Origin of the sequence: Rhizobium sophoriradicis, assembly GCF_003939025.1 — a bacterium.
GTDB lineage: Bacteria > Pseudomonadota > Alphaproteobacteria > Rhizobiales > Rhizobiaceae > Rhizobium > Rhizobium sophoriradicis.
The window spans coordinates 224694-278529 of the sequence record NZ_RQIH01000011.1; the positions used below are offsets into that span (position 1 = coordinate 224694).

Consider the following 53836-nt stretch of genomic DNA (forward strand, 5'->3'; position numbering starts at 1 on the left):
GCGCGACAAGCTGCTCACCGATCTGAAGACCCAGCAGGGCGTGCTCGACCAGACGCTGAACCAGGTGGGCGAACAGGCGGCCGGCCGTGACAGCCTTGCGGAAGCCTCGAGCCGCACCAAGGACATTTCGGGCGTCGTCGACAAGCTCTGGGCACTGCATGAGCAGGAAGTCGCGCTGCACGAGCAGATCGACGCGGCGCAGAAGAGCCTGATCAGCACCCGCTTCACGGTCTCCTACCAGGCCGAGGAATTGCAGACCGCGCTGCAGCGCGACGAGAGTGCTGCCACCGTCACACTTCGCACCGCCGACCGCCTGCTGAAGGGCGGCGATTTCCTCGGCACCGTCGCCAGCGGCTTCAGCAAGCCGCAGACACCGCAGGACAAGATCGCCTTCATCAACGAACAGATGCCGGAGATCATCAAGGCCCAGCGCCTGATCGCCATTTCGGTCCCGACCAACCAGAAAAACGTCATCGACGCCCTGGCTGCGACCATCGACAGCATCAAGGCGATTGCCCAGATGCCCGCTCCGACCGACGAGAACGTCGCCGAACTCGGGCGTCTCGTCTCCCGCTTCCGCCAGACCTCGACCTATACGCAGCTGACCGCGACGCAGAAGATGCGCGAGGCGACTCAGCGGTTTGCCGAGCTCGAAGGCCGCATCGCCCAGACCAACTCCGTCCTGCAGGATACGCGTCGTCTGGAAAATTCCGTCTATGCGCTGCAGATCGTCCTGTCCGACTTCCTCTCCAACTCGAGCAAGGACAATCTCGTGCGCCTGCAGCAGCAAGCCGGCACGCTCGGCAAGGACATGCAGGTGCTGACCACCAGCGCCAAGGGCATGGGCTTTGCCGAAGGCATCTCCGGCGCGATCCAGCCGGCCCTCGACGCCATTTCCGGCGGTGGCTCGAAGATCGTCGATACGATCGGTGAGCGCGTCACGGCCTATGCCGCCGCCCGCCAGGAACTCGACCAGATCTGGACGAAGCTGACCGACTTCGCCGAGCTGCAGAAACAGACGGCCGGCACCGAGCGCACCCAGGCAAACAGCATCTCGGTCCTCACCACCGGTCTCGGCATTCTGCTGTCGATCCTCGGCGGCATCGCCCTGGTGCTGACGCTGCAGCGCCCGATCAGCCAGATCACGGCCGCCATGCGCCGCATCGCCGAAGGGTCGCTGGATACCAGCATTTCAGGCGAGCAGCGCTACGACGAAATCGGCGACATGGCCCGCGCCCTCGGAATCTTCAAGGAAAATGCCATCTCGAAGATCCGCATCGAGGAGCAGAGCGACGAGGAACGCGCCGCCGCCGAACACGAGCGCCAGCGCAACGACGCCGAAAAGCGCGAGATGGACCGGCAGATCGAATTTGCCGTCAACGCGCTTGCCGCCGGCCTCGAACGCATGTCGCAAGGCGATATCTCGACGACGATCGAAACACCCTTCATCGGCCGCCTCGAACAGCTGCGTCAGGATTTCAACGGTTCGATGCTGCGCCTGCAGGCGACGATGAGCCAGATCCGCGACAATGTCGAACTGATCCAGGGCAACGGCAACCAGATGGCCCAGTCGGCCGAGGATCTCTCCAAGCGCACCGAACAGCAGGCGGCTTCGCTCGAAGAGACGGCGGCTGCCGTCGATCAGATCACCGTCACGGTGCGCTCATCGGCCGAACGCGCCAAGGATGCCGACCAGATCGTCCGTCAGGCCAAGCGCAGCGCCGATGATTCCGCCGTCGTTGTCAACAATGCGATCGACGCTATGGGCCGCATCGAGGATGCCGCGCGCCAGATCGAGCAGATCATCGGCGTCATCGACGAGATCGCCTTCCAGACCAACTTGCTGGCGCTCAACGCCGGCATCGAGGCGGCGCGCGCCGGCGAGGCCGGCAAGGGTTTCGCCGTCGTCGCCATGGAAGTCCGCGAACTCGCCCAGCGCTCCGCCGCCGCGGCGCAGGAGATCAAGGGATTGATCAATAAGTCGACCAACGAGGTCAGCTCCGGTTCGCAATTCGTGCAGGAGACCGGCACGGTGCTCGCCAAGATCAGCGCCCAGATCGTCACGATCAGCCAGCATGTCGAGATGATCGCCCGCGCCAGCCACGACCAGTCCAACGCGCTGCAGAGCGTCAACTCGACCGTCAACCAAATGGACCAGATGACGCAGAAGAACGCCGCCATGGTCGAGGAGACGACCGCCGCCAGCCGCGAACTGGCCGACGAGGCCGATGCGCTGCGCCGCCTCATCCAGCAGTTCAAGATTGACGGGGTTGGCGAAGCGCCAGTCTACCGCGCCGCCTGATCAGCGCTTGATTTCCATTGTTTCGACGGCCCCGGTTTTCCGGGGCCGTTTGCATATCGGCAAGGCGCGATCGGTCGCCTTGGCAGGCCGATCGGAATGTCCGAAAACAGGGCGGTTGATTTATCCTGGCCAATTCAGATTTACGGAAAATTTTCCTTAACGCTTTTCCTCTAATTTAGCCCTTGTTGTGTCGCCGGGGGTTTTGATGCCGCGCCTTTTCTCTACATCCATCGTCCGCCAGATCGTTGCGATCACGCTGTTTCTGCTGGCGATCAGCACGGCGGCCATTGTCGGCGTGACCTATTACAATCTGAGCCGCCATGTGATGGATGGCGCCGTCTCCGACGCGAGGGATGCCGCCCGCGCCATGGCCGTCCTCTACGGCGCGGCCGATCAGGCCGCCAAGGTCGAGGTCAAGGACAACAAGCTCTCTGCCGTCACCGAAGAGGCCATTCCGGCCCTTGCCGATCATTCGCTGGTCGACCGCACGGCCCGGTCGATTGCCGGTGTTGCGACCATCTTCCAGAAGCAGGGCAGCGACTACGTCCGCATATCGACCAACGTCAAGAAGGAAAACGGCGACCGCGCCGTCGGCACCAAGCTTGCAGCCGAGCACCCGGCCCAGTCGGTCCTGGCCCGGGGCGAAGCCTATTTCGGCCCGGCCCAACTGTTCGGCCGCGAATTCATGACCGGCTACTTCCCGATCAAGAACGTATCGAATGCCAATATCGGCATTCTCTTCATCGGCATCCCGATGGAATTCTATTATCAGCGCATGAATGAGCTGCTGATCCTGGTTCTCGGCATCGGCGCCGTTGTCATGCTCATCGTCGGTGTTCTCGCCTTCTATGCGATCCGCTGGTCGGTTAAGCCTTTGCAGACGCTGACCGCGAGCGTCCACTCAATCTCCTCGGGCAATCTCGACGGGGCGATCCCCTGTCTCGAGAAGAAGAACGAGTTCGGCGAGATCGGCCGCGCCCTCTCGCTTTTCCGCGACAGCGCCCTTGCACGGCGAAACCTGGAAACCGAGGCGGCCGAACAGCGCGCGCTCAGCGATGCCGAGCGCGCCAGGAACGATGCCGACAAGCGTTCGCTCGACAGCCAGATCGACTTTGCCGTCAACCAGCTTGCCGCCGGCCTCGGGCGTCTATCGCAGGGTGATGTCTCGCAAACGATCGGCACGCCGTTCGTCGGCCGGCTGGAGCAGTTGCGCGTCGATTTCAACGCCTCGCTGCTGCGGCTCCAGGATACGCTGTCCGGTATCCGCGACAGCGCCTCGACGATCCAGCGCAATAGCGGCGCCGTCTCCGCCTCTGCCGACGAGCTTTCCAAGCGCACCGAGGCGCAGGCGGCGAACCTCGAGGAGACCGCCGCCGCGGTCGAGGAGATCACCGTCACGGTCCGCTCTTCCGCCGAGCGCGCCCGTGAAGCCAACAGCGTCGTCGCCGCGACCAAGAAGACGGCCGACAATTCCGGCACCGTCGTTGGCGATGCCGTCGCTGCCATGGGGCGCATCGAAGAGGCTTCGCAGCGGATTGAACAGATCATCGAGGTGATCGACGATATCGCCTTCCAGACCAATCTTCTGGCGCTCAATGCCGGCATCGAGGCGGCGCGGGCCGGCGAGGCCGGCAAGGGTTTTGCCGTCGTCGCCCAGGAGGTTCGTGAGCTTGCCCAGCGTTCGGCCGATGCGGCGCGCGAGATCAAGTCGCTGATCGAGACATCCAGCCGCGAAGTGACGGCCGGCTCCGAGCTGGTCCAGAAGACCGGCAGCGTTCTTGCCTCGATCAGCCAGGAAATCATTGTGATCAGCGGCCATGTCGAGACCATCGCCACCGCCAGCCGCGATCAGTCGGCGGCGCTGCAGGAGGTCAACGGTTCGGTTAACGCCATGGACCAGATGACCCAGAAGAACGCCGCGATGGTTGCCGAGACGACGCAGGCAAGCCGCCTGCTTGCTGGCGAAGCCGATACGCTGATGGCACTGATCGAGCGTTTCCGCATCGGCGCAGAACCCGCGGCCGCTCACCTAGGCGCAAGGAAAGTTGCCTGAGGAGCGCGGCCGTGACGGCTACAGGATTGCGCCGCAACGCTGCGGCGCCTTCCGTTCGATGCGGCCCGCCTCAAAATGAGGTCGATCGAGGTCAGCCAGGCGGCGAAGCGAATGATGCTGCTGTCTCCGAACTCGGCATAGAACCGCTCTTCATCCGCCTTGGAGCCGCTTGGCTTGCAGGAATGCCGGTATCCGTGGACGCCAGCGATGGTGATCAGGTCGATCATGGTGATGTCCTTTCTGTTAGACATCACTTCATTTAGGCCTCAAAATTCTCTTCATAAACAGGAAAAGTCCCGCTATGTTTTTCAGTGATGAAAAACGCCAACTGGGATTCCTATCAGCTTTTCCTGCAGGTTGCCCGGCTCGGCGGCCTGACGGGAGCGAGCGCTGCCAGCGGGCTCAGTCCCGCGACCGTCGGCCGGCGCATGCTCGATCTCGAGCAGGAGGTCGGCCGCGCCTTGTTTTCGCGCAGCCAAACCGGTTATCGCCTGACGCAGGATGGCCAGTCGCTGCTCGATCATCTTCAGGAAATGGAAGCTGCTGCCCGCAAGGTGGAGGCCTGGCGCCAATCCGGTGAGGGCGGCACGACGGTCAGGATCACCGCCGGCACCTGGCTCGCCTGGCTGCTGACCGAAAATTTCGCCGCAATCCGCATGCCGGGCGATGCCTTCGCGATTTCGCTGTCCATCGGCGAGGCGCGGGCGAGCCTTGCCTATCGTGAGAGCGATATCGGCATTCGCGCCTTCGAGCCGGAGGAGGCCAACCTGGCCGCCCGCCTGCTCGGGGAGGTGGCCTATGCCGTCTATGCCAGACGCAACGCCGCCGAGACCGACGAGCGCTGGATCGCCGTCGGCGAGGAGGAGGCGATCTCGGCCTATCTGCGCTGGCCGCACGCCCATGCCGCATCCGGGATCGTTGCCACCGTCAATCGGCCGCGTTCGCTGCCGGATCTGGTGCGTGCCGGCGCCGGCAAGACCGTGCTTCCCTGTTTCGTCGGCGATCTCCACCCGGAATTGCAGCGCCAGGGCGGCGAGTTGCCGGAATTGCGCCACCGTCAATGGATCGTCATGAATGCCGAGGACCGTCATCGCCCCGAAATCCGCACGGTTGCCGACCGAATGACCAAGCTCATCCGCAGTTATGCCGATCTCTTCGCCGGAAAACGGCCGAGCCGCGGCTGAGGCGCCCGCACACTCATCGAATGCGCGGGCGCTTTGGTTGAAAGTCGGGCCGCGTCGGCCGTCCCGGTCAATGCCGGTTGGTGACGACGACCGGAATGAGCAGGTCGCCCCAGTTGCCGTCGCCGCCGTGATGACGGGCCGAGCGCACCAGTTCGACCGAAACGCCGGCCTCGACGGCTTTCATGACCGACTGGTTCAGCCGGTGCAGGTCGTTGGCGAGCATGCGGATCGTCGTCTGCTGATCCTCGCTCATGCTGGTCGTCTGCTCTTCGGCCCGTTCCCGGACGCGTGAAATGGATGCCATGGTCTTGTCCTCCTCTTCGCCTTATTCCGCAGCCGGTTTGAACTGCGCATGTTCGGTTGAATCGTGCATCGCCGTGGTCGATGAGCGGCCGCCGGTGATCGCGAGCGACACGGCGTCGAAATAGCCGGTGCCGACCTCGCGCTGATGTTTGGTGGCGGTATAGCCGTAGTCCTCTGCGGCGAATTCCGCCTCCTGCAGCTCGGAATAGGCAGACATCTGTCGCTGCCGGTAGCCGCGCGCCAGTTCGTACATGCCGTAGTTCAACTGGTGGAAGCCGGCGAGCGTGATGAACTGGAACTTGTAGCCCATCGCCCCGAGTTCGCGCTGGAACTTGGCGATCGTCGCCTCGTCGAGGTTCTTCTTCCAATTGAACGAAGGCGAGCAATTATATGCGAGCAGCTTGCCGGGATGGACCTTGTGCACGCCCTCGGCAAAGCTGCGCGCCTGCTCGAGATCCGGCTTGGAGGTCTCGCACCAGATCAGATCGCAATGCGGCGCGTAGGCGACTGCCCGGGCGATGCACGGCTCGATGCCGTTTCTGACCTGGTAGAAGCCTTCGACCGTGCGCCCGGCATCGTAATCGACGAAGGGCTGGTCGCGCTCGTCGATATCCGAGGTCAAGAGCTTTGCCGCTTCCGCGTCGGTGCGGGCGATCACCAGCGTTGCCACGCCCATGACGTCGGCGGCAAGCCGGGCGGCGTCGAGATTGCGGATATGGGCGGCCGTCGGGATCAGCACCTTGCCGCCGAGATGGCCGCATTTCTTCTCCGAGGCGAGCTGGTCCTCGAAATGCACGCCGGCAGCACCTGCCTCGATATAGGCCTTCATGATCTCGAAGGCGTTGAGCGGTCCGCCGAAACCGGCTTCCGCATCGGCAACGATCGGCGCGAACCAGGTGTCGACGGAAAGCCCGTTGCCTTCCGAGGTCTCGATCTGATCGGCGCGCTGCAGCGTGCGGTTGATGCGCTTGGCAAGCTCGGGCCCGGCATTGGCGGGATAGAGCGATTGATCGGGATACATCGCCGATGCCGTATTGGCGTCGGCCGCCACCTGCCAGCCGGAGAGGTAGATGGCCTTCAGCCCGGCGCGCACCATCTGCATGGCCTGGTTGCCGGAAAGGGCGCCGAGCGCATTGACGAAATCCTCCTGGCGCAGCAGCCGCCACAACCGGTCCGCCCCCATTTCGGCCAGCGTGTGGGTCAGCGCCACCGAGCCTCTGAGCCGCTGCACATCGGCGGCCGAATAGGGCCTTTCGATGCCATCGAAGCGCCCCGCCGGTGCATTGGGAACAAGTTTGTAAAAATCGGTCATGCTGATCTCCTCACTACAAAACCTATATCAGGGGTGTTGATGACAAGATTGACAACATCGGGCGGCATGGCCAGAAAAAGCTTTGATTTCCTAGCCAGAAAGAGGTTAAGATGACGAGGATTGACAGAGTGGCGCTGTGAATTTGTAAAATTTCGTAAACGTTGGCGCCGCTTGCTTGTCAAAGGGTGTGACAATGGCGGAACGGAAGATATTCGCAGGCCCGAAATTGCGGCGCATCCGCAATGCGTTGGCGCTGACGCAGACCGCCATGGCCGAGGCGCTCGAAATATCACCCTCTTACCTGAACCTGATCGAGCGCAACCAAAGGCCGTTGACGGTGCAGCTGCTCTTGAAGCTCGCGGCCGTCTACAGGGTCGATCTGGAGGAGTTGCGCGGGCAGACCGGCGGCAGCCTCGGTCAGCTCAAGGAGGTCTTCGCCGACCCGCTGCTTTCGGGTGAACTGCCCGGCGACCAGGAACTGGTCGAAGTGGCCGAGGCCGCACCCAATGCCGCGGCCGGCATGATCAAGCTCTATCGCGCCTATCGCGAACAGGCCGCCCGGCTGTCGGACCTGACGGCGCTGATGGCCGCTGAGGGACATGCACCCGTTGCCGCCGGCCGGTTGCCGCTCGACGAGCTGCGCGAGGCGCTGGAGCGCAGATCGGCCTATTTCGAACGGATCGAGACGGCGGCGGAAGCCTTTGCCGCGACGCTTCCCGGTGGCGCCGATCTTGCCGCCGGGCTGAAGGACTGGCTGCGCGCCGAGCGCGGCATTGCGGTGCGTGTTCTGCCGGTGCACGTCATGCCGGATCTGCGCCGACGCTTCGATCGTCATTCGATGCGGCTGTTCATTTCCGAGCGGCTGTCGCCGGCCGACCGTGCGCATGAGATCGCGATTGAGGCGGCCAACCTCGCTTTGCTGCCGGCCATCGATGCCGAGCTCGACGATCTCTCGCTCTCCTCCGCCGAGGCGCGCCGCATTGCCCGTTTCGAGCTGGCCCGCACCGCGGCCCTGGCGCTCGCCATGCCTTATGAGGCCTTTCTGTCGGCGGCAAAGGCGACGCGCTACGATATCGACATTCTGCGCGCCCGCTTCGGCGTCTCTTTCGGCCATGCCGCGACGCGTCTGACCATGCTGCAGCGGCCGGGGGCAGCAGCCATTCCCTTCTTCATGATGGAGATCGATGCCGCCGGCCACCGGCTGCGGCGAGGCGGCGCCCAGGGTTTTCCGCAGGCCCGTTTCGGCGGCGGCTGCCCGAAGCTCAATATTCACGCCGCCTTCCTGCAGCCAGGCCAGATTCTCGCCGAGACGGTAGTCATGCCGGATGGAGCATCCTTCCTGACGATCGCCCGCACGCTCGAGGGACCGAGCGTCGAATTCGGCGAAAGGGTCAGGCGCACGGCGATCCTGATCGGCTGTGACGCCGCCCTTGCAGACGGCTTGGCCTACGGGCAGATGACGGCGGTCGATCCGGTCGCCATCGGCCCGGCCTGTCGCCTCTGCGAGCGGCGCGGCTGCCTTTCCCGCGCCGAGCCGCCGGTGACGAGACCGCTCGGGCTCGACGAGATGGTGGCGGGGCTCAGCGCCTTCGACTTCCAGTGATTGTGAAATCGTTGAGAGCGCAGTTTTTGCGCTTGTGGGCTTAGAAATTCCTTCTTAGTCTGCGGGCAAACCAGAGGGAAAAGACGTCCGGGAATGCGGACGCTTTGAACAAACAGGAGAAGTCATGAGGTCAACCATCGCAAGTGTGACGGCCGCCGCCATTGCCGCGCTCTTTGCCGCCGCTCCGGCCTTTGCCCAGGAGCGCGTGGTCAATGTCTACAACTGGTCGGATTATATCGACGACAGCATCCTGACCGACTTCACCAAGGAAACCGGCATCAAGGTCGTCTACGACACCTTCGATTCGAACGAGACCGTCGAAACCAAGCTGCTTGCCGGCGGCACCGGTTATGACGTCGTCGTTCCCACCGCCGACTTCCTGCAGCGCCAGATCCAGGCCGGCGTCTTCCAGAAGCTCGACAAGTCGAAGCTGCCGAACCTGTCCAACATGTGGGACGTGATCCTGCAGCGCACCGCTGCCTACGATCCGGGCAACGAATATGCGGTCGATTACATGTGGGGGACCGACGGTATCGGCTACAACGTCAAGAAGGTCGCGGAAATCCTCGGGCCCGACGTCAAACCCGGCCTCGAAGTGATCTTCGATCCGAAGGTCGCCGAAAAGTTCAAGGACTGCGGCATCTACGTGCTCGACACGCCGAAGGACGTCATGACCACGGCGCTGCGCTATCTCGGCCTCGATCCGAACTCCACCAAGGCCGAGGATTTCAAGAAGGTCGAGGAACTGCTGACGGCGGTCCGCCCCTATATCCGCAAGTTCCATTCGTCCGAATATATCAATGCCCTTGCCAACGGCGATATCTGCATCGCCTTCGGCTATTCCGGCGATATGCTGCAGGCCCGCGACCGTGCGGCCGAAGCCAAGAACGGCGTCGAGGTCAACTACTCGATCCCCGCACAGGGCGCCCAGATGTGGTTCGATATGATGGCGATCCCCGCCGATGCCAAGCATGTGGCCGAAGCCCATGAGTTCCTGAACTACATGATGAGGCCCGAGGTCATCGCCAAGGCGAGCGACCACACCTTCTATGCCAACGGCAACAAGGCTTCGCAGCAGTTCATCAGCAAGGAAGTGCTGGAGGATCCGGCCGTCTATCCGACCGAAGAGGTGATGAAGAACCTGTTCACGGTAAAGCCATGGGATCCGAAGACCCAGCGTACCGCGACGCGGATCTGGACGAAGGTCGTCACCGGCCAGTAAGTCAATGCCAGGCCCGGACGGAAACGTCCGGGCCTTTCGATTACCGGCCTGGGTGGAGGCCGGCCGAATACGTATATTTTTCGGGGAATAATATGAAATCCTTAGGCAATATCCGCCGCGCTTTCGCGCCCTGGACCGATCCGTCCGCAAAACCTTTCATTGCCTTCAAGAATGTCACCAAGCGCTTCGGCGATTTCACCGCCGTCAACGACCTGTCGCTTGATATCTATCACCGCGAGTTCTTCGCGCTGCTCGGTGCGTCCGGCTGCGGCAAGTCGACGCTTCTGCGCATGCTCGCCGGCTTCGAACAGCCGACATCGGGCGAAATCGTTCTCGATGGCACCGATCTCGCCGGCACGCCGCCCTACAAGCGGCCGGTCAATATGATGTTCCAATCCTACGCGCTTTTCCCGCATATGACCGTCGAGAAGAACATCGCCTTCGGCCTGAAGCAAGACGGCATGCCGAAGGACGAAATGGCCGAGCGCGTCGCGCAGATGCTGAAGCTCGTCAAGCTCGAGCAGTTTGCGTCGCGCAAGCCGAACCAGCTCTCCGGCGGCCAGCGCCAGCGCGTGGCGCTCGCCCGTTCGCTCGCCAAGCGCCCGAAAGTGCTGCTGCTCGACGAACCGCTCGGCGCGCTCGACAAGAAGCTGCGCGAGGAGACCCAGTTCGAGCTGATGGACCTGCAGCAGAGCCTCGGCCTAACCTTCGTCGTCGTCACCCACGACCAGGAAGAGGCGATGACCATGGCCGACCGCATCGCCGTCATGAGCCATGGCAAGGTGGTGCAGGTGGCAACGCCGGCCGAAATCTACGAGGCGCCGAATTCCCGCTTCGTGGCGGATTTCATCGGCGACGTGAATATCTTCGACGGCAAGGTGACGACATCGGGGAACGGCGCAACCGAGATATCAGTCGACAGCGGATTCACCATCCGCATCACCGCGCCCGACGCTCCGGCGATCGGCAGCATGGCCGGTTTTGCCATCCGCCCCGAGAAGATCCGCGTCAGCCGCGCGGCGCCGGCGAACGCCGCGGTCAACGCGGCCAAGGGCGAGATCTGGGATATCGGCTATCTCGGCGACATGACCGTCTTCCATATCAAGCTGGCGAGCGGCCAGTTCGTCAGAGCCTCTTTGCTCAATGCACAGCGTTCCGTCGAAGACCCCTTCACCTATGATCAGGACGTCTGGGTCTCCTTCGATGAGGATGCCGGCGTGCTGCTGAAGGATTGAGATCATGGGAACGCTGGCCTCACGCTTCTATAACCGCCTCGTCATCGTCATTCCCTACGCCTGGCTGCTGCTCTTCTTTCTGGCGCCGTTCTTCATCGTCTTCCGCATCTCGCTGTCGACGACGGCGATCGCCATACCGCCCTATGAGCCGGTCTTCTCCTTTGCCGATGGCTGGGCCGGTTTCTGGAGCAAGGTCGCGACCTTCTCCTTCGACAATTACGGTTATCTCACCGACGATCCGCTCTACTTCAACGCCTATCTGTCGAGCGTCATCATCGCCGGTATCTCGACTTTGCTGATGTTGTTGATCGCTTATCCGATCGCCTATGGCATGGCGCAGGCGCCGCGCACCATCCGCCCGACGCTGCTGATGCTCGTCATCCTGCCGTTCTGGACGAGCTTCCTGATCCGCGTCTACGCCTGGATTGCCATTCTGAAGCCCGAAGGCCTGCTGAACCAGCTTCTCCTGTCGCTGCATGTCATCGACACCCCGCTGATCATTCTCAACACCCCGACGGCCGTCTATATCGGCATCGTCTACTCCTACCTGCCCTTCATGGTGCTGCCGCTCTATTCGGCGCTCGAAAAGATGGACGGCACGCTGATCGAAGCGGCCCAGGATCTCGGCTGCACGCCGATCCGGGCCTTCTGGCGCGTCACTTTCCCGCTGTCGATCCCAGGCGTGGTGGCAGGCTGCATGCTGGTCTTCATCCCCGCGGTCGGCGAATTCGTCATCCCCGATCTTCTCGGCGGTTCGCAGACGCTGATGATCGGCAAGACGCTTTGGAACGAGTTCAATGCCAATCGCGACTGGCCGGTTTCCTCGGCGGTCGCAACCATCCTGCTGATGATCCTGGTGATCCCGATCGTCTTCTTCCAGAATGCACAGGCCAAGGCCGAAGAGCGGGGAAGATAGACCATGCTGCGATGGACCCGTTTCAACATCATCTCCGTCGTGCTTGGCTTTGCCTTCCTCTATCTGCCGATCGTGCTGCTGGTGATCTTTTCCTTCAACGAGTCGAAGCTCGTTACCGTCTGGGGCGGCTTTTCCACCAAATGGTACGTCTCGCTGCTGTCGAACCAGGCCTTGCTCGATGCCGCCTGGGTGACGATCCGCGTCGGTCTGCTGTCGGCCACCTTCGCCACCATCCTCGGCACCATGGCGGCGCTGACGCTGGTGCGTTACACCCGCTTTCGCGGCCGCATGCTGTTCTCCGGCATGGTCTATGCGCCGCTCGTCATGCCCGAGGTCATCACCGGCCTGTCGCTGCTGCTGCTTTTCGTGGCGATCGGCTTCGACCGCGGCTTCTGGACGATCACGCTGGCGCACACGACGCTGACCATGTGCTTCGTTGCCGTCGTCGTGCAGTCACGGCTTTTAAGCTTCGATCAGTCGATCGAGGAGGCGGCGCAGGATCTGGGGGCGCCGCCGGTGCGCACCTTCTTCGAAATCACCCTGCCGATCATCTCGCCGGCGGTGTTTTCCGGGTGGATCCTGGCGTTCACGCTGTCGCTGGATGATCTGGTGATCGCAAGCTTCACCTCGGGCCCGGGCGCAACCACGCTTCCGATGAAGATCTACAGTCAGGTGCGCCTGGGGGTGACGCCGGAGATCAATGCGATCTGCACCATCCTGATCGCCATTGTCGCGGTCGGCGTCATCTGCGCCTCGATCATTACCAAGCGCCGCGAAATCCAGCGGGATCGGGACGAGCGGGCGGCTGCCGCCGCGGCCTGATTTACTGCGCGTGAGGGCTGTTGCCGAAAAGCGGGACCGGCGAAATGACAGGGTTTGGCCAGGAGCCACCGATGAAGAACGGCAGAAGCGGCAGCTCGGCCGCCTTGGCCGGATCGGTTGCCTCCAGCGATCCGGAAAGCGCCAGCCCGTTCGACTGATAGGTGATCACCCCTGAGAGCGTCAGCGTCTGTGCAGGGCCGTTGATATGAGCGTCGTGGATCTCGGCCGAACCATTGGCGAAATCGGCCTGAAGATCCAGCCGGCCGAAGGCAAAGGCGCCGCCTGCCGCCGCACTTAGCGGGAAGAACTGCTTTTCGGCCGCCTGGCTCCGCAGTGCTGCGGCGTCGATGCCGGGGATCGTGCCCTCTTTCGTCCAGAAGTGCAGCCTGCCGGTGACGTCGGCAAGGCCGGTCGTCCAGATCGCCTTCGGCGACTGCAGGTCGAGATCGAGGGATCCCGTCGCAAGCGGCAGCGGCCCTTTGAGCTGCAGGCGCTCGGCAAGGGCTGCGAAGTCGGCGTCGCGGATCGACAGCCGCAATTTGCCGCCGCCGTCGAAATCACGCTGCGTCGCCTCCAGATGGGCGGTCATCTCACCGCCTTCGAAGGCGCTGTCGCCGATATCGAATTTCGCCTCGCCACCGGTCACGATCATGCTGGCGCCGACATCGGAAAGCTCGAAGAGGCCCATCTGCGCGCGGCGCGCCGAAAGCCTGACGTCGATGTCGAGCAGTTGCAGCGGTTCGCGCATGCCGGAGATTTCCTCCGCCTCGCCGGCGGCAAGTCTCAGCGCAAAGGCGTCGAGGAATGGCTTGAGGTTCATCTGGTCGAAGGCAAGCGTGCCGCCGATCTTCGGACGTTTGCCGGGTTGGGTCGAAAGATCCATGACGCCGGTGGCGCTTGCCTCGTTCAGCGATAGGCTGAGGTCGTTGAAACGCAGGCCGCTGCCCGACGACACAATGTCGGATTCCAGCGACGCGCTCTTCAGTGTCCCGATGCCAGGGATCGACCTGCCCGACCATGTGAGAAGCGCCGGCACATCGGGAATGCTGGCGGCGATATTGCCGGAAAGGGCCGAAAGGCCGGCGATGCTGCCAATCCCCTGGAAACGCGCGGTCAGCAGGTTTGACGTCAGCGATGTCCGCATCTCGGCGCTCTTGCCGGCAAAGGCGAGCAGCGGCTGGCGCGAGGCGAAATCGACCTTCAGGTCCTCGCCGTCGATGCGGGCGATGACGACAGCCGAGATCGCGCCCGAGAGCCGCGGCCAGGCAATATCGGCCGTGATGCTGTCGAAACGGTAGGTTTTGGCGCTCATGATGTCGGTGACGGCAAGCGTGCCGTCTTCGACGGTCACCGCGCCGACCTCGGCATCGAGAGCCGGATCGAGCACCTCCGCTCCGTTTTCGTAACGCACGCCGTTGATCGCACGGGCAAGCAGGCCGGCATAACTCCAGTCGATCAGCCCCTTTTCGTCACGCGTCAACGCCAGGTTCGGCCGCACCAGATGGAATTCGTGGAAACTGGTTCGGCCTCTCAGCGCATCGATGAGGCTGAAATCGGCCGAGAGGCTTTCAATGCTGCCGAGCAGCTTGTCGCCGCTTTCGCGCGGCTGGCGGATCGTGACCTCGTTCAGTATGATGCGTGGCGTCGGCCAGAATTCGAGAACCGGATCACCTTTGATCTCGGCCTGATAGCCCGTCCATTTCGACAGCGCGTCCTCGATGCCGGAGCGCACGAAACCGGTCGTGATGAGATAGGGCGCGGCCACCCTCAGCGCCACGAAAAGCCCAAGCGCAATCAGCAGCAGCACTGTCGAAACACGCGCAAAAGTCGGCAGCCAGCGCGAAACGGGTCCGATCTTCCTGCGCCACCTGCGATGTCTTGACGTACCCATGATCTCCGCCGGTCATTCAGCCGGTTAAGCCGTTAAGCGCTGATTTCGCCGGATATAGGAAATATCGGGCAGATGCAAATCCCTACAGCGCCGCGTGTGCGCGGGTATTTGATCGACGCTGAGATCGGTTGCGCTTTCCGCCCTGTTCGCCTGGCGTCGGATGCGCTCAGGTTCCGCCCTTTATAATGCAATGCAGCATGATATAAAGGCGAGATTGGGGAGGAGGATTGAATGCAGGACAACAGACCACTTTGGGTGCCATCGGACGAAGCCGTCGCAAAAAGCCCGATCCATGCCTTCATGGCGCGCTGCAATAGAGACTTCGGGCTGTCGCTTTCAGGCTTTGAGGACCTGCATGCATGGTCTGTCGCCGAGCGGGAGAAATTCTGGTCGACCGTCTGGGATTTCTGCGGCGTGAAAGGAAAACGTGGCGCGGAAGTGCTGACCGACGGAGACAGCATGCTCGGCGCCCGCTTCTTTCCCGAGGCGACGCTGAACTTTGCCGAAAACCTGCTGCCCGGCCGCGGTGAGGGCGACGCCATCCTCTTTCGCGGCGAGGATAAGGCCAGCGATCGCTGGTCATGGGATCGGCTGCGTGCGCTGGTCTCGAGGCTGCAGCAGGCCTTCAAGGCGCAGGGTATCGGCGAGGGCGACCGTATCGCGGCCATGATGCCGAACATGCCGGAGACCGTCGCCGCCATGCTGGCGGCCGCCTCGATCGGCGCCATCTGGTCGTCCTGCTCCCCCGATTTCGGCGAACAGGGCGTGCTCGACCGTTTCGGCCAGATCGGCCCGAAGCTCTTCATCGCCTGCGATGCCTATTGGTATTCGGGTAAGCTGCAGGATGTCGGCGCCAAGGTCGCCGCGGTGGCGAAAAGCTTGGGCGTGCCGACGATCGTCGTCCACTATGCCGGCGATGCCGAGGCGGTGGCGCGCGCAACGCCTGGCGCTTCGACGCTGGAGACCTTCATTGCGCCCTATGAGGCGAGCGAAATCGAATTCACCCAACTCGCCTTCGCCCATCCGCTCTACATCCTCTTTTCCTCCGGCACGACGGGCGTGCCAAAATGCATCGTCCATTCGGCCGGCGGCACGCTGTTGCAGCACCTGAAGGAGCAGCGGCTGCATTGCGGCCTCGAGGCCGGCGAGAAGCTCTTCTATTTCACCACCTGCGGCTGGATGATGTGGAACTGGCTGGTCAGCGGTCTTGCCAGCGGCGCCACGCTGTGCCTGTTCGACGGATCGCCATTTGCGCCCGACGGCAATGTGCTGTTCGACTATGCCGAGGCCGAGAAATTCGCAATCTTCGGCACGTCGGCGAAATATATCGATGCGGTGCGCAAAAGCGGCCTGACGCCGCGCCAAAGCCACGATCTCTCCAGCCTGCGGCTGATGACCTCGACCGGCTCGCCGTTGTCGCCCGAAGGATTCACCTTCGTCTATGAGGGTATCAAGGCAGATGTGCAACTCGCCTCGATCTCCGGCGGCACCGATATCGTCTCCTGTTTCGTGCTCGGCAATCCGCTGCAACCGGTCTGGCGCGGCGAGATCCAGGGGCCGGGCCTCGGCCTTGCCGTCGACGTCTGGAACGATGACGGCAAGCCGGTGCGCGGCGAGAAGGGCGAACTCGTCTGCACCAAGGCCTTCCCCTCGATGCCTATCATGTTCTGGAACGATCCCGACGGCGCCAAATATCGCGCCGCCTATTTCGACCGGTTCGACAATGTCTGGTGCCACGGCGATTTCGCCGAATGGACGGGACATGGCGGGCTGATCATCCACGGCCGCTCGGATGCGACGCTGAACCCCGGGGGCGTGCGCATCGGCACGGCCGAGATCTATAATCAGGTCGAGCAGATGGAAGAGGTGGCCGAGGCGCTCTGCATCGGCCAGGAATGGGAGGACGACGTGCGCGTCATCCTCTTCGTTCGCCTGGCAGCGGGCGTGACGTTGACCGAGGATCTGGTCAAGGCGATCAAGACACGGATACGCACCGGCGCCTCGCCGCGCCATGTGCCGGCCAAGGTCATCGCGGTTGCCGATATTCCCCGCACCAAGTCAGGCAAGATCGTCGAGCTTGCCGTGCGCGAGGTCGTGCATGGCCGGCCGGTGAAGAACCAGGAAGCGCTCGCCAATCCCGAGGCGCTGCGGCTCTTTGCGGGCTTGAGCGAACTCAAGGATTGATAAGGAATCGTAAACCACAAGCTTTCACCATTCAGCAATCCCCTGTCATGGGAACCTTTCGTTAAGAAAGGTTAGGCAAAGGTTGGAGCAACTTGGGGCCGCACATGAACGAGGTGGCCCAAAGCTTTCCGGCTTTCGAAACATGACGTTGATCGACTGAGCTCTTGTTGAACAGCACCAAATTTAAAGGCAGCCTCTGGCTGCCTTTTTTTTCGCTGCGCCATAGATTGAGGATCAGCCAGCCAGCACGCGCTGCGACGGGAAGGTGATTTCGACGAGCGTGCCTTCGTTCGGCGCCGAATTGATCGAGAATGTCGCCCGGTTGGCATCGACCATCGCCTTGGTCAGCGGCAGGCCGAGCCCGGTGCCGTCGCCGCGATGACGCGCCTGAGTCGAGGAGACCTGCCGGAACGGCTTCATCGCATGGTCGAGCTCGGCGCGCGTCATGCCGATGCCGGTATCGCGGACCCGCAACACCACGCTGCCATTCGCCTCGTAGGAGGTGGAGACGACGATCTGCCCGCCCGAGGGGGTGAAGCGGATGGCGTTCGACAGGATGTTGAGCGCGATCTGCTTGATCGAGCGCAGATCGGCCACGACATCGGGCACCGCGTGCGACAGCGCTGTGCGGATGATAACGCGCTGGCCGTTTGCCTGCGGCTGCACCAGGGCCACCGCCTCCGAGACCGCTTCGTTGAGGCCGACGGCGGCAAAATCGAGATCCATCTCGCCCGCCTCGATCTTCGAAATGTCGAGCAGGTCGTTGACGATATCGAGGACATGCCGGCCGGAGCGGCCGATATCATTGGCATATTCGATATAACGGGGATGGCCGATCGGACCGAAGCGCTCGCCGGCCATCATATCGGAAAAGCCGATAATGGCGTTGAGCGGCGTGCGGATTTCGTGGCTGACGCGGGCGAGGAAATCGGTCTTGTGGGCGTTTGCGGTTTCGGCCGCCCCCTTGGCATTGCGCAACTCCTCCTCGGTGCGCTTCCACTGGGTGATGTCGCGGATGACGGCGCAATAGCCGTTCGAGGAGGTAAGCCGGCCCATCGTCATGAACAGCGGCACGAAGCCGCCGGCAGCCTCGCGGCCGATCACTTCGCGCCCGTCGTTCAGGACGCTGGCGACGCCATGGCCGGAGAGTCCGTTCAGATAGTCGAGAACCGCTTTTTGGCTCTCATGGGCAAACAGCATGACGAAGGGTTTGCCGCGCGTCTCCTGTTCGTCGTAATTGAAGAGCGCGCTCGCCGACCGGTTCATCGAGCGGATGTCGCCCTCGGTGCCGATGACGACGACGCCATCGGTCGCCGTTTCAAGGATCGAGCGCAATTCCTCCACTTCGACCTGGAGCTTGGCGACCTTCTCGACCATCCGTTCCGGGCGCGCTTCCGACCGGCCCGCTTCGGCGCGGGCGTCTTCCTTACCTTCCACCGGCATCAGCGCCAGCATCAGCGCGTTGGCATCTTCCCAGCGCACCGATTGCAGCCGCGCGGTGACCGGCGTCAGCGTGTCGTCGGCCTTGACCAGCATCATGGTGCCGGAGCCCGTGGCGTTCTCCTCGAGTTCGCGGCGCTGCAGCAGCGCTTCGATGCCGCCCACCTCGCGCAGCGCATCGAGGGACGAGTAGCCCGTCAGCCGCATGAATTCGGGATTGGCATGCATCAGCGCGTCGCCGACATGGATGAGCACCGCGACAGGCAGCTGGTCGACCGTTCCGGCCGACAGCCCGTCGGTCATCTTGACCCGCGGCGGGATGAAGCTTGTGAGGACCTCGATCTGGCTCACCGTCTCTTCGAGCCCTTCCGTCGCCTCGTCCTCTTCTATGGCGACGGGCTCTTCAGCCTCTTCTTGCAGCACTTCGGCCGCGTTCTCGAAGATCGCTTCCTGCGGCGCCATTTCCTCGGCCGAAGCGATGTCGGCCGTATCGGCGACGGGCGTTTCGTCCTTGAAAGTCTCCGGGTTCGAGCTCTCTTCGAAAGCCGCCGTCTCCGTGGCGCCGGCGTCGCTCGGCGCCGGCGCGGCCGGATCTTCGTTGCGGGCGCCGAAGGCTTCCAGGCGCTTGGCGATCTCGCGGAAATTCGCCTGTTCGGCGGCCGTCAGTGCGGCGCCCGTGCTGTGAAGCTGAACGACCTTGTCGGTGAAACGGCGGTTGGGTGTTTCGACGATGCGAAGCGCCGGCGGTTCGTCCACAGCGTTGTCCCGAGCTGATGTCTCGAGGCTCGTCTCTTCGTCGGTCACCGCTGCAGGGGTTGTCTCTTCCTCCTGCGGCGCGGCTGCTGCCCGCGTCTCATTCCTGGTCTCAATCCCGTTCTCGTCCGCCGCAGTCGGTTCCGCTGCGGCCTCCCCGGATGTGGCTTCCATGTCAGGCGCCGGGTCGGCGACAGGCTCGGCGATCGGGCCGAGGCTTGCCGCATCATGGCCGACGCCATCCGGGCCGAGCGTCAGGCCAAGCGCCAGCGGATCCTCCTGCGCGTCGGAAAGCCTGACGACGCCGAAGCCGCGGAAACCATCGAAGTCGCGGTTGCGGGTATAGGTCGGCAGTGCCGCGAGATCGACCGGAACGACGAGGCTGGTGCCTTCGACCGGCCAGAGGATCGTCTTGCCCGACCACGTGTCGCGGCGCGCGAGCGCCTCGGACAGCTTACCGTCCGGATCAAGGTTGAAGAGAGCGGCGATATCGCTGAAGGCGGAGCCGATGATGGCGGATGCATGCGGACCGACGGCCTCGGCAAATTCATGGCTGACCTCATTGAAGCGGCCTTCCGCATCGATCTTCCAGACGAAGCGCGTGGCGCGGCTGTTCGGCCGGAAGACGAAACCAGGCTCCGGTGCGGGTGCCGGGGCAAGGGACGCGTCGGCAACCAGCGGCGCTGCGATGACCGGCTCTTGGTGCATGGTTGCCGGCGCCTCTTCGGCGGGCATCTGACCGGCTTCGGCAGATTCCGCCGCCCCGTTCGTTTCCGCGGCCTCGTCAGCGGAATGGCCAGTATCGTCGTCGACGAGCGCGGCACGCTCGTCGGCTTCATCCGCAACGCTGTCGATCGCGCCGCCGTCGTTTTCCAGCGCCGCGTCTTCACCCCGGCGCATCTCCGCAATCGTTGCGTCGGCGGATTCGGCGGTCGCGTCTGCCAACTGTTCGCTTTCGCCGGCGATCTCCTCGAGGGTCTCTTCGACCTCTTCGATGTCAGACACCGCGTCGATGATCTCGGTCAAGCCGGTTGCTGCGACCGGCTCTTCCGGGGCAGGCTCGGTCGGCGGCGTGCTTGCTTCCGCAACCGGCGCTTCAGCCGCCGGTGCATCGACTGCATCGAGCAGGGGCGCATCGACTGGGTCGAGATGACCGATCGCGGTTTCCACGGCAAACAGCAGATTGAGCGCCGGATCGTCGCTGAGTTTGCCGACTGCGGCAGGGAGATAACCCTTGCCGGTGGCGACGGGGCGTTTCACCAGCCGGTCTGGATGGGCACCGGCAAGGTTGATCAGCGTCTTGGCGGTCTCGCCCGATATGGCGAGCGAGGCAAAGCCCGGCGAGGCGGCGATGACCTCGCCATTGGCGCCGATGACAGCCATATGCGTGTCGGGGTCGTCGAGCCCCTGCAGCATCTGGGCCGCCGAAGCGCCTGCCGTCAGCGGCCTTGCCGCAACCGGCACTGAAAAGAGGATGGCCTTCTCGCCCTGGGAAAGCCGGATCAGTTCGGCCGCCGCCTGCACCTGCGCACGCTGGAAGCCTTTGGCGACACGGATCATCAGGCTTCTGTTGTCGCCGACATCGGCGAGCTGGCGCGCCGCTGTTTCCAGCTGGCGAAAGGTGATATCGGTGCGATCGACACCTTGATCGAGCAGATCATAGACCGCCGAATGACCAAAAAGCTCCGCACCCGCACCGTTCGCCCAGAGCAGCCGGGCAAGATCGGCCGAAAACAGCACCATCGCCTCGCCGCGTGAAAAGCGTTCCCGCACCCGCGCATGCACGGCGATATCGATGAACGGATATTGGACTGCGGGCATGATCGAACCTTGTCGCTGTAGGCCTTCTAAATTAACGGCTTATTAATAACTGCACGTCGCCTGCCGGTCCAGAACAGCGGGGCAGTTTCGGCCCACAGGGTTAACGGCTTGTGCGCTGCACAATAATTGTTGCAATGCACAATGAAATGCCCTATATAGACGTCATTAGATGATCACAGGCAGCGACCGCCTCAACCCAAAAGGAATGCGACATGGCTACCATAAAGACCGATGACGTTTTTTCAATCGCTTCTTTCGACCCGTCCAAGCTCACGGAATCCTTCCGCGAATTCGCTGAAAAGGGTGCACAGCAGTCGAAAGACGCCTACGCCAAGCTGAAGACCGCCGGCGAAGAAGCCGGCAAGACGCTCGAAGCCACCGTCCAGACGGCCCAGGCGGGCACCGTCGAGATCGGCCTCAAGGCAATTGACGTTCTGCGCGTCAACGCCGAGAGCTCGCTCTCGCACATGGAAGCACTCCTCGGCGTCAAGTCCGCAGCCGAGTTTTTCGAACTGCAGACCTCGTTCCTGCGCAAGCAGGCCGAACTCGCCGTCGAACAGGCGAAGTCGATGCAGGAAACCACCAAGCAGGTGGCCGAAAAGCTCGCAAAGCCTTCCAAGGACGCCGCCGAAAAGGCCATGGCCTCCTTCAAGGTTGCCTGATCGGTCTTTGCTGATTGGAAACAAAAGGGCTGGACCTCGCGTCCAGCCTTTTTGTATATTGACGAGGAATGGGGCTTGAATTCATCGCCAAGTCCTCGTATGTGACCCCCATCGCGCCCGGCGCGGTTTATGCGGTTGTAGCTCAGTTGGTTAGAGCGCAGGTTTGTGGCACCTGAGGTCGGAGGTTCGAGACCCCCCAACCGTACCATCTCCCCACGTCAGGTCGCTTTCGATAAAGCCATCCCAGCCAACGTCGTTTCTAACGAAGTTGTCGCAGCAGATGCTGAGGTATTCTGCAAATCGCAAGCTTGGAAGCTAATTGCCCGGCGCCCTCAAGAGTCGACGCTCCGACCGCGAGTGGCTGCTTATTTGCCACATCAAATCGAACATTTGCAAAGGCACAACCGCCCATATGGTGCGATAGTGCCATCTGAGCTACATGTGCAGCACACAGCAGCACCAAGGTCCGCAATTGCGACGATCCGCCACTCGATCCGGAAGAATCTCCCCACGCCAGCATGTCGCGGAGGATGCGAACAGCGAAGCCTACCTCGACTCAGAGAGGCGGGGATAGCGTTTCGAAGCGTCGAAACATGCGGAGCCGATGTTGCCGAGCCTGGGACTTACTAAATTTCAGCACATGAATGTAACGTCAATTTAAGTGCTGTCATGCCAGCAATTGCCGCGGTTCGGACGGGCAGAGCGCAGGATCCTGGAATATGTCTTGTAGCCCTTGAAAGTGGTTGCGGAGGAAGCGTTTCATTAGCGTTAGTTGCCAACATCAAAAACATTCCTGAACAGAATAAAGCTTTTGGTTGAAGTTTCCGCTATTTTGAAGCAGATGGAAACCGCCATGAGACGCGGCCGAATGGAATAGGGAAACGGGATTTTATGACGAACCTTATTACGTCAACCAAGGACGTCAGTTTGACTGGAGATCAGAAAGTTGAGGGGCTTGTCAATGGAACTGCATGGGACGGAACGATAACTTATGCGTTTCCCACGACCTCGACGTCTTATACCTATAGCGGCGAAAAAAACCATGCTTTCTCTTCAATTTCCTCGCAGCAGCGGTCTCTCGCCTTGTTCTTTATGGAGGAGTCCTATGGGAGTGCAGCAAATGACGGCTTCTCCGTAGAGGGATTTACGAACGCCAATTTTGAGGCCGGAAGCGCCAACACTGCAACCGTGCGGTTCGCTCAATCGTCCCTTCCTTCGACGGCATGGGCCTACACTCCAAATATCGGCGGTCACGGTGGCGATGTTTGGTTCGGGACGGGCTATGCTGGCACCGCAGATGATTATCGCTTTCCGAGATTCGGCAACTATGCGGCCCATACCCTGGCGCATGAGTTGGGTCACGCTCTTGGACTGAAACATGCTCACGAAGCGGGTTATCCCAACACGACACTCGTTCCGCGAGCCTACGACTCGATCGAATATACGATCATGACCTACCGCACATATGTCGGAGACAATATCAGTGGATACAAGTATGAGCAAAATGGCGCGCCACAAACCTTCATGATGCTCGACATCGCCGCCCTGCAGGAAATGTATGGTGCGGACTATACGACGAACAGTGGCGATACCGTCTACAAGTGGAATCCGAACCAGGGCATCACCTATGTCAATGGGGTGGCAGCCATCACGCCCGCTGCCAACAGGATCTTCGCGACAATCTGGGACGGCGGCGGTACCGATACCTATGATCTGAGCGCTTATACCACCGCCCTCAAGATCGACTTGCATGCAGGGGGGTACTCGGTCTTTTCCCATGGTCAGTTGGCCTATCTGGGGGGGGGGCCGGATGATGGCTATGCCCGCGGCAACATTTTCAACGCCCTTCTTTATCACGACAATGTCGCGTCTTTGATTGAGAATGTTCGGGCCGGCTCCGGCAACGATACGATTGTAGGCAACGAGGCGGACAATACACTCTGGGGCAATGCCGGAAACGATACGCTTACTGGCGACTCTGGCAATGACACACTCGACGGCGGTGCAGGGTCCGACAAGATGTCGGGCGGGGCGGGCGACGACGTCTACATCGTCGACAATGTCAACGATGTTGTAATTGAGAATGCCAATGAGGGGACGGACACGGTCCGGACGACATTTTGGACTTATACACTCGGCGTCAACGTCGAAAACCTGACCTACACCGGCACCGCCGCATTCTCCGGTGATGGCAATGCAGCGGCCAATGTGATTACTGGCGGGACGGGTTCTGATTTGCTGGATGGAGAGGCCGGCACCGACACGCTGATCGGTGGTGCGGGCGACGATCGCTATCGGGTCGATAGTCTCGGTGATGTCGTGGTCGAGGCGGCCGACGGCGGCGCTGACACGATCCTGACCGATCTTGCCGCTTATTCGCTGGAGGTGGTCGCCAATGTCGAGAACCTATGGCTCACAGGTAGCGGCAATTCTACCGGTATCGGTAATAGCCTCGACAACAAAATCACTGGTGGATCAGGCGACGATACGCTCTCGGATGGGACAGGCAACGATATCCTGAGTGGTGGCTGGGGAGATGACTCGCTTTCCGGTGGGATCGGCAACGATACTTATGTCGTTTGGGATACCGGCGACATTGTCATTGAAGACGCCGACGAGGGCATCGATGCGGTGCAGACGTCTCTGGCTAGCTACACATTGAGCGCTAACGTCGAAAACCTCGTTAACGTCGCCCGGACTGCGTTTGCCGGCAGTGGCAACAACCTCAACAACACGATCACCGGCGGCGCGGCCATCGATATTTTGTCGGGCGGTGCCGGCGATGACACGCTGAACGGCGGGGCTGGCGCCGACACGCTGATCGGCGGGACGGGGAATGACACTTACATCGTCGACAACGCTTCTGAAGTCGTCACCGAGAACGCCAATGAGGGCACCGATACGGTGCAAACGGCGCTGGCAACCTACGCGCTTGCCGAGAATGTCGACAATCTCACCTATACGGGCACGGCAGCCTTTACCGGGACAGGCAATAGCCTCGCCAACACTATCAACGGCGCAGCAGGTGCGGACACCTTGGACGGAAAGGCTGGAGCAGACATACTGATCGGCAGTGTGGGCGACGACACCTATATTGTCGATAACGTTGCCGACGTCGTGACTGAAAGGCCGAATGAAGGAGCCGATCTGACCAAGACGACGCTTTCTTCCTATGCTTTGACCAATAATGTTGAAAATCTAACCTTTACCGGCACCGGCGATTTTGCTGGTACCGGAAACAGACTTGCCAACAAGATCACCGGCGGTGCCGGCAACGACACGCTTGACGGTGGGGCCGGCAACGACACACTTGATGGCGGCGGCGGCGACGACATCTATGTGGTCGACAGTGCGAGCGACGTGATCAAGGACAGCGCCGGCACCGATGAAATCCGCACGACGCTCGCAGCCTACTCGATCGCCGCATCGCCCAATGTCGAGAACCTGACCTACAGGGGGGCCGCCAACTTCACCGGCACCGGCAATGCGCTTGCCAACACGATCACCGGCGGCGCCGGCAATGATGTGCTGGATGGCGGGGTTGGTGCGGACACGTTGATCGGTGGTGAAGGCGCCGACACCTACATCGTCGACAATGCCGGCGACATCGTCACCGAAGCAGCCGATGAGGGGACCGACACGGTTCGCACGGCATTGGCGAACTATGCGCTTGGCAGCAATGTCGAGAACCTTACCTATATCGGCACGACAGCCTTCGTCGGGACGGGCAATAGTCTCGATAACACGATCAAGGGTGGGGCAGGTGCCGACACGCTGGACGGCAATGCCGGAGCAGACATGTTGATCGGCGCAGCCGGCAACGACACCTATATCGTCGATGATGTTGGCGACTTGGTCACCGAAGGGTTGAATGCAGGAACCGATCTGATCAAGACGGCGCTTTCGATCTATACGCTCGGCAACAATGTTGAGAACCTGCGCTATACGGGATCCTCCAGCTTCACCGGCACCGGCAATGCGCTCGTCAACGCGATCACCGGCGGCGCCAGCAACGATGTTCTCGACGGCGGCGCCGGCAACGACACGCTTGATGGCGGCACCGGTGACGACATCTATATTGTCGACAGCGCGGGCGACGTGATCAAGGAGGCGTCCGGCGCCGGCACGGACGAAATCCGTACGGCGCTTGCCGCCTACTCGATCGCTGCATTGGCCAATGTCGAGAACCTGACCTACACCGGGTCCGCCAGCTTCACCGGCACCGGCAATGCGCTGGCCAATATCATCACCGGCGGCGCCGGCAATGATGTGCTGAACGGTGGGGCCGGTGCGGACAGCTTGATCGGCGGTGCGGGCAATGACACCTATATCGTCGACCATGTGGGCGACCTTGTCACCGAAGCGGCCGATGAGGGGGCCGACACGGTTCGCACGACGCTTGCAAGCTATACGCTTGGCAGCGACCTCGAGCACCTCACCTACATCGGCACGGCAGCCTTTGCCGGGACAGGCAATGATCTCGACAACACGATCACGGGTGGCGCTGCCGCCGATACGCTTTCCGGCGGTGTCGGCAACGACACGCTGAATGGTGGAGCCGGGGCCGATCGTTTGATCGGCGGGACGGGCGGCGACACCTATATCGTCGACCATGCCGGCGACATCGTCACCGAAGGCGCCAGCGCCGGGACCGACACGGTTCGCACGACACTGGCAAGCTATACGCTTGGCAGCGATGTCGAACATCTCACCTACATCGGCACGGCAGCCTTTGCGGGAACAGGCAATAGCCTCGACAATACGATCACGGGTGGCGCTGCCGCCGATACGCTTTCCGGCGGTGCCGGCAACGATACGCTGAATGGCGGAGCCGGTGCCGATCGTTTGATCGGTGGGGTGGGCGACGACACCTATATCGTCGACAATGCCGGCGACATCGTCACCGAAGCGGCCGACGCTGGGACAGACACGGTTCGCACGACACTGGCAGGCTATACGCTCGGCAACAATGTCGAGAACCTGACTTATACCGGGTCCGGCAACTTCAGCGGCGCCGGCAACGCGCTCGCCAACACGATCACCGGCGGCGCCGGCAACGATGTGCTGAACGGTGGGGCCGGTGCGGATACCTTGATCGGTGGGGCTGGCAACGACACTTATATCGTCGACCATTCCGGCGACATGGTCACCGAAGCGGCTAACGCGGGGACCGATACGGTTCGCACGAACCTGGCGAGCTATACGCTTGCCGGCAATGTCGAGAACCTCAGCTCTATCGGAACGGGGGCGTTTGCCGGCACCGGCAACAATCTCGACAATACGATCACGGGTGGCGCTGCCGCCGATACGCTTTCCGGCGGCGCCGGCAATGATGTGCTGGATGGCGGGGTTGGTGCGGACACGTTGATCGGTGGTGAAGGCGCCGACACCTACATCGTCGACAATGCCGGCGACATCGTCACCGAAGCAGCCGATGAGGGGACCGACACGGTTCGCACGGCATTGGCGAACTATGCGCTTGGCAGCAATGTCGAGAACCTTACCTATATCGGCACGACAGCCTTCGTCGGGACGGGCAATAGTCTCGATAACACGATCAAGGGTGGGGCAGGTGCCGACACGCTGGACGGCAATGCCGGAGCAGACATGTTGATCGGCGCAGCCGGCAACGACACCTATATCGTCGATGATGTTGGCGACTTGGTCACCGAAGGGTTGAATGCAGGAACCGATCTGATCAAGACGGCGCTTTCGATCTATACGCTCGGCAACAATGTTGAGAACCTGCGCTATACGGGATCCTCCAGCTTCACCGGCACCGGCAATGCGCTCGTCAACGCGATCACCGGCGGCGCCAGCAACGATGTTCTCGACGGCGGCGCCGGCAACGACACGCTTGATGGCGGCACCGGTGACGACATCTATATTGTCGACAGCGCGGGCGACGTGATCAAGGAGGCGTCCGGCGCCGGCACGGACGAAATCCGTACGGCGCTTGCCGCCTACTCGATCGCTGCATTGGCCAATGTCGAGAACCTGACCTACACCGGGTCCGCCAGCTTCACCGGCACCGGCAATGCGCTGGCCAATATCATCACCGGCGGCGCCGGCAATGATGTGCTGAACGGTGGGGCCGGTGCGGACAGCTTGATCGGCGGTGCGGGCAATGACACCTATATCGTCGACCATGTGGGCGACCTTGTCACCGAAGCGGCCGATGAGGGGGCCGACACGGTTCGCACGACGCTTGCAAGCTATACGCTTGGCAGCGACCTCGAGCACCTCACCTACATCGGCACGGCAGCCTTTGCCGGGACAGGCAATGATCTCGACAACACGATCACGGGTGGCGCTGCCGCCGATACGCTTTCCGGCGGTGTCGGCAACGACACGCTGAATGGTGGAGCCGGGGCCGATCGTTTGATCGGCGGGACGGGCGGCGACACCTATATCGTCGACCATGCCGGCGACATCGTCACCGAAGGCGCCAGCGCCGGGACCGACACGGTTCGCACGACACTGGCAAGCTATACGCTTGGCAGCGATGTCGAACATCTCACCTACATCGGCACGGCAGCCTTTGCGGGAACAGGCAATAGCCTCGACAATACGATCACGGGTGGCGCTGCCGCCGATACGCTTTCCGGCGGTGCCGGCAACGATACGCTGAATGGCGGAGCCGGTGCCGATCGTTTGATCGGTGGGGTGGGCGACGACACCTATATCGTCGACAATGCCGGCGACATCGTCACCGAAGCGGCCGACGCTGGGACAGACACGGTTCGCACGACACTGGCAGGCTATACGCTCGGCAACAATGTCGAGAACCTGACTTATACCGGGTCCGGCAACTTCAGCGGCGCCGGCAACGCGCTCGCCAACACGATCACCGGCGGCGCCGGCAACGATGTGCTGAACGGTGGGGCCGGTGCGGATACCTTGATCGGTGGGGCTGGCAACGACACTTATATCGTCGACCATTCCGGCGACATGGTCACCGAAGCGGCTAACGCGGGGACCGATACGGTTCGCACGAACCTGGCGAGCTATACGCTTGCCGGCAATGTCGAGAACCTCAGCTCTATCGGAACGGGGGCGTTTGCCGGAACAGGGAATGCGCTGAACAACGTTATCGTCGGCGGCAGTGGTTCCAATACACTGACGGGCGGCGCCGGCAACGATATCCTCACTGGTGGCGCGGCAGCCGACGTCTTTATTTATTTGGCGAACTGGGGCCATGACACTATCACAAACTTCCTGGCAGCAGGCTCGGCACATGACACGATCTCGATCGATCACGGCATCTTCGCCGACTGGGAATCACTTTTTGCGGCATCCGAGCAGTCCGGCAATGATACAATTATCACGGCCGATTCCGACAACTCCATAACGTTGAAGAATGTTGCTCTTTCAAGCCTGCAGTCGTGGGACTTCTTGTTTGCTTGATGCTCGGATCTCGCGGCCCGACTTGCCTGAAAGGAGCAGAACCCAGTTTCCAAATGACCGTAGCGGCGCCCCGTGGTGGCCCTTGCGGAATCGCATTCCTCTGGCAGACCAACCTACTGGGTGCCGTTCCAAATTAACTCGAGCACGCCTGTGCTGCAATGTCCACAGCTGGCTTAGTGATTTCAGCGGCGGTGAGAACTCAACTTCTGGGTAGGTCACTGGTCCGCTGAAGCATCTCCAGATGCTCCGAGCACACCGTCTTGACGAATTCAACCAACAACCCGGTTTGCTCTCCAAGCCAACCAAGAGCCTCCTCGCTGATCTCGAAATGTTTTGAGTAGCGTGCCTTCACATAGGCTTCGTTCAGGGTGTTGAACCACGCGCGCTCGCGATGTTGATCGCGAGGAAACGCCTGGGCCAGACGCCTATCTTGTTCCTCGGCGAGCGAACGAAGAAATTTGATGTTGTGGGAAGGTGGGCCGTAGTTCGTCAGCGTCAGGAGTACGCAAGAATACGCTTGCTCCAGTGCTTGATGAATGAGAAAGGCCGCTCGTTTTCCATAGTGCTTGCTTCGAGCGTGTTCGGCCAATTCAAAGAACTCCTTTGCGGCACCAAGCCGCTCCCCAAAATGCTCCTTTGCCACCCTCAACCGGTCGGCCGACGAAAGTGGCTGCGGCTCAGCCAAAGGTTCATCGTCGAGTTCGTAGAGAACGATGCCTTCCTTGCGAATATCTGAAAAGAAGTATTGTCCCTCTTTGAGGTAGGTGTTCACCTCGCGTCTGGAATGGACGATGAAGCTGACCGGCGTCTCGATCGTCTTTTCGTGGATCAGCCGGTCGGCGGCTTTGTACCAATACTCAGCGAACTCGCAGAGCTTACGGTTGTTGACGATGATCAGGAGATCGAAGTCTGACCGATATCCTTTCATCGTGAAAGGCTCGTCCACCCATCCTCCCTTGGCGTAGGAACCGAAGAGGATCACCTTCAAAATCCGACCGCGCTTTTTGAACTCCGCCGTACCGTCCTTCAGAGCATCCTCAAATTCCTCGTGCAGGATTTGCAGAACGCGGCCGAGCTCACGCTGTTTGCGAAGCGGCATATGATCGAACGACGACTTCATGAGTAATCCGATAGGCGAAAGATCCTATACCGTCCACCGGGATTCTTTAAACAGCCGATGTAAGCCCTTATGTCTCATCCGATTGTCATCTCCCGCGAGGATTTTGAAAAGCTTCGAGCTGAGCACGAGGATCATCCGACCCGTGGCGCTTCAAGCACGTTCACTACGATCTGTGGAACAAAACTCACTCATACTATCTTGAACAAGATAGTTAGATTGTATACTTATCTCAGTCAAGAAGGCCTAGCGCGAAAACGATCTGAAATGATCCGGGCGCGTCTCCCGCTCAGGCTGACAAGCTTGATGAGCGACCAACGCCGCTCGTTTGCTGCCACTGCGCGGAAATCAGAGGACAATCATGGCGATCATGTTCATCAAAGCGCAGGTGATCAGCAGGGGAGCGGGACGTAGCATTGTCTCTGCCGCCGCGTATCGTCATCGCACGAAGATGATGGACGAGCAGGCCGGCAAGTCGTTCAGTTATTGGGGCGGAGCTTCCGACCTCGTCCATGAGGAGCTGGCGCTGCCCGACCAGGTCCCGGCCTGGCTGAAGATGGCTAGGGATGGCCAGTCGGTCGCCAAGGCAAGCGAGGCGCTGTGGAATGCCGTCGAGACTTTCGAGAATCGGTCGGATGCGCAGCTTGCCCGAGAGTTGATCATCTCGCTGCCGGAAGAGCTTACGCGGGTGGAGAACATCGCGCTGGTGCGCGAATTCGTCCGCGACAATCTCACTGCGAACGGGATGGTCGCCGACTGGGTCTATCACGACAGGGACGGCAACCCGCACATCCACCTGATGACGACGCTGCGGCCGCTGACCGAGGACGGGTTCGGGCTAAAGAATGTTCCGGTACTTGGCGAGGACGGCGAGCCGCTACGAGTGGTTACACCCGACCGGCCGAACGGCAGGAACGTCTATAGGCTCTGGGCCGGAGACAAGGAGACGCTGAAGGCGTGGAAGGTCGCCTGGGCGGACACGGCAAACTGGCATCTGGCGCTTGCCGGCCACGAGATCCGGCTCGACGGCCGGTCTTATGCCGAACAGGGCTTGGACGGCATGGCGCAGAAACATCTCGGGCCGGAGAAGGCGGCGCTTTCTAGGAAGGGCGGGGAGCGTTATTTCTCACCCGCCGATCTTGCCCGCCGCCAGGAGATGGCCGACCGGCTGCTTGCCGATCCTGAGCTTCTGTTGACGCGGCTCGGCAATGAGCGCTCGACCTTCGACGAGCGCGACATCGCCAAGGCGCTGCATCGTTATATCGACGATCCCTCCGACTTCGCCAATATCCGGGCGCGGCTAATGGCGTCGAATGAGTTGGTCATGCTGAAGCCGCAGGAGATCGACGCAGAGACCGGCAAGGCGATGGAGCCCGCCGTCTTCACCATTCGAGATATGCTGCGCATCGAATATGACATGGCGCAGTCGGCGAAGGTCTTGTCGGAGCGCCGCGGCTTCGCCGTTTCCGAGCGGCATGTAAACGCTGCGATCGAAAGTGTCGAGGCGCGGGATCCGCAACAGCGCTTCCGGCTCGAGCCGGAACAGGTCGATGCTATCCGTCATGTCACCGGCGATGATGGCATCGCTGCTATCGTCGGCCTGGCCGGAGCCGGCAAATCGACGCTGCTTGCCGCTGCACGTCTTGCCTGGGAGAGCGAGAACCGCCGGGTAATCGGTGCCGCCCTTGCCGGCAAGGCTGCAGAAGGTCTCGAAGACAGTTCCGGCATCAAGTCGCGCACACTCGCCTCCTGGGAACTGACCTGGGCGAATGGCCGCGACACGCTGCACCGCGGCGACGTGGTGGTTATCGACGAGGCCGGCATGGTGTCGTCGCAGCAGATGGCCCGCGTGCTTGACATCGTCGAGCAGGCGGAGGCGAAGGTCGTGCTGGTCGGCGATGCGATGCAGCTGCAGCCGATCCAGGCGGGCGCGGCATTCCGGGCGATCACCGAACGCATCGGTTTTGCCGAGCTTGCCGGCGTGCGCCGCCAGCGCCAAGAATGGGCACGCGATGCCTCGCGCCTGTTTGCCCGTGGCGAGGTCGAGAAGGGCCTCGATGCTTATGCTCAACACGGTCGCCTTGTCGACGCGGAGACGCGCGGCGAGATCGTCGAGCGCATCGTTGCCGATTGGACCGAGGCGCGCAGGGAGGCAATCGGTCGGTCTGTTGCCGAGGGCAGGGCCGGCAGTCTTCGCGGCGACGAGCTGCTGGTGCTCGCCCACACCAACGCCGACGTCAAACGTTTGAACGAGGCGCTGCGATCCGTGATGACGGGTGAAGGAGCACTCGGCGAAAGCCGCAGCTTCCGAACCGAGCGCGGGGCGCGCGAGTTTGCCGCCGGCGACCGCATCATCTTCCTGGAAAACGCCCGCTTCATCGAGCCGCGCGTCGGGCGTCTCGGCCCGCAATATGTCAAGAACGGCATGCTCGGCACGGTCGTTTCGACAGGCGATGAGAAAGGCGAGGTTCTGCTGTCGGTGCGTCTCGACAATGGCAGCAAGGTCGTCTTCGGCGAGGACAGCTATTCGAATGTCGATCACGGCTATGCCGCGACCATTCACAAGTCTCAAGGCGCCACTGTCGACCGGACCTTCGTTCTCGCCAGCGGCATGATGGATCGGCACCTGACCTATGTGTCGATGACGAGGCATCGCGACCGCGCCGATCTCTATGCGGCGAAGGAGGATTTTGCGGCGAAGCCGGAATGGGGACGCAGGGCACGTGTCGATCATGCCACCGGTGTCACCGGCGAGCTTATCGAAACCGGAGAAACCAAATTCCGGCCCGATAATGAGGATGCCGACGACAGCCCCTATGCCGACCTCAGGACCGACGATGGAAGCGTGCACCGGCTGTGGGGCGTTAGCCTGCCGAGGGCGCTCGAGGATGGCCGCGTCTTGGAAGGCGACACCGTCACCCTCAGAAAGGACGGTATCGAGAGGGTCAAGGTCCAGATTCCCATTGTTGACGAGAAGACAGGCCAGAAGCGCTACGAGGACAGAGAGGTCGACCGCAATGTCTGGACAGCCAAGCAGATCGAGACCGCCGACGCGCGCCAGGAGCGTATCGAGCGGGAAAGCCATCGCCCGGAAATCTTCAACCAGCTCGTCGAGCGATTGTCGCGTTCCGGCGCAAAGACGACGACACTCGATTTTGAGAGCGAGGCCGGTTACCGCGCACACGCTGAGGACTTCGCCAGGCGCCGCGGGCTCGATCATCTTTCTTTGGCCGCCGCCGAGATGGAGGAAAGACTGTCGCGGCGCTGGGCGTGGATTGCCGCGAAGCGGGAGCAGGTGGAAAAGCTCTGGGAGCGGGCAAGCGTCGCGCTCGGCTTTGCGATCGAGCGGGAACGGCGGGTCGCCTATAATGAAGAGCGGAGCCAGACGATCGCCGAGGCGGCTTCCACCGATGCGCGCTGTCTGATCCCGCCAACCATCTCCTTCGCCAGGAGCATCGACGAGGATGCGCGGCTGGCGCAGCTGTCATCCCCGGCCTGGAAGGAGCGGGAGGCGATCCTGCGGCCGCTGCTGGAGACGATCTATCGCGACCCCGATGCCGCATTGGTCACGCTGAATGCGCTTGCTTCGGATACCAGCACCGAACCGCGCAGGCTCGCCGATAATCTTGCCGCAGCACCGGATCGGCTTGGCCGGCTGCGTGGCTCCGAGCTGATCGTCGAAGGACGGGCGGCGCGTGACGAGCGCAATGTCGCCATGGCAGCCTTGGAGGACCTGCTTCCCTTGGTTCGCGGCCATGCGACTGAGTTCCGCAGGAACACCGAACGGTTCGAGCTGCGAGAGCAGGCACGGCGCGCCTCCATGTCCTTGTCGGTTCCGGCGCTCTCCGAGCAAGCTATGGCGCGCCTGATGGAGATCGAGGCGGTGCGCACCCAGGGCGGGGACGACGCCTACAAGACGGCCTTCGCACTTGCCGCCAAGGACCGAGCGGTCGTGCAGGAGATCAAAGCGGTCAGCGATGCCATAACCGCCCGCTTCGGCTGGAGCGCCTTCACCTCGAAAGCAGATGCGATCGCTGAGCGCAACATGGTCGAGCGCATGCCGGGGGACCTCACGGATGAACGACGCGGAGAACTAACGCAACTGTTCGAAGCCGTGCGGCGCTTTGCCGGTGAGCAGCATCTTGCCGAGCGTCGGGATCGCTCGAAGGTCGTCGCCGGCGCGAGTGCTGTTGCGGGGATAGAGGCCGCAGCGGGCAAGGACAATGTGGCGTTGCTGCCCATGCTTGCCGCCGTCACCGAGTTCAAGATACCCGTCGACGACGAGGCGCGGTCGCGCATTCTTGCTGCGCCTCTCTATCGCCAGCAGCGCGCCGCGCTGGCCGAGGCCGCACGAATGATCTGGCGCGATCCGGCGAACGCTGTCGACAAGATCGAGGAGCTGCTCGGGAAGGGTTTTGCCGCCGATCGCATCGCCGCCGCGGTGGCCAATGACCCAGCCGCCTACGGGGCCTTGCGCGGTTCCGGTCGCCTCATGGACCGGATGCTGGCTGCCGGCCGGGAGCGGAAAGAGGCACTGCAGGCTGTGCCGGAAGCCACAGCGCGGCTGCGCTTGCTCGGAGCCGCCTATGCCAACATCCTCGATGCCGAGCGTCAGGTCATCACAGAAGAGCGGCGGCGCATGGCGGTCGCCATTCCTGCTTTGTCGAAAGCTGCGGAAGAGGCATTGACGCGCCTGACGGCCGCGGCACAGAAGGACGGCAGGAGGCTGGGCGTCTCCGCCGTTGCCCTCGATCCAGGCATTGGCCGTGAGTTTGCCGCTGTCAGCCGGGCGCTCGACGAACGCTTCGGTCGCAATGGCCTCGTCCGAGGTGACAAGGATCTCGTCAACCGCGTGCCGCCGGCGCAGCGCCGAGCCTTCGAGGCGATGCAAGAGCAGTTGAAGGTCTTGCAGCAGACTGTCCGCCAACAAAGCAGTGAGCAGATCCTCGCGGAACGGCGCCAGCACGCTATCAACCGTGGCCGTGGGATTGATCTTTGAGGCTCTGCGGCTGCTGGGGCAGGGGCAAGCAGGTGTTCTCCCCGGAATGATGGGTTGGCTCAGATATTTCCGGCGTCGCCTCTCAGTAAGGCGAGATGTTCTTCCCACACGGTCTTAATTAACATTTGCAGCTCGGTTGCTCGGGTACTGCCGACACAGTGCCCGGCATTCGTTTCAACACAGGAAAAGTTTGGGCGCCTGCAGCCTGTCGGTTCGTTCGGGAAACAGACACAAGATCATCACGGAATGACGCCAGGGTGTGCCAATTTAAAAGGTCTCCCTCCAACCAGCCTGACGCGGTTCACAGCCCACTCAACCGTATCATCTCCCCTTTCAGGGTGAAAAGCCGGTTCCTACCGTTTCAATGGAACCCATCCTTATCCGCACCGTTTCCAAGCTGACGGGAGAATTTGCATGTCGAAAGCCCTTCTCTACGGCGCGACCAAGATCGATGAGACGAACAGCGCCTATGCGCCGGTCGAGAGCTTGGCTGCCTTCCAGTGGAAGAACCGTGTCTTCATTCTTTTCGCCGACAAGGACAATGCCCGCGCGGCGCGCCAGGAAAACCAGCTGCTTTCTGATCGCGCGGCACTCGAAGAGCGCGATATGGTGATACTGAAGGTCTCAGCCGGTAATGTCCGGCCGCTTTTCGGCGCTGCCGATGGACTCGACGGCGAAGCGATCCGCCGCGATCTCGAGGGGCCGGAAGCGGGAGAATTCGCCGCCTTCCTGCTCGGCAAGGACGGAACCGTCAAACTCAAGGTCAGCGAGCCGATCAACAGTGGCGAGCTCTTTGTCATTATCGACGGTATGCCGGTGCGCGCTGCCGAGACGCTGAAGTCGGACAAATAGCCCCGACCACCATCGTAAACAAAAAGGGGAGGCGGTCATGTCCGTGCCCAACGAACCCATTCCCGATCAGCCGCCGATGCCGGCACCCGGCTGGAAGCCGGTGCCGCCGATCACTGAACCGGAGCCGGACCGGCTTCCTGATGAAGCACCGGTTCCCAATCCAGATGAGAATGACGAGCCGGCCAAGCACGTTTCCGGGACCTAAAGGAAGATCTGCCGCTCGGCGCTGACGAGTTCCTGGAGGAAGTCGACGACACTGCGGACGCGGACGAGGTCACGCGCTGTTTCGTGATAGGTCGTCCAATAGGCGCGGCGGATCGAAATCTCAGGCAGGATGCGCTGAAGTTCCGGATATTGCCGGGCGATATAGTCATGCAGGATGCCGATGCCGGCGCCTGACCGCACCGCCTCCGTCTGGCCAATCGCCGTCGAGATTTCAAAGCCGGCGTCCCAGCTGCGCATCACCTCGCCGGAGAAATTCAGCGAGGCGGTGAAGATCAGATCTTCGACATAGCCGATGCGCGGATGCGCCCTCAACGCGTCAACATCACCGGGCCGGCCGTTGCGGGCGAGATAATCGCGGGAGGCATAGAGGCCGAGCGCGTAATCCGTAAGCTTGGACGAAACGAGCCGGCCCTGTTCGGGACGTTCCAGCGTGATCGCAATATCCGCCTCGCGCTGCGACAGCGAGAAGGAGCGTGGCACCGGCACCAGCTGGATCTTCAGTTCCGGATGGCGCTCGATCAGCCTGCCCATGCGCGGCGCGAGAAACGAGACGCCGAAGCCGTCGGGCGCGCCGACGCGCACTGTGCCGGCGATTGCCGTGTCGGTGTGGCCGAGATTGGCCTGCACCGCCAGCATCTCGGTTTCCATACGCTCGGCGGCGTGAAGGAAGATTCCGCCTTCGGCTGTCAACTCGCAGCCGTTCGTGCGGCGGATGAAAAGCCGCGTCTTCAGCGCCTCTTCGAGCGACGTCAGCCGCCGTGAAAGCGTTGCGTGATTGAGTCCCAATCGCTTCGAAGCGGCAAGGATTTGCCCGGTGCGCGCGACGGCAAGGAAGATGCGGACATCGTCCCAGTTCATGGCTTGGCACGCATCGCGATCGGATCGACGTCGATCAGCGTCAGCGAAGTCACCATGCCGGCCGTCTCACGCTTATATTTGAGGAAATGCGATGTCTGCAGATGGGCCTCGTAGGCTTCTTGGTCGGCGTAGACCTCGAGGATGCGGATCTGGTTTGGATTGTCCCGAATGCTAACGGCGCTGAGCGAGAGGACGCCGTCTTCCAGCGCAAGCGATGCTTCGATTTCTTCCGCGAGCAAGCCGCGATAGGTTTCGAGCGTCTCCGGATCGATCTCCAGCTCCGCCATTCTGACGACAGGTTTCCCGCTCATCGCTTGACCTTCCAGGGGTTTGACTTGTCCTCACGCCGTACCAAATTCCACGCAGTAACATGTGGTGATCGGACTGCAATATGCGCACAACAGTTTCTTATATCAGCGCATTGATTTGTGCAAATTGAAGTGTGATTGTGGACCATCCCGAAAACAGGAGGAGCATCCATGCGTGAGATCGGTCATTTCATCGGCGGCAAGGAAGTCGCCGGCACTAGCGGCCGCGTGAGCAATGTTTACAATCCGGCAACCGGCGAAGTGCAGGCGACCGTCGCGCTCGCGAGCGTCGAGGAATTGCGCGCCGCCGTCGAAAACGCCAAGGCCGCTCAGCCGAAATGGGCTGCCACCAACCCGCAGCGCCGCGCCCGCGTCTTCTTCAAGTTCGTCGAACTCCTGAACAAGCACATGGACGAGCTGGCGGAAATGCTCTCCAAGGAGCACGGCAAGACGATCGAAGATGCCAAGGGCGATGTCATCCGCGGTCTCGAAGTCTGCGAATTCGTCTGCGGCATTCCGCATCTCGCCAAGGGCGAGTTCACCGAGGGTGCCGGTCCTTCGATCGACATGTATTCGATCCGCCAGCCGGTTGGCATCGGCGCCGGCATCACCCCCTTCAACTTCCCCGGCATGATCCCGATGTGGATGTTCGCGCCGGCAATCGCCTGCGGCAACGCTTTCATCCTGAAGCCGTCCGAGCGTGATCCCTCCCTGCCGATCCGTCTCGCCGAACTGATGATCGAGGCCGGACTGCCGGCCGGCATCCTCAACGTCGTCAACGGCGACAAGGCTGCGGTCGATGCGATCCTCACCGATCCGGATATCGGCGCCGTTTCCTTCGTCGGCTCGACGCCGATCGCCCGCTACGTCTATGGCACGGCGGCAATGAACGGCAAGCGCGCCCAGTGCTTCGGCGGCGCCAAGAATCACATGATCATCATGCCGGACGCCGACATGGATCAGGCCGTCAACGCGCTGATGGGTGCCGGCTATGGCTCGGCCGGCGAACGCTGCATGGCGGTCTCGGTTGCCGTCCCCGTCGGCGAAGAAACCGCCAACCGCCTCGTCGAAAAGCTGACCCCGAAGATCGAATCGCTGCGCATCGGCCCCTATACCGACGACAAGGCCGACATGGGCCCGCTCGTCACCAAGGACGCCTATACCCGCGTTCGCGGCCTGATCGACCGCGGCGTCGAGGAAGGCGCCAAGCTCGTCGTCGACGGCCGCGATTTCAAGCTCCAGGGCTATGAAGACGGCTATTTCGTCGGCGGCTGCCTGTTCGATCACGTCACACCCGAGATGGACATCTACAAGACCGAAATCTTCGGGCCCGTCCTCTCCGTCGTTCGCGCCCAGAATTACGAAGAAGCACTGTCGCTGCCGATGAAGCACGAATACGGCAATGGCGTCGCCATCTACACGCGTGACGGCGATGCCGCCCGCGATTTCGCCTCGCGCATCAATATCGGCATGATCGGCATCAACGTTCCAATCCCGGTTCCGCTCGCCTACCACTCCTTCGGCGGCTGGAAGGCCTCGAGCTTCGGCGACCTCAACCAGCACGGCACCGACTCGATCAAGTTCTGGACCAAGACCAAGACCGTCACCGCCCGCTGGCCGTCCGGCATCAAGAGCGGCGCCGAATTCGTCATGCCGACGATGAAGTGATCTGCACGACAAAGCGATCTGCAATTCGGGGGCCTCTGGGCCCCCGTTTTCGATTTAAGGTTGTTGATTTCTCCAGCTCTTTGCTTTTCTGTTGCTCCGCCCGACACGTGATTCCGATTATGGTCTGTTGGGCAATGTGCTGGGGGAAAACAAACATCATGGATAACAGAGTGTCCGCGGGCGCCGCGGCAAATGCGTTTGAGCGTGCCCGGTTCACCGGAACGGCATCGGAATATTTTGGCATCTGGATCGTCAATGTCCTTTTGACGATCGTAACGCTCGGCATCTATTCAGCCTGGGCGAAAGTGCGGCGCAATCGCTATTTCTACGGCAACACCGTCGTGCTCGGCCGCGCTTTCGAATATCACGCGGGCGGCATGCAGATATTCATCGGTCGCGTGATCGTGTTCGCCTTCATCGTGGTGGCCAACATTCTGGCAGCGATCCATCCGCTGTTCTCGGTCTTGACCACGATCCTTGTGCTCATCGCGCTCCCCTGGCTGATCGTCAGAGGCCTTCGCTTCAATGCCCGCGTGACCAGCTACCGCAACGTGCGATTTGATTTTACCGGCACCGCCGGCGGCGCCTTCGTCTGCGTGATGCTCGGAAGCCTCGTTGCTTTCCTGTCGCTCGGACTGCTTGCCCCCTTCGCCAGCCGGTGGCTCAACCGCTATGTTTTCAACAATCTCCGCTACGGCAATCGGCCTTTCGAGACCGATCCCAAGATGGGCGCGCTCTACCGCGCGCTTCTCATCCCGGCCCTGATGGTCGTGCTGGGCCTGGTCGTTCTCGCCGGGTTGGTTGCGATCGCGGTCGTCGGGATGCAGGCCAATGACCCCGGCGCACTCGAAAATGACGCCGCTATGTTAATGATAGTGTCGGGAATGTATATTGTCACCTTCGGCCTCCTGATCATCTACGCACTTGCTGGCCTGATCTATCGGGCGGCCGTCCACAACGTCGTCTGGTCCTCGACGCGGATCGACGGCCGGCATCTCTTGCGCAGCGATCTTTCCCGGGCACGTTATGCCTGGATCGCCATATCGAACGTCGTGGTAACGATGCTCACCCTCGGCCTGATGCGTCCCTGGGCGGCGGTTCGTCTGGCGCGTTATGTCGCCGAGCACACGGCAATTCGCATCGACGGCGAGATCGGCGAGGTCTTTACGCAGTTTCAGGCCAGCGGCGCCGCCGCCGGTGCCGAATATATGAGCATGGAAGGGATCGATTTTGGTTTCTGACGCAGAAATCATCGCGAGAGGGGAATGGTATCCGCCGCATTCGAGCGGCTCCGTTCCGGCCCGCCTGCTGTCGCGCGGGGGGCGCATGCTCGCCGTAACCGAAGAGGATGTCGCTCTTTCGGATAGCGCGGCCGGAGAGGTCTCCTTCACATCGCGCGTCGGGTCGATCCCCCGACGTGCCATCTTTGCCGACGGCTCGATCTTCGAGAGTGGCGAGAATGATGCCATCGACGCCTTTCTTGGCGGTGGCGGAAGAAGCGGCTGGGTGCATCGGCTGGAGGAATTTCATCCCCGCATCTTCGTCTTCGCGGTCGCCGTCGTTCTGCTCGCCGTCGCAATTTATCGTTACGCGCTGCCGGCCCTCGTGGAAGTCGCCATCTTCGTGACACCGCCTGTGGTCTCCGAAGCGATGTCCCGTGGCGCTCTCAATACGCTGGATGCGACGGCGCTGTCCCCCAGCCACCTGACGGCCGCCCGGCAGGCCGAAATCGCTGGCCGCTTTAACCAAGTGGCTGCCAGTGCCGAAGGTGGTGCTAACCGCTATGTGCTGAATTTCCGTGATGGCGCTCTGATCGGTCCCAATGCTTTCGCGCTTCCCGATGGCAATATCGTCATTACCGACCAGTTGATCGAACTGGCGGATGGCGATGACGAGATGATAACCGGCGTTCTCGCTCACGAACTCGGTCATGTCGAATACAAGCACAGCCTCCGGCAGCTCTATCGCGCCGCAGGTGTGGCCGGCCTCGTCATGCTGATTGCCGGCGATGTCGGCTCCGGTGTCGAGGATATCCTGACACAGGGCGGCGGCCTGCTTGCATTGTCATATTCACGCAGCGCCGAGGCCGAAGCCGACCGGCGCTCGGTGGAACTGATGCGCAAGGCCGGCATGGATCCCATAGCGATCGCTCGTTTTTTCGATCTCCTGGAAACGAAACTAGGCGATCATTCCGGAACCAGCATGCTCTCGACCCATCCAGGCACGCCCGAACGCAAGCAGGCCATCCTCGACTATAATGAGACCCTGCAGCGGAATTGACGTCGCGGCATTTGGCCTCATAAGCTGAATGCGAATTTCATATTTTGGAATTGTTCAAAACTACCAAACCGCCTATATAGGTCTGAATAGCACGAGTCAGGAGAATGGCATGCGATTGACGAAGCAGACCAACTATGCGGTGCGCATGTTGATGTATTGTGCTGCCAACGACGGGCAGCTGAGCCGGATTCCGGAAATCGCCAAGGCTTACGGCGTTTCCGAGCTGTTTCTTTTCAAGATTCTCCAGCCGCTGAACAAGGCGGGCCTTGTCGAAACCGTGCGCGGTCGCAATGGCGGCGTGCGTCTGGGCAAGCCGGCGGCCGACATCACCCTCTTCGACGTCGTGAGGGTGACGGAAGACAGTTTCGCCATGGCTGAGTGCTTCGAGGATGACGGCGTTGTCGAATGCCCGCTGGTCGACAGCTGCGGCCTGAATTCGGCGCTGCGCAAGGCGCTCAACGCCTTCTTCGCCGTGCTTTCGGAATATTCGATCGACGACCTCGTCAAGGCGCGTCCGCAAATCAATTTTCTTCTCGGGATCACCGGCGAGCAGCCCTATCGCAAACCCGAAATCATTGCGCCCGCCGCCTGAATTTGAAGAGCAGGACAGAATTGTTAAAACCGCGGTTGCTCCGGCAATTGCGGTTTTTGCTTTTCTGGAATTGACGTGGGGATTGCCGTCGGTGCCGCGTTTAAGAGGGCAATTATCCAAAATGCGACGAAATTGCGGTGATTTTTATCCGAATATTTCCGATTGATGCCGGTTTTCGACGGAAAATTTCTAAAATTGTCCAGATGGAAAAATTTTCTCCGTAGCCCGTTGCTTTCAGTAGATAAATATCGTTCCATCAACCTTCGATCGGGATGCCATTCTACGATCTCCAAACATCAAAAAAGAACAACCGGGAAACAATATTATGAAAAAGATCTCTGTCCTGTTGGCAGCGACGGCCCTGATGTCAGTCATGGCGACGTCGGCCTGGTCCAAGACCCTTGTTTATTGCTCCGAGGGCTCGCCGGAAGGCTTCGACCCGAGCCTCTATACGGCAGGCACGACCTTCGACGCTTCTTCGCGCACGGTCTACAGCCGCCTGGTCGAATTCAAGCACGGCGGCACCGAGATCGAACCCGGCCTGGCCGACAGCTGGAGCGTTTCGGCTGACGGCAAGGAATACACCTTCAAGCTTCATCCCGGTGTCAAGTTCCAGACCACCGACTTCTTCACCCCGACGCGCGATTTCAATGCCGACGACGTCGTATTTTCCTTCGAGCGTCAGCTGAAGTCCGACAACCCCTGGAACAAGTATGTCGAGGGCGGCTCCTACGAATACGCGGCCGGCATGGGCTTTCCCGAACTGATCAAGTCGGTCGAAAAGGTGGATGACCTCACGGTCAAGTTCACGCTCAACCATCCCGAAGCGCCGTTCCTGGCCGACCTCGCCATGGACTTCGCCTCGATCGTCTCCAAGGAATATGCCGACAAGCTTGCCGCCGACGGCAAGATGGCGCAGTTGAACCAGCAGCCGCTCGGCACCGGCCCCTTCACCTTCGTTGCCTACCAGCCGGATGCCGTCATCCGCTACAAGGCCAACGAAACCTATTTCAAGGGCAAGGAAAAGATCGACGATCTGGTTTTCGCAATCACCTCTGATGCCGCCGTGCGCGCTCAGAAGCTGAAGGCCGGCGAATGCCACCTCATTCCTTATCCGAATGCCGCCGACGTTCCCGAACTGAAGAAGGATGAAAATCTGGTCGTTCAGGAGCAGGCCGGTCTCAATGTCAGCTACCTCGCCTACAACACCCAGATGCCGCCGTTCGACAAGCCGGAAGTTCGCCGCGCGTTGAACATGGCGATCAACAAGCAGGCGATCGTCGACGCCGTTTTCCAGGGTGCGGCCACCGTTGCCAAGAACCCGATCCCGCCGACGATGTGGTCTTATAATGACGCTGTTGAGGACGACAAGTATGATCCGGACGCCGCCAAGAAGGCGCTCGCCGATGCCGGCGTCAAGGATCTCAGCATGAAGGTCTGGGCGATGCCGGTGTCGCGTCCCTACATGCTGAACGCGCGCCGTGCCGCCGAACTGATCCAGGCCGACTTCGCCAAGATCGGCGTCAAGGTCGAGATCGTCACCCATGAATGGGCCGAATATCTGAAGCTGTCTTCCGACGTGAAGCGCGACGGCGCTGTCATCCTCGGCTGGACCGGCGATAACGGCGACCCTGACAACTTCATGGATACGCTGCTCGGTTGCGATGCCGTCGGCGGCAACAATCGCGCCCAGTGGTGCAACAAGGAATATGACGACCTGATGACCAAGGCCAAGCTGACCGCCGATGTCGGCGAGCGTACCAAGGCCTATGAGCAGGCCCAGCTGATCTTCAAGAAGGAAGCCCCCTGGGCGACCCTCGATCACTCGCTCGTCTTCGTTCCGATGAGCAAGAAGGTCTCCGGCTTCCACATGGACCCGCTCGGCATTCACCGCTTCGACGGCGTCGACGTATCCGAATAACAAGAATAATGTAAGAATGCCCGGCAGAGCTGGGCGCAGCCGGCGGTCAGGAACCCCCTGACCGCCGGAAACTATTGGACATCTGCCATGTTGCGTTTTTTCATCGGCCGCCTTGCGGTGCTGATCCCGACATTCCTCGGCGTTTCCCTGATTGCCTTCTCGTTCATCCGCCTGCTCCCCGGCGATCCCGTCATGCTGCTCTCGGGTGAGCGTGTCATGGCTCCGGAGCGGCACGCCCAGATCATGCACGACCTCGGCTTCGACCGGCCCATGTATGTGCAATATTTCGATTATCTCGGAAAAGTGCTGCAGGGCGATCTCGGTACCTCGATCGTCACCAAGCGACCAGTGCTCGGCGAATTCCTGACGCTGTTTCCGGCGACGCTGGAGCTTTCCTTCTGCGCCATCATCCTCGCCGTCTGTCTTGGCGTGCCCGCCGGCATCTTTGCCGCCGTCAAGCGAGGCACGTGGTTCGATCAAAGCGTGATGGGCATCGCCCTGGTCGGCTATTCCATGCCGATATTCTGGTGGGGCCTGCTGCTGATCATCTTCTTCTCCGGCTATCTCGGCTGGACGCCGGTGTCCGGCCGCATTTCGCTGATGTATTTCTTCAAGCCGGTGACCGGCTTCATGCTGATCGACAGCCTGCTGTCGGGTCAGAAGGGGGCGTTTGCCTCGGCCGTCAGCTATCTCATCCTGCCGACCATCGTGCTCGCAACCATCCCGCTTGCCGTCATCGCGCGCCAGACGCGCTCGGCGATGCTCGAGGTTCTCGGCGAGGACTATGTCCGAACGGCGCGCTCGAAAGGCCTGAAGCCGCTGCGCGTCGTCGGCGTGCACGCGCTGCGTAATGCGATGATCCCTGTTATCACCACCATCGGCTTGCAGATCGGCGTTCTTCTTGCCGGCGCCATCCTCACCGAGACGATCTTCTCGTGGCCGGGCATCGGCAAATGGATGGTCGATTCGGTGTTCAAACGCGATTACGCCGTGGTTCAGGGCGGCCTTCTGCTGATCGCCGGCGTCATCATGCTGGTCAATCTGATTGTTGATGTCCTTTACGGCTTCATCAATCCGCGCATTCGTTACTAGGAGCGGTCCATGAGCACGGTCACCGTCAAAACCGGCCAGCCCTCCGCTCTTGCGGAATTCTGGCATTACTTCTCCCGCAACAAGGGCGCCGTCATCGGCCTCGCGATTTTCATCCTCATTCTGGTCGTTGCTGTCTTCGCGCCGGTCTTTGCGCCGCATGCGCCGAACGAGCAGAACCGTGAGGCGCTGCTGGCCGTGCCCGCCTGGATGGAGGCTGGCAGCATCTCCTTCCCGCTCGGAACCGATGCCGTCGGCCGCGATATCCTCTCGCGCCTGATTTACGGCGCGCGCTTCTCGCTCTTCATCGGCGTCGTCGTCGTCACGCTTTCAGTCATCTGCGGCGTTCTGATCGGCCTGGTGGCCGGCTATTTCCGCGGCAGGATCGATACGGCGATCATGCGGCTGATGGATATCATCCTGGCCTTCCCGTCGTTGCTGCTCGCTCTCGTGCTGGTGGCGGTGCTCGGCCCTGGTCTTACCAATGCGATGATTGCGATTTCGCTGGTCAACCAGCCGCATTTCGTGCGGCTGACGCGCGCCTCGGTCATTTCGGAGCGCGAGAAGGAATATGTCATCGCCTCGCGTGTCGCCGGTGCCGGCACGCTGCGCCTGATGTTCAAGACGATCCTGCCGAACTGTCTCGGCCCGCTGATCGTGCAGGCGACGCTCGCCTTTTCGGCGGCGATTCTCGACGCCGCGGCTCTCGGCTTCCTCGGAATGGGCGCTCAGCCGCCGACACCCGAATGGGGCACGATGCTTGCCGAATCGCGTGAGTTCATCTCGCGCGCCTGGTGGGTGGTGACATTCCCGGGCCTTGCTATCCTCATCATCGTTCTCGCCATCAACCTGATGGGCGACGGCCTGCGCGATGCGCTTGACCCCAAGCTGAAGAGGTCGTGATGCCACTTCTCGAAATCGAAAAGCTGACCGTCGAATTCCAGACCTCTTCCGGTCTCTTCCGCGCCGTCGACGGCGTCTCGCTTGCCTGCGACAAGGGTGAGATCCTCTCGGTCGTCGGTGAATCCGGCTCGGGCAAATCCGTCGCCATGCTTGCGCTGATGGGGCTTCTGCCCTGGACGGCGAAGATCACCGCCGATCGCATGCAGTTCGACGGCCAGGATCTGCGCGGCATTTCCGGCCGCCAGCGCCGCAGGATCGTCGGCAAGGACATGGCGATGATCTTCCAGGAGCCGATGTCGAGCCTCAACCCGTGCTTCACGGTCGGCTTCCAGCTGGGCGAGACATTGCGTGTCCATATGGGCCTCAACCGGAAGGAGCGCCGAGAACGCTCGATCGAGCTGCTGAACCTCGTCGGCATTCCGGCGCCGGAAGATCGGCTGTCGAACTTCCCGCACCAGATGTCGGGCGGCATGAGCCAGCGCGTGATGATCGCCATGGCGCTTGCGTGCAATCCGAAGCTCCTGATCGCCGACGAGCCGACGACCGCGCTCGACGTGACGATCCAGGCGCAGATCCTCGATCTGCTGGTGCGCCTGCAGAAAGAGCAGGGCATGGCGCTGGTGCTGATCACCCACGATATGGGTGTCGTTGCCGAAACCGCCGAGCGCGTGCAGGTGCAATATGCCGGCCAGAAGGTGGAGGAGCAGCCGGTGAAGGCGCTGTTCCGAGATCCGCACCACCCCTATACGGCCGCCCTGCTCGCCGCCCTGCCGGAGCGGGCCAGAGTCGGCCAGCGCCTTCCCTCGATCGCCGGCGTCGTCCCCGGCCAGCATGGCCGCCCGACAGGCTGTCTGTTCGCGCCGCGCTGCGGCTACGCCACGGTCGAATGCGATCGCGGTGTCGTGCGCCAGGGGCCAGAGCTCGGACTGGCATTGTGCAATTATCCTTTGAAGGACGGCAAGCCGCTCGGGCATCCCGGCGTCATGGCCAATGTTACTGCAGGAGACCTGGTATGACGGGCGCTGTTCTCGAGGGCAGGGATCTCGCCCGCTTCTACACCGTCAACCGCGGTCTCTTCAAAGCCGACGCCACCGTCAAGGCGCTGAACGGCGTCAGTTTCAGCCTCCATTCCGGCAAGACGCTCGCCGTCGTCGGCGAATCCGGCTGCGGCAAGTCGACGCTCGCCCGCTTGGTCACCATGATCGAGGATCCGACGGCCGGGGAACTGCTAACCGACGGCAAACCTGCGCGCATCGGCGACCGCAGCCTGCGCAGCCAGGTGCAGATCGTCTTCCAGAACCCCTACGGCTCGCTCAACCCGCGCCAGAAGGTCGGCGCGATCCTCGAAGAGCCGCTGAAGATCAACACCGATCTCAATGCCGCCGCCCGCCGCCGCAAGGTGGAGGAGATGATGGCCCGTGTCGGCCTGCGTCCGGAACACCATGGCCGTTATCCCCATATGTTCTCCGGCGGCCAGCGCCAGCGCATCGCCATCGCCCGCGCCCTTATGCTACGGCCGAAGGTGCTGGTGCTCGACGAACCGGTTTCTGCCCTCGACCTGTCGATCCAGGCGCAGGTATTGAACCTGTTGATGGACCTGCAGAAGGAGATGGGCCTTGCCTATCTCTTCATCTCGCACGGCCTCTCCGTCGTCCACCACATCGCCGACGAGGTGATGGTAATGTATCTCGGCCGTCCCGTCGAAACCGGTCCCGCCGCCGAGGTCTTCGCCCGGCCGCGCCATCCCTATACGGCAGCCTTGCTGTCGGCGACCCCGATCGCCGACCCCGAGCGCGCCAAGAACCGCATCCGGCTCCAAGGCGAGCTGCCGTCGCCGCTGAAGCCCCCGTCCGGTTGTCACTTCAACCCGCGCTGCTGGAAAGCGCAGGACTATTGCCGTCAGGTTTCTCCCGAACTAAGTGGAGAGGGTGAGCAAAAATATGCCTGTCACTTCCCCCTCGATTGAGCGGGAAGCCGGAGCCTCGGAGGGATCATGCCGGAAGAGCGGTTGAACGAGCCCCATGCGATCATCGTCATGGGGGTCAGCGGCTGCGGCAAGTCCTCCGTCGGTGAGAAGCTGGCGGCAGCCCTGCAGCTCGCCTTCATCGAAGGCGATGCGCTGCATCCGGCCGCCAATGTCGAGAAGATGTCGAAGGGCGTTCCGCTGACCGACGAGGACAGGATGCCCTGGCTCGATCGCATCGGCGAAGACATCCGGGCCTCGCTGGAAAAAAGCGAGGGCATCATCGTCTCCTGCTCCGCGCTGAAGCGCATCTATCGCGACAGGCTGCGGGCTGCGGCTGGCGGCAACCTGTTCTTCGTTTACCTCGAAGGCTCCAAGGCGCTGCTGACCAAACGGATGGGCGAGCGCAAGGGCCATTTCATGCCGGTCTCGCTGCTCGAAAGCCAGCTGGCGACGCTGGAGGTGCCGACAGGCGAGCAAGGCGTCGTCGCCGTCGATATCGACGATACGATCGACGGCATTGCGGCAACAGCGCTCAGGGCCCTTGCCTCCCTCGGGGTCATGGGTTGAAACGCTCAGGCGAATAGGCCGCAATATCGATGAATGGTTTTTCGCCGGTGATGAGTTCGGCCAGCACGCGGCCGGTCACCGGCCCGAGCGTCAGCCCGTGATGGGCATGGCCGAAAGCGAACCACAGGCCTTGATGGCGCGGCGCTTTGCCTATGATCGGCATCATGTCAGGCGTGCATGGACGCGCGCCCATCCACGGTTCGGGGTCGAGCCTGTCGCCGAGCGGGAAGGTCGTACGCGCCACGGCTTCGGCCCTGTCGAGCTGGACCGGGGTCTTCGGCGCGTCGAGCGTTGCGAACTCCGCTCCCGTCGTCAGCCGGATGCCGCGCCGCATCGGCGCCAGGAGATAGCCACGTTCCGCATCGAGCATCCAGTTGTTGAGCACGGCAGCGCCCTTGGCGGCATAATGCATGTGATAGCCGCGCTTGACGCCGAGCGGGAAGGAATAGCCGAGCCGGCGTGTTGCGACGGCCGCCCAGGGGCCGAGCGCGATCACCGCATCCTCGGCTTCGAGCGCGCCCTCTACCGTCATCATCTTCCAGCCGGAGCCGAATTGGCCGAATGAGGCGGCGTCACCGGTGACGAAGCGGCCGCCGAGGCTTTCGAAATAGCGGCGATAGGCTGAGGTCAGCGCATGTGGGTCGAGCACTGACCAGGGATCGCGCCAGCGGATGCCGCCGGCAAAATCGCCTGTCATGTCGGGCTCCACGCCGGAGATATCGGCCGGGCTCAGGCTGTCATAGTCCACCCCGAATTCATTCTGCCAGAGTGCTGCCTCCGCCAGGGCCTGGTCGCGCTTGGCCTCAGTCCGGAAAAGCTTTATCCAGCCATCCCTGCGGATCAGCGCTTCGGCGTTTGACGCCTCGATCAGATCCTTGTGTTCGGCAATCGAATGTTCGATCAGCGGCGCATAGGCCCGGGTGATGACCGCATGGCGCCGGGCGTTCGAATTCCACCAGTAACGGGCGAGAAAGGCGATCTGGCTCGGCAGCGTGCTGAGGTGATAATGCGCATCGATGCGGTTGTTGAGCGCATAGCGCAGCAACAGGCTGAGCTGCTGGGGAAAGCCGTAGGGCGCGACACCTTCGCGCTGGATCAGGCCGGCATTGCCGAAGGAGGTTTCGCTGCCCGGATCCTTGCGGTCGATCAGCGTCACCTGCCGGCCGCGCCGCTGAAGATGGATGGCCGCCGAGACCCCGACGATGCCGGCGCCGAGCACGATTGCGTTTTTGGTCATTCCCATTCCGCTTTGTTGTCGGGGTGAAAATGCTCCCGCCGATATTGCCGCGCAAACGAAAAATCGCATTCATTTCACAATCATTACGCTTTTCAGTGCGGCATTTTCGGCCTTCATGCGGACAAGGAGGGCGCAAGCGTTGAGAAGTGAAAAGCCGATCGCGTAAAGCGGCAGCCCGAAGACGAGAGGAAGGGCGACGATCTCGCCGACGACGATTGCGTAGTTCGGATGCCGCAGGAAGCGATAGGGACCTGACGTCACGAGCGGCGCGCCGGGCAGGATAATGATCCGCGTCGTCCAGCGGTCCTTCAGTGTCGCCAGCACCCAGAGCCGCAGTGCCTGCAGCACCATGAACACCGCAAGCCAGAAGAGATCGACCGGCCTGCCCGGCGCCAGCAGCCAGAGGCCGATGATCCACCCGGCATGCAGCGCCACCATGGCGGGGTAGTGCTCCGGCGCCACTTCCCTGCCGCCTCTGGCGAGAAGGGCGGCAGTGTTGCGCCGGGCAAGCACGAGCTCGCCAAGCCGCTGCAGCGTCACGAAGGTAAGCAGCGCGATTGACGGCCACATCATGCCGGCCTCCGGAGCGTCACGCAGCTCGCCGAAAAGCCCGGTCCCATGGCGATCATCGCCGAGCGGTCCGGCAATCCGGCGCGGATCGCCCGCTCCAGCACGAAGAGAATGGTCGGCGACGACATATTGCCGTAGTCGGCAAGCACGCCGCGCTCGTGATCGAGAGCGCCCGGCGTCAGCGACAGCGCGCTCTCCATCGCGGCCAGCACTTTCGTGCCACCGGGATGGCAGATGAAGCGGTCGATATCGTCTGGTGCCAGCCCGTTCCGTGCCAGAATGGCCTTCACCGCCGGGCCGAGCTCCTGCTCGGCAAAGGGCGGCAGGGCTTGCGCCAGCACGATGCCGAAGCCGCCGTCGTCGATCTTCCAGCCCATGATATCGAGCGTGTCGGGAAAGAGATGCTCGCCGGTCGATTCCACTTCCGCCAGCCCGCCGTCGCCTGATCGCAACACGCAGGCGGCGGCGCCATCGCCGAAAAGCGCCGTCGCGATAATGTTCGGCCGCGTCAGCTCGTCGAGGCGGAAGGCGAGCGTACAGAGCTCGATCGAGACGAAGAGCACGACGGCGCCCGGCCGGCTTCGTGCCAGCCGCGCGGCGATCGCAAAACCCGACACGCCGGCCGCACAGCCGAGCCCGAACACCGGCACCCGCTCGATATCGGCCCTGAAACCCATCCGGCGGGCCATCTGCGCATCGAGGCTCGGTGTGGTAAAGCCGGTGGAGGAGACCGTCACGACACAGTCGACATCGCCGGCCTCAAGCCCGGCCTGCTGAAGTGCTGAGCTCGCGGTCTCAGCGAAGAGCCCGCCTGCCACCTCCGCATAGGCCTGCATCCGGTCCTGCCAGCCATGCGCTTCGTCGAACCAGGCAAGCGGCCGCGCGGCATGACGCTTTCGGATGCCGGCACTGTCGAAGACGCGGGCAAGATGCCGGAAATCCTCGAAACGGTCGGCAAACAGCCGGGCGGAAGCCTCGAGCGCTTGCTTCTGGAAAATGACATGTTCGGGTGCGGCGACGGCGAGGCTGACGAGTTTTACAGTATCGGTCACGGAGTTCTCCTTGTCGTTCCCGGCGCAACGCTGAGAACACCCGGTCCCGGTAATTTATTCGGCTTCGGTGGCTTCACGAAGCCGTTATGGAGAAAATAGGAGGCGGGCGAATAAAGTCCGGGGCAGCGGTGTTTTCTCCTCGCAACGTCACTTTCGAGGAGTTTCCCATGACGATCATGACAGCCCGTTTTGCTTCCATCCTTCTCGGCGGCTGCCTTGCCGCTTTCGTCTTCTCCGGCCCTGTCTTTGCGGTCGGCGATGACAACAGCACGATGCCGACCTGCAAGAAGGGCGAGATCTATGACCAGAAGACCAAGAAATGCATCAAACAGCAAAGCGCCAACGTCTCGGACGAGAACCGCACCGACTATGCCTATTCGCTGGCCAAGGCCGGCCGCTATGAGGAGGCGCTTGCCATGCTCGACACGGTCAAGGACCAGAACAGCGCCGAGGTGCTGAATTATCGCGGCTATGCCACCCGCAAGCTCGGCCGCACCGACGAAGGCATCTCCTATTACCTCCAATCGGTGAAGGTGGATCCGCAATACGCCAAGGTCCGCGAATATCTCGGCGAAGCCTATGTCATCAAGGGCCGGCTCGATCTCGCCAAGGAGCAGTTGACGACCATAAAGGCGATCTGCGGCACGGCCTGCGAGGAGTATCAGGATCTGAACGCGGCCATCCTCGATCCGTCGAAGATCTGATTGCCGGCATGGGCGGGAAGACGGAACCAGAAAGGCATGTGAGAATGTCGGTCGCGTGCGCCTCCTTTCCTGCCTATAGTCGCGCGAGAACGGAATCGCCGGTTCATCCGGCGGCTCCGAAAAACGCAGGATCGTCGGAGGCGGCCATCGCCAGCGCAGCGGATATCAGGAGCGGCCTGACGGAAAATCTGGCAAGGCTCTGGCGTTATGGTCTTGTTCTCTCGCATCAGCGCGATGTCGCCGACGACCTAGTGCAGGCGACCTGCCTTCGCGCGCTGGAGCGCGCCGATCAATTCGTCCCCGGCACCCGGCTCGACCGCTGGCTGTTTTCGATCCTGCATTCGATCTGGCTGAACGAGATCCGCTCGCGCCGGGTGCGCCAGGGCCAGGGTTTCGTCGATGCCGGCGAGGTGCTGATCTTCGACGGCGCCCATGATACCGAGACCCATGTGATGGCGGGACAGGTGCTGAAACGGGTGAGCGCGCTGCCCGAGGCGCAGAGAACGGTGGTTTTCCTCGCCTATGTCGAAGGACTTTCCTATCGCGAGGTTGCAGGCATACTGGATATCCCGATCGGGACCGTGATGAGCCGGCTGGCGGCAGCCCGCGCCAAGCTCGCCAGTGACGAGCGGGAAGGGGGACGGCAATGAACACGAAACACACCACTCCCTCCGATGAGGACCTGACCGCCTTCATCGATGGCGAACTGACGGCCGAACAGGCGGCCCGCATTGAGGCCATTGTGAAGGAAGACGAGCGCGTTGCCGAACGGCTGGAGTTCCTGGCGCGCGCCAGCCTCCCGTTCGAGCAGGCTTTCGCGCCGCTGCTCCAGGAAGCGCCGCGCGAAAAGCTGGAGGGAATGCTCGACGCCATCCCTGCGCGGGAGGATGCAAAAGCTGTCTCGGCGCCTGCTGCCAGCCGCCGCCGCTTCCTCGCCGCGCTCGCCGCTGCGCTCGTCGCCGGCATCGCCATCGATCGCGCCGTCCTTGGCCTCGGCAGAGGCTTTTCGGCAAAGGACGAAAGCAGCGAATGGCGCGCCGTGGTCGCCGATTACATCTCGCTCTATACCGCGGAAACGCTCGCCGGCCCGTCGCCCGCCTGGGAGTCTCAGGCCGCCCAACTCGCCCCCCTCGACGAAAAACTCGGCTTGTCGCTCTCTCCCGAAGCCGTCTCGCTTCCGGGCATCGATTTCAAACGCGCCCTGCTGCTGCAATATGACGGCAAGCCGCTCGCCCAAATCGCTTATCTCGATCCTGATACCGGGCCGATGGCGCTTTGCATCGTCCGTTCCGATGCCGGCCCCAAAGCGCCGGACCTCGAAAGCCGCAAAGGCATGAACGTCGTCTACTGGTCGAACGGGAGGCACGCCTTCATGCTGATCGGCCATGCGGCGGCCGACAGGATGGCGGAGATTGCAGATGGAGTTCGCGCGAGGGTGGCGGTGTGAGCTCAATCGAATGTTTACGCGCATTCCTGAAATCCACTACTATAGCGGCATCATACAAGGAATCAGACGTCAGCTTCGCACGACTGGCGCGAAGCGTGTGCTGCCCCGATCCAGGCAAATCAGGGCGACCATATAGGCGAAGATCGGATCCAGTGCCTTTTGGTTGAACATGATGCCGATGCTGCCGGTAACAATGTAGCTGCTGGTGAGCAGAAGAGCGAGCGCTATGGACAGGTCCCTGCCGGGACCGGGTTCCTTTTTCCACGCGGCTATCACGGGCGTCAGGAGCAGCAGCGAAAGCGCCGCGATGCCGACAACGCCGGCGTCAATTCCCGCTGTCAGAAAGCCATTATGAACATGCGAGAAGGTCA

Annotated in this window: 38 protein-coding genes, 1 tRNA gene and 1 pseudogene (1 of these 40 running past the window's edge); 28 read left to right on the forward strand and 12 right to left on the reverse strand. The window is 61.8% G+C overall.

The annotated features are described in order from the left end of the window. Together EFR00_RS20075 and EFR00_RS20080 are read left to right on the forward strand one after the other, a co-directional pair. Window positions 1–2302, forward strand: partial view of a methyl-accepting chemotaxis protein gene (locus tag EFR00_RS20075; protein WP_077992492.1) — the 3' portion only. 227 nt of this gene lie to the left of the window's left edge; the window shows 2302 of its 2529 coding nt (coding positions 228–2529); the start codon falls outside the window, past its left edge; the stop codon is at window positions 2300–2302. Between the two features lie 205 nt (window positions 2303–2507). Continuing rightward, window positions 2508–4355, forward strand: coding sequence for a methyl-accepting chemotaxis protein (locus EFR00_RS20080; RefSeq protein WP_077992490.1), 1848 nt, complete (start codon window positions 2508–2510; stop codon window positions 4353–4355). On the opposite strand, the gene EFR00_RS20085 is transcribed toward EFR00_RS20080, so the two are convergent. After that, window positions 4328–4582 carry a hypothetical protein gene (locus tag EFR00_RS20085; RefSeq protein ID WP_077992713.1) on the reverse strand — a complete coding sequence of 85 codons (255 nt, stop codon included), beginning with the start codon at window positions 4580–4582 and terminating at the stop codon, window positions 4328–4330. The two genes, EFR00_RS20080 and EFR00_RS20085, sit on opposite strands and share 28 nt — an antisense overlap. 87 nt (window positions 4583–4669) lie before the next feature. On the opposite strand from EFR00_RS20085, the gene EFR00_RS20090 reads away from it, so the two are divergent. Then, window positions 4670–5539 (forward strand): LysR family transcriptional regulator, encoded by an 870-nt coding sequence (locus tag EFR00_RS20090; protein WP_039617953.1) that lies wholly within the window; start codon window positions 4670–4672, stop codon window positions 5537–5539. Window positions 5540–5606: 67 nt separating this feature from the next. Here EFR00_RS20090 and EFR00_RS20095 read toward each other — a convergent pair whose 3' ends face one another. Together EFR00_RS20095 and aceA are read right to left on the reverse strand one after the other, a co-directional pair. Further along, window positions 5607–5843 carry an SMc00767 family acetate metabolism repressor gene (locus tag EFR00_RS20095; protein ID WP_004673767.1) on the reverse strand — a complete coding sequence of 79 codons (237 nt, stop codon included), beginning with the start codon at window positions 5841–5843 and terminating at the stop codon, window positions 5607–5609. A 21-nt stretch (window positions 5844–5864) separates the two neighbouring features. After that, window positions 5865–7154, reverse strand: coding sequence for an isocitrate lyase (aceA, locus tag EFR00_RS20100; RefSeq protein WP_077992488.1), 1290 nt, complete (start codon window positions 7152–7154; stop codon window positions 5865–5867). 193 nt (window positions 7155–7347) lie between these two features. Here aceA and EFR00_RS20105 point away from each other — a divergent pair, with 193 nt between their 5' ends. From EFR00_RS20105 to EFR00_RS20125, 5 genes are all read left to right on the forward strand, one after another. Further along, window positions 7348–8757: a helix-turn-helix domain-containing protein gene (locus tag EFR00_RS20105; protein ID WP_077992486.1), complete on the forward strand. Its 1410-nt coding sequence runs from the start codon at window positions 7348–7350 to the stop codon at window positions 8755–8757. A 124-nt stretch (window positions 8758–8881) separates the two neighbouring features. Further along, window positions 8882–9979: a polyamine ABC transporter substrate-binding protein gene (locus EFR00_RS20110; RefSeq protein WP_077992485.1), complete on the forward strand. Its 1098-nt coding sequence runs from the start codon at window positions 8882–8884 to the stop codon at window positions 9977–9979. Window positions 9980–10071: 92 nt separating this feature from the next. Continuing rightward, complete coding sequence (locus EFR00_RS20115) at window positions 10072–11214, forward strand: ABC transporter ATP-binding protein (protein ID WP_077992484.1); 1143 nt, start codon at window positions 10072–10074, stop codon at window positions 11212–11214. Window positions 11215–11218: 4 nt separating this feature from the next. Then, window positions 11219–12130, forward strand: coding sequence for an ABC transporter permease subunit (locus EFR00_RS20120; RefSeq protein WP_039617966.1), 912 nt, complete (start codon window positions 11219–11221; stop codon window positions 12128–12130). A gap of 3 nt (window positions 12131–12133) precedes the next feature. Beyond that, complete coding sequence (locus EFR00_RS20125; protein WP_077992483.1) at window positions 12134–12952, forward strand: ABC transporter permease; 819 nt, start codon at window positions 12134–12136, stop codon at window positions 12950–12952. Window position 12953: 1 nt separating this feature from the next. On the opposite strand, the gene EFR00_RS20130 is transcribed toward EFR00_RS20125, so the two are convergent. After that, window positions 12954–14843, reverse strand: coding sequence for an AsmA family protein (locus EFR00_RS20130; protein ID WP_077992482.1), 1890 nt, complete (start codon window positions 14841–14843; stop codon window positions 12954–12956). Between the two features lie 231 nt (window positions 14844–15074). Between EFR00_RS20130 and EFR00_RS20135 the strand changes: the two genes are divergently transcribed. Continuing rightward, window positions 15075–17027 carry an acetoacetate--CoA ligase gene (locus EFR00_RS20135; protein ID WP_077992480.1) on the forward strand — a complete coding sequence of 651 codons (1953 nt, stop codon included), beginning with the start codon at window positions 15075–15077 and terminating at the stop codon, window positions 17025–17027. Between the two features lie 234 nt (window positions 17028–17261). Here the strand turns inward: EFR00_RS20135 and EFR00_RS20140 are convergent, their stop codons facing one another. Then, window positions 17262–21041 (reverse strand): ATP-binding protein, encoded by a 3780-nt coding sequence (locus tag EFR00_RS20140; RefSeq protein ID WP_077992477.1) that lies wholly within the window; start codon window positions 21039–21041, stop codon window positions 17262–17264. 212 nt (window positions 21042–21253) lie between these two features. On the opposite strand from EFR00_RS20140, the gene EFR00_RS20145 reads away from it, so the two are divergent. The 3 genes from EFR00_RS20145 to EFR00_RS20155 all read left to right on the forward strand — a co-directional run bounded on the left by EFR00_RS20145 (window position 21254) and on the right by EFR00_RS20155 (window position 29110). After that, the gene (locus EFR00_RS20145; RefSeq protein WP_039617976.1) at window positions 21254–21703 is read left to right on the forward strand and encodes a phasin; all 450 of its coding nucleotides are present in this window, start codon (window positions 21254–21256) and stop codon (window positions 21701–21703) included. Between the two features lie 131 nt (window positions 21704–21834). Continuing rightward, window positions 21835–21911 (forward strand) — tRNA-His (locus EFR00_RS20150). A 683-nt stretch (window positions 21912–22594) separates the two neighbouring features. Beyond that, window positions 22595–29110: a M10 family metallopeptidase C-terminal domain-containing protein gene (locus EFR00_RS20155; protein WP_125864860.1), complete on the forward strand. Its 6516-nt coding sequence runs from the start codon at window positions 22595–22597 to the stop codon at window positions 29108–29110. 199 nt (window positions 29111–29309) lie between these two features. Here the strand turns inward: EFR00_RS20155 and EFR00_RS20160 are convergent, their stop codons facing one another. Further along, the gene (locus EFR00_RS20160) at window positions 29310–30230 is read right to left on the reverse strand and encodes a nucleotidyltransferase and HEPN domain-containing protein (protein ID WP_077991466.1); all 921 of its coding nucleotides are present in this window, start codon (window positions 30228–30230) and stop codon (window positions 29310–29312) included. 358 nt (window positions 30231–30588) lie between these two features. Between EFR00_RS20160 and traA the strand changes: the two genes are divergently transcribed. The 3 genes from traA (at window position 30589) to EFR00_RS33095 (ending at window position 36283) form a co-directional block, all read left to right on the forward strand. Beyond that, the gene (traA, locus tag EFR00_RS20165) at window positions 30589–35226 is read left to right on the forward strand and encodes a Ti-type conjugative transfer relaxase TraA (protein WP_077991464.1); all 4638 of its coding nucleotides are present in this window, start codon (window positions 30589–30591) and stop codon (window positions 35224–35226) included. 414 nt (window positions 35227–35640) lie between these two features. Then, window positions 35641–36078 carry a DUF4174 domain-containing protein gene (locus EFR00_RS20170; RefSeq protein ID WP_077991459.1) on the forward strand — a complete coding sequence of 146 codons (438 nt, stop codon included), beginning with the start codon at window positions 35641–35643 and terminating at the stop codon, window positions 36076–36078. Between the two features lie 37 nt (window positions 36079–36115). Continuing rightward, on the forward strand, window positions 36116–36283 hold the full coding sequence (locus EFR00_RS33095; RefSeq protein WP_009994342.1) for a hypothetical protein: 168 nt from the start codon (window positions 36116–36118) through the stop codon (window positions 36281–36283). On the opposite strand, the gene EFR00_RS20175 is transcribed toward EFR00_RS33095, so the two are convergent. Next, window positions 36280–37161, reverse strand: coding sequence for a LysR family transcriptional regulator (locus EFR00_RS20175; RefSeq protein WP_077991453.1), 882 nt, complete (start codon window positions 37159–37161; stop codon window positions 36280–36282). The two genes, EFR00_RS33095 and EFR00_RS20175, sit on opposite strands and share 4 nt — an antisense overlap. Continuing rightward, window positions 37158–37472, reverse strand: a complete 315-nt coding sequence (locus EFR00_RS20180; protein WP_077991450.1) for a putative quinol monooxygenase — start codon at window positions 37470–37472, stop codon at window positions 37158–37160. The genes EFR00_RS20175 and EFR00_RS20180 overlap by 4 nt, the downstream gene beginning before the upstream one ends. A 168-nt stretch (window positions 37473–37640) precedes the next feature. On the opposite strand from EFR00_RS20180, the gene EFR00_RS20185 reads away from it, so the two are divergent. From EFR00_RS20185 to EFR00_RS20230, 10 genes are all read left to right on the forward strand, one after another. Next, on the forward strand, window positions 37641–39137 hold the full coding sequence (locus tag EFR00_RS20185) for a CoA-acylating methylmalonate-semialdehyde dehydrogenase (RefSeq protein WP_077991449.1): 1497 nt from the start codon (window positions 37641–37643) through the stop codon (window positions 39135–39137). A gap of 158 nt (window positions 39138–39295) precedes the next feature. After that, window positions 39296–40378, forward strand: a complete 1083-nt coding sequence (locus EFR00_RS20190; RefSeq protein ID WP_077991448.1) for a YjgN family protein — start codon at window positions 39296–39298, stop codon at window positions 40376–40378. Continuing rightward, the gene (locus tag EFR00_RS20195; protein WP_077991447.1) at window positions 40368–41417 is read left to right on the forward strand and encodes a M48 family metallopeptidase; all 1050 of its coding nucleotides are present in this window, start codon (window positions 40368–40370) and stop codon (window positions 41415–41417) included. Before EFR00_RS20190 ends, EFR00_RS20195 begins: the two co-directional genes overlap by 11 nt. 109 nt (window positions 41418–41526) lie before the next feature. Further along, a complete protein-coding gene (rirA, locus tag EFR00_RS20200) occupies window positions 41527–42009 on the forward strand; it encodes an iron-responsive transcriptional regulator RirA (protein ID WP_039617995.1) in 483 nt (160 codons plus the stop codon). A gap of 325 nt (window positions 42010–42334) precedes the next feature. After that, window positions 42335–43930, forward strand: a complete 1596-nt coding sequence (locus EFR00_RS20205; protein WP_077991445.1) for an ABC transporter substrate-binding protein — start codon at window positions 42335–42337, stop codon at window positions 43928–43930. Between the two features lie 87 nt (window positions 43931–44017). Then, window positions 44018–45022, forward strand: a complete 1005-nt coding sequence (locus tag EFR00_RS20210) for an ABC transporter permease subunit (RefSeq protein WP_039618000.1) — start codon at window positions 44018–44020, stop codon at window positions 45020–45022. Window positions 45023–45031: 9 nt separating this feature from the next. Next, window positions 45032–45922: an ABC transporter permease subunit gene (locus EFR00_RS20215; protein ID WP_077991443.1), complete on the forward strand. Its 891-nt coding sequence runs from the start codon at window positions 45032–45034 to the stop codon at window positions 45920–45922. Next, the gene (locus EFR00_RS20220; protein WP_077991441.1) at window positions 45922–46938 is read left to right on the forward strand and encodes an ABC transporter ATP-binding protein; all 1017 of its coding nucleotides are present in this window, start codon (window positions 45922–45924) and stop codon (window positions 46936–46938) included. The genes EFR00_RS20215 and EFR00_RS20220 overlap by 1 nt, the downstream gene beginning before the upstream one ends. Beyond that, window positions 46935–47888 carry a peptide ABC transporter ATP-binding protein gene (locus EFR00_RS20225; RefSeq protein WP_077991439.1) on the forward strand — a complete coding sequence of 318 codons (954 nt, stop codon included), beginning with the start codon at window positions 46935–46937 and terminating at the stop codon, window positions 47886–47888. Before EFR00_RS20220 ends, EFR00_RS20225 begins: the two co-directional genes overlap by 4 nt. Window positions 47889–47915: 27 nt before the next feature. Next, window positions 47916–48455 (forward strand): gluconokinase, encoded by a 540-nt coding sequence (locus EFR00_RS20230; protein WP_077991436.1) that lies wholly within the window; start codon window positions 47916–47918, stop codon window positions 48453–48455. Here EFR00_RS20230 and EFR00_RS20235 read toward each other — a convergent pair. The 3 genes from EFR00_RS20235 to EFR00_RS20245 all read right to left on the reverse strand — a co-directional run bounded on the left by EFR00_RS20235 (window position 48445) and on the right by EFR00_RS20245 (window position 51314). Next, window positions 48445–49692 (reverse strand): NAD(P)/FAD-dependent oxidoreductase, encoded by a 1248-nt coding sequence (locus EFR00_RS20235; protein ID WP_077991434.1) that lies wholly within the window; start codon window positions 49690–49692, stop codon window positions 48445–48447. The two genes, EFR00_RS20230 and EFR00_RS20235, sit on opposite strands and share 11 nt — an antisense overlap. Window positions 49693–49761: 69 nt before the next feature. After that, complete coding sequence (locus tag EFR00_RS20240; RefSeq protein WP_077991432.1) at window positions 49762–50265, reverse strand: isoprenylcysteine carboxyl methyltransferase family protein; 504 nt, start codon at window positions 50263–50265, stop codon at window positions 49762–49764. Then, window positions 50262–51314: a type III polyketide synthase gene (locus EFR00_RS20245; protein WP_077991430.1), complete on the reverse strand. Its 1053-nt coding sequence runs from the start codon at window positions 51312–51314 to the stop codon at window positions 50262–50264. Before EFR00_RS20245 ends, EFR00_RS20240 begins: the two co-directional genes overlap by 4 nt. Window positions 51315–51481: 167 nt before the next feature. Between EFR00_RS20245 and EFR00_RS20250 the strand changes: the two genes are divergently transcribed. The 3 genes from EFR00_RS20250 to EFR00_RS20260 are packed head-to-tail and all read left to right on the forward strand — an operon-like array spanning window position 51482 to window position 53465. Beyond that, window positions 51482–52018 (forward strand): tetratricopeptide repeat protein, encoded by a 537-nt coding sequence (locus EFR00_RS20250; protein WP_077991427.1) that lies wholly within the window; start codon window positions 51482–51484, stop codon window positions 52016–52018. Window positions 52019–52062: 44 nt separating this feature from the next. Then, entirely contained in the window at window positions 52063–52668 is a 606-nt protein-coding gene (locus EFR00_RS20255; RefSeq protein WP_039618012.1) for an RNA polymerase sigma factor, read from the forward strand. Beyond that, window positions 52665–53465, forward strand: coding sequence for an anti-sigma factor family protein (locus tag EFR00_RS20260; RefSeq protein ID WP_077991424.1), 801 nt, complete (start codon window positions 52665–52667; stop codon window positions 53463–53465). The genes EFR00_RS20255 and EFR00_RS20260 overlap by 4 nt, the downstream gene beginning before the upstream one ends. A gap of 69 nt (window positions 53466–53534) precedes the next feature. Here the strand turns inward: EFR00_RS20260 and EFR00_RS20265 are convergent. Beyond that, window positions 53535–53836 (reverse strand): annotated as a pseudogene (locus EFR00_RS20265) (O-antigen ligase family protein); the annotation flags it as partial.

What these genes read in the sequence shown, in the direction of transcription:
- EFR00_RS20080 (WP_077992490.1), top strand. Translation starts at nt 2,508, where the DNA reads ATGCCGCGCCTTTTCTCTACATCCATCGTCCGCCAGATCGTTGCGATC.
- rirA (WP_039617995.1), top strand. Translation starts at nt 41,527, where the DNA reads ATGCGATTGACGAAGCAGACCAACTATGCGGTGCGCATGTTGATGTAT.
- EFR00_RS20135 (WP_077992480.1), top strand. Translation starts at nt 15,075, where the DNA reads ATGCAGGACAACAGACCACTTTGGGTGCCATCGGACGAAGCCGTCGCA.
- EFR00_RS20125 (WP_077992483.1), top strand. Translation starts at nt 12,134, where the DNA reads ATGCTGCGATGGACCCGTTTCAACATCATCTCCGTCGTGCTTGGCTTT.
- EFR00_RS20160 (WP_077991466.1), bottom strand. Translation starts at nt 30,230, where the DNA reads ATGAAGTCGTCGTTCGATCATATGCCGCTTCGCAAACAGCGTGAGCTC.
- EFR00_RS20120 (WP_039617966.1), top strand. Translation starts at nt 11,219, where the DNA reads ATGGGAACGCTGGCCTCACGCTTCTATAACCGCCTCGTCATCGTCATT.
- EFR00_RS20155 (WP_125864860.1), top strand. Translation starts at nt 22,595, where the DNA reads ATGACGAACCTTATTACGTCAACCAAGGACGTCAGTTTGACTGGAGAT.
- EFR00_RS20110 (WP_077992485.1), top strand. Translation starts at nt 8,882, where the DNA reads ATGAGGTCAACCATCGCAAGTGTGACGGCCGCCGCCATTGCCGCGCTC.
- EFR00_RS20175 (WP_077991453.1), bottom strand. Translation starts at nt 37,161, where the DNA reads ATGAACTGGGACGATGTCCGCATCTTCCTTGCCGTCGCGCGCACCGGG.
- EFR00_RS20255 (WP_039618012.1), top strand. Translation starts at nt 52,063, where the DNA reads ATGTCGGTCGCGTGCGCCTCCTTTCCTGCCTATAGTCGCGCGAGAACG.
- EFR00_RS20230 (WP_077991436.1), top strand. Translation starts at nt 47,916, where the DNA reads ATGCCGGAAGAGCGGTTGAACGAGCCCCATGCGATCATCGTCATGGGG.
- EFR00_RS20095 (WP_004673767.1), bottom strand. Translation starts at nt 5,843, where the DNA reads ATGGCATCCATTTCACGCGTCCGGGAACGGGCCGAAGAGCAGACGACC.
- EFR00_RS20090 (WP_039617953.1), top strand. Translation starts at nt 4,670, where the DNA reads ATGAAAAACGCCAACTGGGATTCCTATCAGCTTTTCCTGCAGGTTGCC.
- EFR00_RS20185 (WP_077991449.1), top strand. Translation starts at nt 37,641, where the DNA reads ATGCGTGAGATCGGTCATTTCATCGGCGGCAAGGAAGTCGCCGGCACT.
- EFR00_RS20115 (WP_077992484.1), top strand. Translation starts at nt 10,072, where the DNA reads ATGAAATCCTTAGGCAATATCCGCCGCGCTTTCGCGCCCTGGACCGAT.
- EFR00_RS20240 (WP_077991432.1), bottom strand. Translation starts at nt 50,265, where the DNA reads ATGATGTGGCCGTCAATCGCGCTGCTTACCTTCGTGACGCTGCAGCGG.
- EFR00_RS20190 (WP_077991448.1), top strand. Translation starts at nt 39,296, where the DNA reads ATGGATAACAGAGTGTCCGCGGGCGCCGCGGCAAATGCGTTTGAGCGT.
- EFR00_RS20085 (WP_077992713.1), bottom strand. Translation starts at nt 4,582, where the DNA reads ATGATCGACCTGATCACCATCGCTGGCGTCCACGGATACCGGCATTCC.
- EFR00_RS20250 (WP_077991427.1), top strand. Translation starts at nt 51,482, where the DNA reads ATGACGATCATGACAGCCCGTTTTGCTTCCATCCTTCTCGGCGGCTGC.
- EFR00_RS20140 (WP_077992477.1), bottom strand. Translation starts at nt 21,041, where the DNA reads ATGCCCGCAGTCCAATATCCGTTCATCGATATCGCCGTGCATGCGCGG.
- EFR00_RS20225 (WP_077991439.1), top strand. Translation starts at nt 46,935, where the DNA reads ATGACGGGCGCTGTTCTCGAGGGCAGGGATCTCGCCCGCTTCTACACC.
- EFR00_RS20180 (WP_077991450.1), bottom strand. Translation starts at nt 37,472, where the DNA reads ATGAGCGGGAAACCTGTCGTCAGAATGGCGGAGCTGGAGATCGATCCG.
- traA (WP_077991464.1), top strand. Translation starts at nt 30,589, where the DNA reads ATGGCGATCATGTTCATCAAAGCGCAGGTGATCAGCAGGGGAGCGGGA.
- EFR00_RS20220 (WP_077991441.1), top strand. Translation starts at nt 45,922, where the DNA reads ATGCCACTTCTCGAAATCGAAAAGCTGACCGTCGAATTCCAGACCTCT.
- aceA (WP_077992488.1), bottom strand. Translation starts at nt 7,154, where the DNA reads ATGACCGATTTTTACAAACTTGTTCCCAATGCACCGGCGGGGCGCTTC.
- EFR00_RS20145 (WP_039617976.1), top strand. Translation starts at nt 21,254, where the DNA reads ATGGCTACCATAAAGACCGATGACGTTTTTTCAATCGCTTCTTTCGAC.
- EFR00_RS20215 (WP_077991443.1), top strand. Translation starts at nt 45,032, where the DNA reads ATGAGCACGGTCACCGTCAAAACCGGCCAGCCCTCCGCTCTTGCGGAA.
- EFR00_RS20105 (WP_077992486.1), top strand. Translation starts at nt 7,348, where the DNA reads ATGGCGGAACGGAAGATATTCGCAGGCCCGAAATTGCGGCGCATCCGC.
- EFR00_RS20235 (WP_077991434.1), bottom strand. Translation starts at nt 49,692, where the DNA reads ATGACCAAAAACGCAATCGTGCTCGGCGCCGGCATCGTCGGGGTCTCG.
- EFR00_RS20210 (WP_039618000.1), top strand. Translation starts at nt 44,018, where the DNA reads ATGTTGCGTTTTTTCATCGGCCGCCTTGCGGTGCTGATCCCGACATTC.
- EFR00_RS20260 (WP_077991424.1), top strand. Translation starts at nt 52,665, where the DNA reads ATGAACACGAAACACACCACTCCCTCCGATGAGGACCTGACCGCCTTC.
- EFR00_RS20130 (WP_077992482.1), bottom strand. Translation starts at nt 14,843, where the DNA reads ATGGGTACGTCAAGACATCGCAGGTGGCGCAGGAAGATCGGACCCGTT.
- EFR00_RS33095 (WP_009994342.1), top strand. Translation starts at nt 36,116, where the DNA reads ATGTCCGTGCCCAACGAACCCATTCCCGATCAGCCGCCGATGCCGGCA.
- EFR00_RS20205 (WP_077991445.1), top strand. Translation starts at nt 42,335, where the DNA reads ATGAAAAAGATCTCTGTCCTGTTGGCAGCGACGGCCCTGATGTCAGTC.
- EFR00_RS20170 (WP_077991459.1), top strand. Translation starts at nt 35,641, where the DNA reads ATGTCGAAAGCCCTTCTCTACGGCGCGACCAAGATCGATGAGACGAAC.